The 56,921-nt window shown below is 63.4% G+C and carries 51 protein-coding genes (1 of these 51 running past the window's edge); 13 read left to right on the plus strand and 38 right to left on the minus strand.

Translation table 11 applies throughout. From position 1 onward, the window contains the following. Window positions 1–262 precede the first annotated feature (262 nt). The 15 genes from NKH37_RS29765 to NKH37_RS29835 form a co-directional block, all read right to left on the minus strand. Complete coding sequence (locus tag NKH37_RS29765; protein ID WP_352482683.1) at window positions 263–2,632, minus strand: trimethylamine N-oxide demethylase; 2,370 nt, start codon at window positions 2,630–2,632, stop codon at window positions 263–265. 302 nt (window positions 2,633–2,934) lie between these two features. Then, a complete protein-coding gene (locus NKH37_RS29770) occupies window positions 2,935–3,564 on the minus strand; it encodes a sarcosine oxidase subunit gamma (RefSeq protein WP_023716758.1) in 630 nt (209 codons plus the stop codon). After that, entirely contained in the window at window positions 3,557–6,541 is a 2,985-nt protein-coding gene (locus NKH37_RS29775; RefSeq protein ID WP_352857279.1) for a sarcosine oxidase subunit alpha, read from the minus strand. Before NKH37_RS29775 ends, NKH37_RS29770 begins: the two co-directional genes overlap by 8 nt. After that, window positions 6,541–6,816, minus strand: a complete 276-nt coding sequence (locus tag NKH37_RS29780) for a sarcosine oxidase subunit delta (protein ID WP_352857278.1) — start codon at window positions 6,814–6,816, stop codon at window positions 6,541–6,543. The genes NKH37_RS29775 and NKH37_RS29780 overlap by 1 nt, the downstream gene beginning before the upstream one ends. 17 nt (window positions 6,817–6,833) lie before the next feature. Continuing rightward, a complete protein-coding gene (locus NKH37_RS29785; protein WP_352850455.1) occupies window positions 6,834–8,087 on the minus strand; it encodes a sarcosine oxidase subunit beta family protein in 1,254 nt (417 codons plus the stop codon). Window positions 8,088–8,123: 36 nt separating this feature from the next. Further along, entirely contained in the window at window positions 8,124–9,431 is a 1,308-nt protein-coding gene (gene glnT / locus NKH37_RS29790; protein WP_352484123.1) for a type III glutamate--ammonia ligase, read from the minus strand. 34 nt (window positions 9,432–9,465) lie between these two features. Next, window positions 9,466–10,794: an FMN-binding glutamate synthase family protein gene (locus NKH37_RS29795; RefSeq protein ID WP_023716763.1), complete on the minus strand. Its 1,329-nt coding sequence runs from the start codon at window positions 10,792–10,794 to the stop codon at window positions 9,466–9,468. 6 nt (window positions 10,795–10,800) lie between these two features. Next, window positions 10,801–11,535 carry a GltB/FmdC/FwdC-like GXGXG domain-containing protein gene (locus NKH37_RS29800; protein ID WP_023716764.1) on the minus strand — a complete coding sequence of 245 codons (735 nt, stop codon included), beginning with the start codon at window positions 11,533–11,535 and terminating at the stop codon, window positions 10,801–10,803. A gap of 4 nt (window positions 11,536–11,539) precedes the next feature. After that, window positions 11,540–12,433, minus strand: a complete 894-nt coding sequence (locus tag NKH37_RS29805) for a class II glutamine amidotransferase (protein ID WP_023716765.1) — start codon at window positions 12,431–12,433, stop codon at window positions 11,540–11,542. A 95-nt stretch (window positions 12,434–12,528) separates the two neighbouring features. Further along, window positions 12,529–12,849, minus strand: a complete 321-nt coding sequence (locus tag NKH37_RS29810; protein ID WP_352484121.1) for a hypothetical protein — start codon at window positions 12,847–12,849, stop codon at window positions 12,529–12,531. Beyond that, window positions 12,846–13,535, minus strand: coding sequence for a hypothetical protein (locus NKH37_RS29815; RefSeq protein WP_352857287.1), 690 nt, complete (start codon window positions 13,533–13,535; stop codon window positions 12,846–12,848). Before NKH37_RS29815 ends, NKH37_RS29810 begins: the two co-directional genes overlap by 4 nt. A gap of 242 nt (window positions 13,536–13,777) precedes the next feature. Then, window positions 13,778–15,172, minus strand: coding sequence for an APC family permease (locus tag NKH37_RS29820; RefSeq protein ID WP_352857275.1), 1,395 nt, complete (start codon window positions 15,170–15,172; stop codon window positions 13,778–13,780). A 14-nt stretch (window positions 15,173–15,186) separates the two neighbouring features. After that, a complete protein-coding gene (locus NKH37_RS29825; RefSeq protein ID WP_023673991.1) occupies window positions 15,187–15,348 on the minus strand; it encodes a hypothetical protein in 162 nt (53 codons plus the stop codon). A gap of 17 nt (window positions 15,349–15,365) precedes the next feature. Then, window positions 15,366–15,743: a hypothetical protein gene (locus NKH37_RS29830; protein WP_352857273.1), complete on the minus strand. Its 378-nt coding sequence runs from the start codon at window positions 15,741–15,743 to the stop codon at window positions 15,366–15,368. 11 nt (window positions 15,744–15,754) lie between these two features. Further along, entirely contained in the window at window positions 15,755–16,042 is a 288-nt protein-coding gene (locus NKH37_RS29835) for a hypothetical protein (RefSeq protein WP_023716771.1), read from the minus strand. Between the two features lie 248 nt (window positions 16,043–16,290). On the opposite strand from NKH37_RS29835, the gene NKH37_RS29840 reads away from it, so the two are divergent. The 4 genes from NKH37_RS29840 to NKH37_RS29855 are packed head-to-tail and all read left to right on the plus strand — an operon-like array spanning window position 16,291 to window position 20,047. Then, window positions 16,291–17,424 (plus strand): aminomethyl transferase family protein, encoded by a 1,134-nt coding sequence (locus NKH37_RS29840; protein WP_352789914.1) that lies wholly within the window; start codon window positions 16,291–16,293, stop codon window positions 17,422–17,424. Window positions 17,425–17,438: 14 nt separating this feature from the next. Then, window positions 17,439–18,035: a dimethylamine monooxygenase subunit DmmA family protein gene (locus NKH37_RS29845; RefSeq protein ID WP_352484117.1), complete on the plus strand. Its 597-nt coding sequence runs from the start codon at window positions 17,439–17,441 to the stop codon at window positions 18,033–18,035. Beyond that, window positions 18,032–18,997: a PDR/VanB family oxidoreductase gene (locus NKH37_RS29850; protein WP_352484116.1), complete on the plus strand. Its 966-nt coding sequence runs from the start codon at window positions 18,032–18,034 to the stop codon at window positions 18,995–18,997. Before NKH37_RS29845 ends, NKH37_RS29850 begins: the two co-directional genes overlap by 4 nt. A gap of 9 nt (window positions 18,998–19,006) precedes the next feature. Beyond that, window positions 19,007–20,047 (plus strand): heme-dependent oxidative N-demethylase family protein, encoded by a 1,041-nt coding sequence (locus NKH37_RS29855; RefSeq protein WP_352857272.1) that lies wholly within the window; start codon window positions 19,007–19,009, stop codon window positions 20,045–20,047. A gap of 135 nt (window positions 20,048–20,182) precedes the next feature. Here the strand turns inward: NKH37_RS29855 and NKH37_RS29860 are convergent, their stop codons facing one another. After that, entirely contained in the window at window positions 20,183–20,554 is a 372-nt protein-coding gene (locus NKH37_RS29860; RefSeq protein WP_023716776.1) for an endonuclease domain-containing protein, read from the minus strand. Window positions 20,555–20,710: 156 nt separating this feature from the next. Continuing rightward, on the minus strand, window positions 20,711–21,427 hold the full coding sequence (locus tag NKH37_RS29865) for a helix-turn-helix domain-containing protein (RefSeq protein WP_023716777.1): 717 nt from the start codon (window positions 21,425–21,427) through the stop codon (window positions 20,711–20,713). A 260-nt stretch (window positions 21,428–21,687) separates the two neighbouring features. Here NKH37_RS29865 and NKH37_RS29870 point away from each other — a divergent pair, with 260 nt between their 5' ends. Then, window positions 21,688–23,046 (plus strand): trimethylamine monooxygenase, encoded by a 1,359-nt coding sequence (locus NKH37_RS29870; RefSeq protein WP_023716778.1) that lies wholly within the window; start codon window positions 21,688–21,690, stop codon window positions 23,044–23,046. 27 nt (window positions 23,047–23,073) lie between these two features. Here the strand turns inward: NKH37_RS29870 and NKH37_RS29875 are convergent, their stop codons facing one another. After that, the gene (locus tag NKH37_RS29875; protein ID WP_023716779.1) at window positions 23,074–24,411 is read right to left on the minus strand and encodes an aminotransferase-like domain-containing protein; all 1,338 of its coding nucleotides are present in this window, start codon (window positions 24,409–24,411) and stop codon (window positions 23,074–23,076) included. Window positions 24,412–24,519: 108 nt separating this feature from the next. Here NKH37_RS29875 and NKH37_RS29880 point away from each other — a divergent pair, with 108 nt between their 5' ends. From NKH37_RS29880 to NKH37_RS29900, 5 genes are read left to right on the plus strand one after another with little or no spacing between them, the layout of a single operon-like run. Next, the gene (locus NKH37_RS29880; RefSeq protein WP_352857270.1) at window positions 24,520–25,509 is read left to right on the plus strand and encodes a substrate-binding domain-containing protein; all 990 of its coding nucleotides are present in this window, start codon (window positions 24,520–24,522) and stop codon (window positions 25,507–25,509) included. A 33-nt stretch (window positions 25,510–25,542) separates the two neighbouring features. Further along, entirely contained in the window at window positions 25,543–26,412 is an 870-nt protein-coding gene (locus NKH37_RS29885; protein ID WP_352548726.1) for an ABC transporter substrate-binding protein, read from the plus strand. A gap of 8 nt (window positions 26,413–26,420) precedes the next feature. Then, window positions 26,421–27,341, plus strand: a complete 921-nt coding sequence (locus tag NKH37_RS29890; RefSeq protein WP_352484109.1) for an amino acid ABC transporter permease — start codon at window positions 26,421–26,423, stop codon at window positions 27,339–27,341. Next, on the plus strand, window positions 27,328–28,101 hold the full coding sequence (locus tag NKH37_RS29895) for an amino acid ABC transporter ATP-binding protein (protein ID WP_352484108.1): 774 nt from the start codon (window positions 27,328–27,330) through the stop codon (window positions 28,099–28,101). Before NKH37_RS29890 ends, NKH37_RS29895 begins: the two co-directional genes overlap by 14 nt. 42 nt (window positions 28,102–28,143) lie before the next feature. Continuing rightward, window positions 28,144–29,325 (plus strand): M20 aminoacylase family protein, encoded by a 1,182-nt coding sequence (locus NKH37_RS29900; RefSeq protein ID WP_023716783.1) that lies wholly within the window; start codon window positions 28,144–28,146, stop codon window positions 29,323–29,325. A 123-nt stretch (window positions 29,326–29,448) separates the two neighbouring features. Here the strand turns inward: NKH37_RS29900 and NKH37_RS29905 are convergent, their stop codons facing one another. The 5 genes from NKH37_RS29905 to NKH37_RS29925 all read right to left on the minus strand — a co-directional run bounded on the left by NKH37_RS29905 (window position 29,449) and on the right by NKH37_RS29925 (window position 35,589). Beyond that, window positions 29,449–31,014 carry a hypothetical protein gene (locus tag NKH37_RS29905; RefSeq protein WP_353042165.1) on the minus strand — a complete coding sequence of 522 codons (1,566 nt, stop codon included), beginning with the start codon at window positions 31,012–31,014 and terminating at the stop codon, window positions 29,449–29,451. 160 nt (window positions 31,015–31,174) lie between these two features. Continuing rightward, window positions 31,175–33,157, minus strand: a complete 1,983-nt coding sequence (locus tag NKH37_RS29910) for an ABC transporter permease (protein WP_352857267.1) — start codon at window positions 33,155–33,157, stop codon at window positions 31,175–31,177. Further along, window positions 33,154–34,230, minus strand: coding sequence for a quaternary amine ABC transporter ATP-binding protein (locus tag NKH37_RS29915; RefSeq protein WP_023716786.1), 1,077 nt, complete (start codon window positions 34,228–34,230; stop codon window positions 33,154–33,156). Before NKH37_RS29915 ends, NKH37_RS29910 begins: the two co-directional genes overlap by 4 nt. 73 nt (window positions 34,231–34,303) lie before the next feature. Beyond that, window positions 34,304–35,278, minus strand: a complete 975-nt coding sequence (locus NKH37_RS29920) for an ABC transporter substrate-binding protein (protein ID WP_352484103.1) — start codon at window positions 35,276–35,278, stop codon at window positions 34,304–34,306. Then, window positions 35,260–35,589, minus strand: a complete 330-nt coding sequence (locus tag NKH37_RS29925; protein ID WP_352484102.1) for a hypothetical protein — start codon at window positions 35,587–35,589, stop codon at window positions 35,260–35,262. The genes NKH37_RS29920 and NKH37_RS29925 overlap by 19 nt, the downstream gene beginning before the upstream one ends. 250 nt (window positions 35,590–35,839) lie before the next feature. On the opposite strand from NKH37_RS29925, the gene NKH37_RS29930 reads away from it, so the two are divergent. After that, window positions 35,840–36,916, plus strand: a complete 1,077-nt coding sequence (locus NKH37_RS29930) for a D-alanine--D-alanine ligase family protein (protein ID WP_352484101.1) — start codon at window positions 35,840–35,842, stop codon at window positions 36,914–36,916. Between the two features lie 56 nt (window positions 36,917–36,972). Here NKH37_RS29930 and NKH37_RS29935 read toward each other — a convergent pair whose 3' ends face one another. The 5 genes from NKH37_RS29935 to NKH37_RS29955 form a co-directional block, all read right to left on the minus strand. Further along, complete coding sequence (locus NKH37_RS29935; protein WP_352484100.1) at window positions 36,973–37,758, minus strand: SDR family oxidoreductase; 786 nt, start codon at window positions 37,756–37,758, stop codon at window positions 36,973–36,975. 8 nt (window positions 37,759–37,766) lie between these two features. Next, entirely contained in the window at window positions 37,767–38,531 is a 765-nt protein-coding gene (locus NKH37_RS29940; RefSeq protein WP_352493993.1) for an SDR family oxidoreductase, read from the minus strand. Window positions 38,532–38,657: 126 nt separating this feature from the next. Then, the gene (locus NKH37_RS29945; RefSeq protein ID WP_023716792.1) at window positions 38,658–40,166 is read right to left on the minus strand and encodes a sugar ABC transporter ATP-binding protein; all 1,509 of its coding nucleotides are present in this window, start codon (window positions 40,164–40,166) and stop codon (window positions 38,658–38,660) included. A 33-nt stretch (window positions 40,167–40,199) separates the two neighbouring features. Further along, window positions 40,200–41,138 (minus strand): sugar ABC transporter substrate-binding protein, encoded by a 939-nt coding sequence (locus tag NKH37_RS29950; protein ID WP_352484098.1) that lies wholly within the window; start codon window positions 41,136–41,138, stop codon window positions 40,200–40,202. A 149-nt stretch (window positions 41,139–41,287) separates the two neighbouring features. After that, window positions 41,288–42,271: an ABC transporter permease gene (locus NKH37_RS29955; protein WP_198030454.1), complete on the minus strand. Its 984-nt coding sequence runs from the start codon at window positions 42,269–42,271 to the stop codon at window positions 41,288–41,290. Between the two features lie 292 nt (window positions 42,272–42,563). Between NKH37_RS29955 and NKH37_RS29960 the strand changes: the two genes are divergently transcribed. Further along, window positions 42,564–43,526 carry a sugar-binding transcriptional regulator gene (locus tag NKH37_RS29960; protein WP_353042168.1) on the plus strand — a complete coding sequence of 321 codons (963 nt, stop codon included), beginning with the start codon at window positions 42,564–42,566 and terminating at the stop codon, window positions 43,524–43,526. Here the strand turns inward: NKH37_RS29960 and NKH37_RS29965 are convergent. The 7 genes from NKH37_RS29965 to NKH37_RS29995 all read right to left on the minus strand — a co-directional run bounded on the left by NKH37_RS29965 (window position 43,516) and on the right by NKH37_RS29995 (window position 53,346). Further along, complete coding sequence (locus NKH37_RS29965) at window positions 43,516–45,015, minus strand: xylulokinase (RefSeq protein ID WP_353042170.1); 1,500 nt, start codon at window positions 45,013–45,015, stop codon at window positions 43,516–43,518. The two genes, NKH37_RS29960 and NKH37_RS29965, sit on opposite strands and share 11 nt — an antisense overlap. Before the next feature lie 20 nt (window positions 45,016–45,035). Continuing rightward, window positions 45,036–46,358 carry an NAD(P)H-dependent oxidoreductase gene (locus NKH37_RS29970; protein WP_023716797.1) on the minus strand — a complete coding sequence of 441 codons (1,323 nt, stop codon included), beginning with the start codon at window positions 46,356–46,358 and terminating at the stop codon, window positions 45,036–45,038. Window positions 46,359–46,583: 225 nt separating this feature from the next. Further along, a complete protein-coding gene (locus NKH37_RS29975; protein WP_352484096.1) occupies window positions 46,584–47,690 on the minus strand; it encodes a mandelate racemase/muconate lactonizing enzyme family protein in 1,107 nt (368 codons plus the stop codon). Between the two features lie 51 nt (window positions 47,691–47,741). Continuing rightward, window positions 47,742–48,467, minus strand: a complete 726-nt coding sequence (locus NKH37_RS29980) for a GntR family transcriptional regulator (RefSeq protein WP_023716799.1) — start codon at window positions 48,465–48,467, stop codon at window positions 47,742–47,744. A 259-nt stretch (window positions 48,468–48,726) separates the two neighbouring features. Beyond that, window positions 48,727–49,881 carry an efflux RND transporter periplasmic adaptor subunit gene (locus NKH37_RS29985; RefSeq protein ID WP_352639057.1) on the minus strand — a complete coding sequence of 385 codons (1,155 nt, stop codon included), beginning with the start codon at window positions 49,879–49,881 and terminating at the stop codon, window positions 48,727–48,729. Window positions 49,882–49,897: 16 nt separating this feature from the next. Next, window positions 49,898–53,077 carry an efflux RND transporter permease subunit gene (locus NKH37_RS29990; RefSeq protein WP_023716801.1) on the minus strand — a complete coding sequence of 1,060 codons (3,180 nt, stop codon included), beginning with the start codon at window positions 53,075–53,077 and terminating at the stop codon, window positions 49,898–49,900. After that, on the minus strand, window positions 53,071–53,346 hold the full coding sequence (locus NKH37_RS29995; protein ID WP_023716802.1) for a hypothetical protein: 276 nt from the start codon (window positions 53,344–53,346) through the stop codon (window positions 53,071–53,073). The genes NKH37_RS29990 and NKH37_RS29995 overlap by 7 nt, the downstream gene beginning before the upstream one ends. A gap of 252 nt (window positions 53,347–53,598) precedes the next feature. Between NKH37_RS29995 and NKH37_RS30000 the strand changes: the two genes are divergently transcribed. Then, a complete protein-coding gene (locus NKH37_RS30000; RefSeq protein WP_023716803.1) occupies window positions 53,599–54,180 on the plus strand; it encodes a TetR/AcrR family transcriptional regulator in 582 nt (193 codons plus the stop codon). A gap of 544 nt (window positions 54,181–54,724) precedes the next feature. Here the strand turns inward: NKH37_RS30000 and NKH37_RS30005 are convergent. The 3 genes in view from NKH37_RS30005 to NKH37_RS30015 are tightly spaced (at most 50 nt apart) and all read right to left on the minus strand, a layout consistent with a single transcriptional unit that may run on beyond the window. After that, window positions 54,725–55,747 (minus strand): LacI family DNA-binding transcriptional regulator, encoded by a 1,023-nt coding sequence (locus NKH37_RS30005; protein WP_352548708.1) that lies wholly within the window; start codon window positions 55,745–55,747, stop codon window positions 54,725–54,727. 50 nt (window positions 55,748–55,797) lie between these two features. Then, entirely contained in the window at window positions 55,798–56,592 is a 795-nt protein-coding gene (locus tag NKH37_RS30010) for an ATP-binding cassette domain-containing protein (RefSeq protein ID WP_023716805.1), read from the minus strand. A gap of 4 nt (window positions 56,593–56,596) precedes the next feature. Further along, on the minus strand, window positions 56,597–56,921 hold the 3' end of the coding sequence (locus NKH37_RS30015; protein WP_352493998.1) for an ABC transporter permease. It continues 662 nt past the right edge of the window; the window shows 325 of its 987 coding nt (coding positions 663–987); its start codon lies beyond the right edge, outside the window; its stop codon occupies window positions 56,597–56,599.

Consider the following 56,921-nt stretch of genomic DNA (forward strand, 5'->3'; position numbering starts at 1 on the left):
ATCGGTGATTGCAACGTCACCACCGTGCCATGGCCGCTCGCCCTTCAGAGCAAGCGCCGTTCTCTCTCCAAAACTTTTTGCAGAACCTTCAGGACACTATCCTGAGTTCCGCCCATACAGGGTCGGACGACCGCCTGACCCCAAACAAGACGTCAAATCCCCCGCAAAGCGAACAACCGCCGCAACCCCGCCGCCGCAAGCTTTTGCTCATGACTGCGCAACAGGTCCACAAGGGGAGAAGGGAAGAACCAGGCAGCGTCGATCAGGAGCGCGGCCTGGTCTTCTGCGGATCGTAGTGGGCAATGGCGACGACGCGCGCCGGCAGCCGCTTGCTGTGGCCGTCGAGCTTGCCGATCTCGACCTCGGTGCCAATCGCCGAATGCGCGACGTCGAGCCTGGCCAGCGCGATATTCTTGTTCAGCACCGGCGAACGCATGCCGGAGGTGACGACGCCGACCTGGGCGCGGCCGACATGCACGCAATCGCCGTGGCCGACCGCGACATTGGCGTCGATGTCGAGGCCGACCAGCTTCTTCTGGGGGTTTTCCTTGCGGCGGATCAGCGCCTCGCGGCCGATGAAATCGTCGGTCTTGGTCTTTAGCGGCACGGTGAAGCCGATGCCGGCCTCGAAGGGGTCGGTCTGGTCGGAGAACTCGTAGCCGGCAAAGATCAGCCCGGCCTCGATGCGCACCATGTCGAGCGCTTGCAGCCCCATCGGCTTCAGGCCGTGCGGCTGGCCGGCCTCCCAGATGGCGTCGAACACCTTTTCGGCGTCGCGCGGATGGCACCAGATCTCGTAGCCGAGCTCGCCGGTGTAACCGGTGCGCGAAACGACGACCGGAATGCCGTTGCCGCCGCCGATGCGGGCGACGGCAAAGCGGAACCACTCGAGCTCGTCGATCGACGGCTGCAGCGGCGAGGTCCAGATGATCTGCCTGAGAATGTCGCGGCTTTTCGGTCCCTGCACGGCGACATTGTGCATCTGGTCGGTCGATGAACGCACCAGCACGGTAAGGCCGAGTTTCGTCGCCGTTTCGCGCAGCCATTCGCCGGATAGATCGTCGCCGCCAACCCAGCGGAAATTATCCTTGCCGAGCCGAAGCAGCGTGCCGTCGTCGATCATGCCGCCATGCTCGTAGCACATGGCGGAATAGACGACCTGGCCGACGCCGAGCTTCCTGATGTCGCGGGTCAGCGTGTATTGCAGCAGCGCTTCCGAATCCGGGCCGGTGATCTCGAACTTGCGCAGCGGCGACAGGTCCATGATCACTGCATCCTGCCGGCAGGCCCAGTATTCGCCGATCGGGCCTTGCTTGGCGAAGGAATTGGCCAGCCAATAACCCTTGTACTCGACGAAGTTGCGGGTGTGCTTGGCAAAGCTCGAATGAAAGGCGGTCTCGCGGGTCATTTTCGGTTCCGAATCGGGCGTCATGCGTCTGGCGATCGCTCGCGAGAATTTGTGCTGGCCGGAATAGGTCCGCACATGGATGTCGGTCGGGTTCCAGCCATTGGCCGGCGTCGTATCGTCGGGGCAGGCGGACGAGACGCAGACGATGTCGGTCAGCGCCCGCAGCAGCACATAGTCGCCCGGCCGCGACCACGGCTCGTCGGAAACCACGACGCCATACGCGTCGATGGCCGTGTTGAAGAAGAAGTTGATCGCCATCCAGCCGGCGCGGGGCGTCACGCCCTTGTCGGCCAGCGCGCGGTTGAAATTCTCCGAGCAGTTGGGATGGCCGGGATAGCCGATGTCGTCGTAATATTTGGCAGCGCAGGCGAGCGCGAATGCATCGTGGCGGCCGCAAGTGTCCTGGATAACCTCGACCAGCGGCTCCATGTCCTGGTCATAATATTTCGAGTGCAGCCCGGGCATCGGATAGCTCGAACCCATCAGCGTGCGCGTCGTCGTCACGTCGAGCGGATGATCGCGGCCCTTGTCCAGCTTGCGCGCCGAAAAGCACTGGAAGTCGGTGCATTGGCGCCCGTCGACATCGATGATCTGCAGATAGTCGCCGGCTTTGACGAAATAGGCTTCCGCCGTCGCCGAATGGACGCGCAGATCGAGCACCGGATCGGCCAGCGGGTCGGCAAGCCGCGACTTCGCAGCTGGACGGATCGTGGCGCGGCGCAGGATGACGCTGAGCGGCGTTGCGGTATCGTGGCCGTCGACCAGCATCGGACCGCCGGGTGCAGCGACGAGCATCGAGCCGTCGCGGGCGATCGCAAAGCTCTGTTCGGTGCCGGCAGGGGTGGAGCCGCCGAAGACGCGGACCGCCTTTGCCTGATCTAGCTGTACCTGGCGACGTTCGAGGCCTCGGCGCAAGGAAGCGAGGCTATCGTCGCTATCGGCCAGCAGCGCCTTAATGCCGGCGGCATTGCTGTTCGATTTTTCGCCGAGAATACCGGGATCGGTTACGCCGGTGCTGTCCCATACCAGCAGCTCGCAGGCCTGCCCGCCCTCGATATTGCGCACAGTGATGCTGTCGCCGGCCTCGACCTCGATCAGCACCGCGCCATTGCCCTGAACCGAATAGCGCTCCATCCCGGCCGGCAGCGCGATCTGGCCTGGCCGCAGGATCAGACTCGGCCGGGGCGGTCCGGCGGCGATTACGGGGTAGGGCGACTGGCTCATCTCAACCCTGGTTTCGAGAAACAAGTTTGCCTGTGCGTGAAATTATTTTAGCGGGAAGAATAGGGCAGAAGAGCCGGAGTTGGCAAGGTGAAGGTGGCACAAGCTCCCCCTTCTCCCCTTGGGGAGAAGGTGTCGCCGAAGGCGACGGATGAGGGGTGTTCCAGGGAACGCCAGCCTCTCACTCCGCTGGAACACCCCTCATCCGTCTCGGCGCTGCGCGCCGATCCACCGCCCTGGGGCGAGCCACGGGTCTCGTCCCGTCCTTCGGACCCCACAAGGGGAGAAGGGAAGACGCGCCAAGGCTATGCCAATTCCTCGGAATGCCGGATATCGACGCCATACTCCGCGGCGGCATCGAGCATCGTGTGCCACAGGCTCCCGGCAAACGTCGCGAACACCAGGAGATTGAACACCGCCTGTCCATCCGGCCAGTCATTGCCGCGCCAGAGATTGATGCTGGTGTGATCGACCGATGTTGCGGCGGCGGTGCCGACCGGAAATGCCGCCGGGTGCAGGTCTAGTGAAGACAATTTGGCCAGCATCGAGCGCGCTTTTTCTCCCGAAACGCTGATCAGGACGCGCGCATGCGACTGGTCCGATAGCGAGGCGGATTGCGAGAACGCCTGGCTCAGCGGTTCGATCGCGTGCTTGCCGGCATTGGACAGGACGAGGAACTGATCCGGTCCCGACCAGATCAGCGTAGCGTCGGGAACTCGGACCGCCTTGGGCGTTTCCGGTGCGGCAACGCCGAAACGGGCCTGGGCAGCTTTTGCCAGCTCCGCCGTTTTGCCGCGCCGCGCCATCACCTGGATCAGGTCGAAATTGCGGATTTCCGTCAGCCAAACGCCGGCCTCGGTGCCGCGCGCGCCATGGGCGCCGACGACGAGCGCGTGCTCCAGCGGACTGCGGGCAATCCAGGAAAACTCAGCCACGCTGGCGCCCTCCATCCGGATCGTAGAAGACCGGGCTGCACAGCTCGACATCGTAGTCTTCGCCGCGCAGCGGGTCATGCGTATGGACGATCTCGCCGATGCGCTCGCGGCCGCATTCGACCAGGCCAAGCCCGATCCACTGGTCGAGCGTCGGCGAGAAGCAGACCGAGGTGACGTAGCCCTGGTCGTTGTCGGGACCGGGTGTCTTGTCCTTCGGAATGATATGCGCGCCGGAACGCAGGCGGCTTGCCTTATCCGTCGGCTTGATGCCGACCACGACCTGCCGGTCCGGGGCGACCAGCGCCTCGCGCCCGGCCATGACGCGGCCGATAAAATCCTTCTTGGTCGACATCATCTTGCCGAGGCCTAGGTCGGCGGCCGTCGTCGTGCCGTTCAGCTCCGGCCCGGCGACATGGCCCTTTTCGATGCGCATGACGCCGAGCGCCTCGGTGCCGTAGGGCGTAACGCCGAATGGCTTCCCGGCCAGCATCAAATTGCGCACCAGCGCGTCGCCGTAACGGGCGGGAACCGAAATCTCGAACGCCATCTCACCGGAGAACGAGATGCGGAACAGCCGTGCCCTGGTGCCGCCGCGAAGCGATACCTCGCGCGCCCCCATGAACGGAAAACCTTCATTCGACAGATCCTCGGCCGGATCGACGATTTCCCGGAGCAGGTCCCGGGTCCTAGGTCCAGCGATCGAGAATTGCGCCCACTGGTCAGAGACGGAGGTGAGCTGGACGTCGAGCTCAGGAAATAGCACCTGCCGGCAGAATTCGAGATGCTGCATCACCAGCCCGGCCTTGGCGGTGGTGGTGGTCAGGAAATAATGGTCCTCGGCCAGCCGCGAGGTGGTGCCGTCGTCATAGACGATGCCGTCCTCGCGCAGCATCAGCCCGTAGCGGGCTTTTCCCACGGCAAGACTGGAGAAGGTGTTGATGTAGACGCGGTCGAGGAAAGCGCCGGCGTCCGGGCCGTGCACGTCGATCTTGCCGAGCGTCGAGACGTCGCAGAAGCCGACGCCGGAGCGCACCGCCTTGACCTCGCGCGTCACCGATTCCAGCCAGTCCTTTTCGCCGGCGCGCGGATACCATTGCGCGCGCTTCCACAGGCCGGTGTCGACGAACACCGCGCCCTGTTCGGCTGCCCAGTGATGCGACGGCGTCAGCCTCGTCGCATGGAAGTTCTCGTCGCGATGATGGCCGGCGAAGGCGCCGATAGCGACCGGCACATAGGGCGGGCGGTAGATCGTCGTGCCGGTCTCGGGAATGGATTTGCCTGACAACGTAGCCATGATGGCGAGGCCGGCGACGTTCGAGGTCTTGCCCTGGTCGGTGGCCATGCCGAGCGTCGTATAGCGCTTCAGATGCTCGACCGATTCGAAACCCTCGCGCTGCGCCAGTTCGATGTCGGACGCCGTGACATCGTGCTGGTAGTCGACAAAGGCTTTCCCTTTGCCGGCGACATGCCAGAGCGACGTCAGCGAAAACGCCTCATCGTCGGCAACCGGCGATGTGCCGGCATTGCCGCTGCGCCCGGCCCTCTGTGCTGCCGCCGCTCCTGCGGCAAAGCCCTGGCGCAGGCAGTCGCCCAACCCGAAGGCGCCGTTGGCGGCGCCTGCGGCCATCATGCCCGGAGGCGCACCGTCCGGGACGAAGGCTGCGATGTCGTCCTGCCATTTCGGCCGGCCGCGATGGTAGGAGGTCAGCCCGACCGCCGGATTCCAGCCGCCGGAGACGGCAAGCCCGTCGGCTTCGACTTTCGCACGTGCGCCGCCGGTCAGCGAGATCGCGATTTTCCGCACGCCGTCCTTGCCGCCTTCGACCCCGCTGACCGAGCCGCTCAGCACCGGAAAGCCGGCCGTGGCGGCGAGCGCGCGATGCGCGGCGGAGACGTCCGGGCGCTCATCGACGACCGCCGCGATCTGCAATCCGGCGGCGAGCGCGGTCTCGACCGTGCGCCAGCCATCCGCATTGTTGGTGAACAGCGCGATCCTCTTTGCCGGCGCCGCCGCGTAGCGCGCGACATAGGTCCGCATCGCCGAAGCCATCATCACGCCGGGCGTGTCGTTGCCGGCAAACACGATCGGCCGCTCGATGGCGCCGGCGGCAACGACGCAGCGCCTAGCCACGATCCGCCATAGCCTTTGGCGCACTTGGTGCTCTGGCGGGGAGGGCAGGTGGTCATTGACCCGCTCGATCGCGCCATAGGTGCCGCCATCATAGACGCCGAACAATGTCGTGCGGTTCATGATGCGGACATCGGGGAGTGCTGCGAGTTCGGCCAGCGTGCGCGAAATCCATTCGGCCGCCGGCAGGCTGTCGATGGTGCCGCCGTCGGCAAGCAGACGGCCGCCGAACGCAAAATCTTCCTCGCACAGGATGACACGGGCGCCGCTGCGCCCGGCCGCCAATGCCGCCGCAAGCCCGGCCGGGCCGGAGCCGGCGATCAGCACGTCGCAATGCGCCCACGCCTTGTCGTAATGGTCGGGATCGGCGACGCCGGCGGCGCGGCCGAGGCCGGCGGCGCGGCGGATCGCCGGTTCGTAGACCGCTTCCCAGAATTTCGCCGGCCACATGAAGGTCTTGTAGTAGAAGCCGGCGACGAAGATCGGCGCAAACAGCTGGTTGACCGCCATCAGATCGTGGCGCAGCGACGGCCAGCGGTTCTGGCTGGCGGCCTCGAGCCCGTCATAAAGCTCGGCCGTGGTCGCCTTGGTGTTGGGCTCGCGCCGCGCTCCGCTGCGCAGTTCGACCAGCGCGTTGGGCTCCTCCGACCCGGCGGTCAGGATGCCGCGCGGGCGATGGTATTTGAACGAGCGGCCGACCAGCTTGACGCCATTGGCGATCAGCGCCGAGGCCAGCGTGTCGCCTTGGAAGCCGGCAAAGCTCTTGCCGTCGAAGCGGAAGCTCAGTGGCGCGGCGCGATCGATGAGACCGCCGCTCTCCAGCCGGTGTGTCTGCGCAGGGCCAACCATCAGGCGCTCACCTTGGCGGCACCAACGCCCGCAGCCGGCTCGACCGACGAAATCTCGTGCGTCAGCGTGTTGCGGGCGACCTTCAGCCAGGCCCGGCAGCCGCCGCTATGATACCAGTATTCGCTCATCGGCCCGGCGACATTGTCGCGCAGATAGACATAGTCGAAGACCTCGTCTTCGGAGGCGCCGGCCGCCGGACGCGTCGGCTTGGCGTCGCCCAGATAGGTGAACTCGCCGAGTTCGCGTTCGCCGCAGAAGGGACAGACAATGCGCATGCTTCTTCAGCCAGCCTTCAATGCAGGTTCGGTTGGGCGCCCTGGCCCTTTTCGTCGATCATCGCACCTCGCCGGAAGCGGTCGAGACGAAAGCGAGTAGCCTCCTTGTGCGGCTCGTCGCGCGCCAGCAGATGGGCAAAGACCAGGCCGGAGCCGGGCGTCGCCTTGAAGCCGCCATAGCACCAGCCGGCGTTGAGATAGAGCCCGTCGACCGGTGTTTTGTCGATGATCGGCGAGCCGTCCATCGACATGTCCATGATGCCGCCCCACTGACGCAGAAGCCGTATCCGGCCGATCATCGGCATCAGCGCCATGCCGCCTTCGCAGACGTCTTCCATGACAGGCAGATTGCCGCGCTGGGCGTAGGAATTGTAGCCGTCTATATCGCCGCCGAAGACCAGGCCGCCCTTGTCGGACTGGCTGACGTAGAAATGCCCGGCGCCGAACGTCATGACATTGGGGATCAGCGGCTTGATCGCCTCGGAGACGAAGGCCTGCAGCACATGGCTTTCGATCGGCAGCCGCATGCCGGCCATCGCCGCGACGCGCGACGAGGAGCCGGCGACCGCCATGCCGACCTTGGCCGCGCCGATCCTGCCGCGGCTCGTCTCGACGCCGGTCACCTTGCCGCTGCCGTCGCGGATAAAGCCGGTCACCTCGCAATTCTGGATGATGTCGACGCCGAGCGCGCTCGCCGCATGCGCATAGCCCCAGACCACGGCGTCGTGGCGTGCCGTGCCGCCGCGTCGCTGCAAAAGCCCGCCCTGCACCGGAAAGCGCGCATTGTCGAAGTTCAGGAACGGCATCATCTTCCTGACCGCCGCCAGATCGAGCAGTTCGGCATCGATGCCGTTGATGCGCATGGTGTTGCCGCGCCGTGCGTAGGCGTCGCGCTGCGCGTCGGAATGGTAGAGATTGATGACGCCGCGCTGGCTGACCATGGTGTTGTAGTTGAGGTCCTGCTCCATACGTTCCCACAGCTTCATCGAAAGCTCGTAGAAGCCGGTATTGCCGGGCAGCCCGTAATTGGAGCGGATGATGGTGGTGTTGCGGCCGGCATTGCCGGAGCCGATCCAGCCTTTTTCCAGCACCGCGACATTCCTGATGCCGTACTCGCTGGCGAGGAACCATGCCGTCGCCAGTCCATGGCCGCCGCCGCCGATGATCACCACGTCGTAGTGGCTCTTCGGGCTGGCGTCGCGCCAGGTGCGCTGCCAGTTCTTGTGGCCGGAAAATGCCGCCCGGGCGAGGGAGAAGATCGAGTATTTCATGAACCTGTTTCGCGCCGGGCGTGCAACAATTCCGGATCAGATGTCGAGCGTGTGGTCGCGCTCCCACTGGGTGAAGTGGGAAGCATAGGAATTCCATTCCTGTTGCTTGAGCTTTAGATAGGCCGACGAGAATTCCTCACCCAGCGCCGCCTTGAGCGATTTGTCGTTGTCGAACTCGCGCAATGCGTCGAGCAGGTTGAGCGGCAGCTTCGGCGCCCCTTCGACCGTATGGCCGAACTGGTACATGTCGATGTCGTAGCGCCGGCCGGGATCGGCCTTCGAGCGGACACCGTCGAGCCCGGCGGCGATGATCACGGCCTGCAGCAGATAGGGGTTTGCCGCGCCGTCGGGCAGGCGCAGCTCGAAGCGGCCGGGGCCGGGCACGCGCACCATGTGGGTGCGGTTGTTGCCGGTCCAGGTCACGGTGTTCGGCGCCCAGGTGGCGCCGGAGATGGTGCGCGGTGCGTTGATGCGCTTGTAGGAATTGACCGTCGGGTTGGTGATGGCGGCAAGCGCGGAAGCATGTTTCATGATGCCGCCGAGGAAATTCCTGCCCTTGGCCGACAGGCCGAGTTCCATCGCATTATCGGCAAAGACATTGGTCTTGCCGTCCCTGTCCCAAACCGAGATGTGGGCATGGCAGCCATTGCCGGTCAGGCCCTGGAACGGCTTCGGCATGAAGGTCGCGCGCAGGCCGTGCTTTTCCGCAACGGATTTCACCATGAATTTGAAGAAGGAATGCTTGTCGGCGGTCGCCAGAGCATCGTCGAAGGCCCAGTTCATCTCGAACTGGCCGTTGGCGTCCTCATGGTCGTTCTGGTAGGCGCCCCAGCCGAGCGCCAGCATATGGTCGCAGATCTCGGCGATGACGTCGTAGCGGCGCATCACCGCCTGCTGGTCGTAGCAGGGCTTCGACGCCGTATCGTATTCGTCGGAAATCGTCTTGCCGTCCGGCGAGATCAGGAAGAACTCGGCCTCGACGCCGGTCTTGATGTGCATGCCGTCGCCGGCGGCCTCGGCGATCAGCCGCTTCAGCGTGTTGCGTGGCGCCTGCTCGACCGATTTGTCGTCCATCATGCAGTTGGCGGCGACCCAGGCGACTTCGGGCTTCCACGGCAACTGGATCACCGAATCCGGATCCGGCACGGCCAGCATGTCGGGATGCGCCGGCGTCAGGTCGAGCCAGGTAGCAAAGCCGGCAAAGCCGGCGCCGTCCCGCTGCATGTCGGCGATCGCCTGCGCCGGCACCAGCTTCGCACGCTGCCCGCCGAACAGGTCGGTGTAGGATATCATGAAATATTTGACGCCCTTCTCCTTGGCGAAGGCGGCGAGATCGTTCCCCATTATAATTCCTCGCTTACTGGCATTTTGGTTTGTCTTAGAAGCCGTTCTTGCCCGGTATCCAGTTGGTGCCGGTCAGCGGCACGCCGGCCATGGCGGCGGCTTCGATCGTCAAGGCGACAAGATCCTCGGGCTCGAGATTGTGCAGGCTGTTCTTGCCGCAGGCGCGGGCGATTGTCTGAGCCTCAAGTGTCATTACCTTAAGATAGTTCGCCAGCCGTCGTCCGGCCGCAATCGGATCGACCCGTTTCATTAGCTCGGGATCCTGCGTGGTGATGCCGGCCGGGTCGCGTCCCTCATGCCAGTCGTCATAGGCGCCGGCGGTGGTGCCGAGCTCGTTGTATTCCGCTTCCCAGCGCGGGTCATTGTCGCCGAGCGCGACAAGCGCTGCCGTGCCGATCGACACCGCGTCGACGCCGAGCGCCAGCGCCTTGGCGACGTCGGCGCCGTTGCGTATGCCGCCGGAGACGATCAGCTGCACCTTGCGGTGCATGCCGAGATCCTGCAGCGCCTGCACAGCCGGCCTGATGCAGGCAAGCGTCGGCTGGCCGACATTTTCGATGAACACCTCCTGGGTTGCCGCCGTGCCGCCCTGCATGCCGTCGACGACGACGACATCGGCGCCCGATTTCACGGCAAGCGCGGTATCATAATAGGGCCGCGCGCCGCCGACCTTGACGTAGATCGGCTTTTCCCAATCGGTGATTTCGCGCAGTTCGAGGATCTTGATCTCGAGGTCGTCCGGCCCGGTCCAGTCGGGGTGGCGCGAGGCCGAGCGCTGGTCGATGCCTTTCGGCAGCGTGCGCATTTCGGCAACGCGGTCGGAAATCTTCTGGCCGAGCAGCATGCCGCCGCCCCCGGGCTTGGCGCCCTGGCCGACGACCACCTCGATCGCATCGGCGCGGCGCAGATCGCGCGGGTTCATGCCGTAGCGCGACGGCAGGTACTGGTAAACCAGCGTCTTCGAATGGCCGCGCTCTTCCTCGGTCATGCCGCCGTCGCCGGTGGTGGTCGAGGTGCCGGACAGCGTCGCGCCGCGGCCGAGCGCTTCCTTGGCCGGACCGGACAGCGAGCCGAAGCTCATGCCAGCAATGGTGATCGGGATCTTCAGCTCGATCGGTTTCTTCGCATAGCGCGAACCGAGCACGACGCTGGTGTCGCAGCGCTCGCGATAGCCTTCGAGCGGATAGCGCGAGATCGAAGCGCCGAGGAACAGAAGGTCGTCGAAATGCGGAAGCTTGCGCTTGGCGCCGGCGCCCCTGATATCATAGATGCCGGTCGCCGCGGCGCGGCGGATCTCGGAAAGCGTATAGTCGTCGAAGGTCGCGGATTTGCGCGGCGTCGTCGGCGGGTTGCGATAGGTCATGCTGCCTCAATACGCATCGGCGTTGTCGATATTGAAATTGTAAAGCGTGCGCGCCGAACCGTAGCGCTTGAACTCCGCCGCCTTGACGCCGGTCACGCCGGCACGGTCGAGCAGGTTTTGCAGCAATTCCAGGTGTTCGGGCCGCATCTCCTTGGCGATGCAGTCGGCGCCGAGGCTTTCGACCTTGCCGCGCACGAAGAGCCGCGCCTCGTAGATCGAATCGCCGAGCGCATCGCCGGCATCGCCCAGCACCACGAGGTTGCCGGATTGCGCCATGAAGGCCGACATGTGGCCGATATTGCCGTGGACGACGATGTCGATGCCTTTCATCGAGATTCCGCAGCGCGACGACGCATTGCCTTCGATGACCAGCAGCCCGCCCCGACCGGTGGCGCCGGCATACTGGCTGGCATCGCCTTTGACGACGATCTGGCCGGACATCATGTTTTCGCCAACGCCGGGCCCGGCCGAACCATGCACGGTGATGGTGCCGCCGTCGTTCATGCCGCCGCAATAATAGCCGACGCTGCCGCGGACATCGATGGCGACCGGCTGGTCGACGCCGACGGCGACCGAATGGCTGCCGCGCGGATGCAGTACCTCCCAGGCGGTCTCGTTCGAACCGGGAGCCAGATCGTGCAGCGCCTGGTTGAGCTCGCGCAGCGACATTTCGGCCAGGTCGAAGACCCTCGATGCCTGGCCCGGCTCGCGCGCGGCCTTGGAGAGGTTAATTGCCGGCATAAGATCAATGCTCCCAGAAATAGACGGTTGCGGGCTCGGGTTCCCAGACCTTCGCATTGTCTATGCCGGGCAGTTTGGTCAGCGCACGATATTCCGAGCCGAAGGCGACATACTGGTCGGTTTCGGCCATCACGGCGGGCTTGCAGGCGATCGGATCGCGCACCACGCCGAAGCCGTTCTTGGTGCCGACGACGAAGGTGAAGAAGCCGTCGAGGTCGCTCAGCGTGCCTTCCAGCGCCTCGCCGAGGTTCTTGCCATGCGCCATCTGCGAGGAGAGATAGGCGGCCGCGACTTCGGTGTCGTTCTCGGTCTCGAATGTCATGCCTTCGCGGATCAGCTCGCGGCGGACATTGTTGTGGTTGGACAGCGAGCCATTATGCACCAGGCACTGGTCGGCGCCGGTCGAGAACGGATGCGCGCCCATCGTCGTCACCGCCGATTCGGTCGCCATGCGGGTATGGCCGATGCCGTGCGTGCCGGTCATCTCGCGGACGCCGAACCGATCGACGACCGCTTCCGGCAAGCCGACTTCCTTGTAGATCTCGACGACGTCGCCGGCGCCCATGATGCGGATGTCGGGGCGCAGCGCCTGGATCGCCTCGCGCGCTTCGTCGATCTTGGCAGGCGTCGTCCTGACCACCGCATGCGTCGACTTCGCAGCCAAGCTCACCGGCGCGCCGATCGCCTTGGCGAGGTCGGCGTCGAGGCCGCGGAAATCGCGCTCCGGCTTGGCCGACTGGATGGTGATCTTGGCTTCATTGGAAGACGCGCCATAGATGGCGATGCCGGCGCTGTCGGGACCGCGATCGCTGAGCGAGATCAGCATCTCCGACAGCATCGCGCCAAGCTGGGGCTCAAGCGACTTGTCCTTCAAAAACAGTCCGACGATTCCGCACATGTCAGGCTCCGAGATTTGTTCCCTTGGAGATGTATCGAATGAGTCCCGGGAATTCAATTAGTATGAAAAAAATTTTCCTGTCGTTATATATCGGCTCAGGCGCTGCCGGCCGCACTATCGCTGCGCTTGCCGCCATTGTGAACCCATTTGGCATGGCGGACGCGGGCGATCTTGTAGGCATCCAGGATCGACAGGGCATAGATCAGGAAGCCGCCGGCATGCCGGCCGATGAAGCTGGCATCCGGCGGCGCGATCTTGGCGGTGACCCAGGCCAGGATCACCATGAAAAACAGGAACTGCAGGCCGCGCACCGGCACGCCTAGCACGACATGCCCGCTCGCCGGCAAGACGATCGCGGCGCCGAGAACCAGATACGGGTTCGGTGGCGCGGGGGAGGTGGTGCTCTGGCTGCTCATGCCGCTTGCCGTTCGCTTTGATTGATGGCATCGCGCAGTGCCGACGCCGACGACAGCAGCCTCTCGACCAGCGCCGGATCGAGCCTGACCGTGCCGAATTCGGCTTGCCGGAACACGCCATAGCGCGCCCGCTCGGCCTCGGCCAGCAGCCAGACGATGCGCACGCCGTTCGGCGTGATCAGCAATTCCTTGGCGCGCCCCTCGACAAAGACATCGAGGTGGTCGGCGATAATGGCGTCAGGGAAGCGCACGCCCTTGCGGTCGCTCCGCAGCACTGCTTCGGCTGGAAATCCCGCCGCCTTCGGCAGTGTATGGTCGAGATGATCGAAATTGGAAAAAGTCGTCGGCGATCCTGGCCGTATCATCATGTCGAAAGTGCCTGGCACCGCGACCTTTTCGGTGATCGAAACGCTCAGCCAGCGCGCCGGCAGCTTCCTTATCGCCAGCGTGTCGACGATGGTCCGCACCTGCACCCGCCGGCCGTTCCACGAGCCGACGAAGGTGACGACGCCGGCGGTGCCGTCCGAGATGTTGGCCACGTCGGGGATGACAGCACTGACACCGGCTTCGTCGGCGGCAAGTGCGGCCAAGGCCTTGGTGCGGTTGGCCCGCGCAAGCCAGGCGAAATGGAGGACGAGAGCCAGGGCAACCGCCCCGGCGAGCAATGCTGAGATCATTTCAGATATCTCGTCATGCGCAGGCCCGCCCCGTTTTGGAGCAGGCGTATCGAGTCCCCCTCATCCGGCCGCTTCGCGGCCACCTTCTCCCCGCTGGGGAGAAGAGGCTGGCGTCAACGCTGGCGACCCCTCTCCCCCCGGGGAGAGGTCGGATTGCCCCGAATTGCCCTTCGCAATTCGGTTGGCAGTCCGGGTGAGGGGGCGCTTGCCCATGTGCGATTGCCCTGCGTTCTGGGATGAGCCTACTCCTGTCAGTACCCCTGCGGTTTCGGCCACGGCATGGTGAACTGGGCACCGCGGCGCACGAATCTGTAGCGGTAGAAGTGGAACCACAGCGAGATCAGGAAGTAGAAGGCGACCATGGCGATCAGCTGCGAGCCGAAGCCGAGGAAGATCGCAAAGAAGGTGACCACGCAAAGGCAGAACAGCACGATCGCCGGCAGCGGATGGAAGGGATGGGTGTAGCCGCGGCGGATCGAGCCGAGCGGCCACTTCTTCCTGAACATGATGATGTTGATGCTCATGAAAGTGTATTGCAGCACGCCCGACAGGATGGAGAAGGTGATCGCCTGGTTGAGGTCGGCGATGAAGGCGAAGGCAAGCGCGATCGGCAGCAGGAACAGGATCGAGCGATAGGGCGTGCGGTATTTCGGATGCACCGCCGAGAACCAGGTCGGCAAATAGCGGTCGCGGCCGAGCGAGAACCAGGCGCGCGCGGCGTCGTTGATGCAGCCATTGGCGGAAGCAAGTGCCGCAAGCAGCGTCGCGATAAACAACAGGTTCTCGAGCAGCGGGCTGCCGGTCAGCTTTCCCGCGTCCCAGAGCGGGTACGGGGTGACGCCGAGATATTCCCATGGCATCAGCGAGGCGCAGACATACCAGGTCATGGCGGCGGCGATCAAAAGCGTGATCATGCCGGCCATCGTGCCATAGGGCAGCGAGCGCGCCGGCGAGCGCACTTCCTCGGCGGCCTGCGTGGTGCCCTCGATGCCGAGATAGTACCAGATGCCGAACTGGAAGGCGGCGATGACGCCGATCCAGCCATAGGGCAGCGCATTGCCGGGGGTGACCAGCTCGTTCAGCTTGAGCACGGCGCCTTGCGTCCACGGGCTGACCGAAAAGAACAGGATGACGATGGAGACATAGGCAATGGCGGTGATGACGAAATTGACGTTGAGCGTCATCAGAACGCCGCGATAGTTGAGCCATGCCAGCACGACGATGGTGGCGGCGATGAAGGAGTTGTAGCTCATCCCTTCGACGCCGGCCTTGGCGACGATTGTTTGGCCGAGCAGTATCGCGTCGGAGACTTCGAGCATGGTATAGGCAAAGACCAGGAAGAGCGCGACGTTGAAGGCCATCAACGGCCCGACGATGTGCTTGGCCTGCGCATATTGGCCGCCGGCGGCGGCGACCGTTGAGGTGACCTCGGAATCGATCATGGCGACGGAGGTGTAGAGCAGGCCGACGATCCAGCAGACCACCAGTGCGGCGAGCGCGCCGCCCTTGTCGGCGGAGAAGTTCCAGCCGGTGAATTCGCCGACCAGAACGATGCCGACGCCGAGCGCCCAGACATGGGCCGGGCCAAGCACCCTGAGCAGCGAGACCCTGTCGCCATGCACTGCCGGTTCAAGTGTGACCGTCATCGTTCAATCCCCACTCAGATCCGGTGTTTTTCGGACACAGCTTCAAGTTCGCCTTCCCTGGACGAGGTCAGCATCTCTTCGGAATAGGTCGTGTCGATCTTGAACCAGTCGTAGAGCATCCACAGCGCGAGCACGATCGAGATGCCCCAGCATGCGTAAGAGAGTGCCACCCACATGACGATGCTTCCCCGATTTATTTGTCGTCGAATTTTTCGTTGATGACGTCGCAGTATTCACGGTCGGATGCGCGGAACAGGAAGATGAAATAGCCGATCAGCACCGCGGCCATGATGATCAGCGTCGGCCAGTCGATGATGTAGTGGAAGCGGTTCTGGATGATGTCATGCGCGGTTTCCGGCGTGTAGCCGAGCTTTTCCCAGATCGAGGCCATGGTCGGGTTCTGTCCAAGCGCTTCCCACGTCTTGGCGTCGAGCGCATCGATGGATTTTGCCGCCCCTGCGAGGCCCAGCTTGAGCGGCAGCCACAGCGCGACGAAAATCGCGACCACGACGACGGCGATATCGAAAACCTGGCCGGCTTTGCTCTGTTCCGGCGGTGTGTAGCGGGCCATGCGTCTCCCCCTCAGGACTTGCGGTTGCGGTAAGCGTCGGCATTCTTGATGTCGAGGCCGTAGATGAAGTCCTTGTCTTCCTTGTAGTGGTTGACCATCGCCAGGATGGCGGCCGTGTTGAAGATCAGCACCGCGGCGGCAGCGACCGCGACGACTAGCTTGATGCCTGCGTCGGGGATGTACGGCCATGTCATGAAGAGGACGAAGAGGATCGTCGCCCACAGACAGACGATCAGGAGCACCGATCCACGAAGGTCGGAACGGTACAGGGCTTCAATGCGCTGCTGCATGTCGGACATCGGTTCCCCTCCATCGCTCTCTTTCAAGAGAGTGAAATTTTTTTCATAACTTCAAGCCGAACTCCGCAATTGTCAAGACGATTTTACGCAACGTTAACTGTTTGTTTGACCAGCCGGATTTTGCCTGACAATGAAATTATTTGCTTGCGGGTATTGCAGGCTCTCGGCGTTTGCGATCAATATTCGGGCAACGCTCCCGCCAGGGAGCAGGGGAAAGCAAGAAGTTTTTTCGAACGGAGGACCAGCGGATGACGGCATCCTGGAGATTTTCGGCCCTTGCGGACCGCCATCGCGCGCTCGGCTCGAAGCTCGAAGACTGGAGCGGCATGGGCACCGCGTGGACCTACGACAAGGGAGCCGACGAAGAGTATATCGCCATCCGCACCAAGGCCGGCCTGATGGACGTGTCCGGCTTGAAGAAGGTCCACATCACCGGGCCGCACGCCTCGCACCTGATCGACCTGGCGACGACGCGCGACGTCGAAAAGATCTATCCCGGCAAGTCGGCCTATGCCTGCATGCTGAACGAGGCCGGCAAGTTCACCGACGACTGCATCCTCTACCGCACCGGCCCGAATTCCTGGATGGTGGTGCATGGCTCGGGCACCGGCCATGAAGAGCTGCAGCGCGCTTCGGTCGGTCGTGACGTGTCGCTGCGCTTCGATGACAATCTGCACGACCTTTCGCTGCAAGGCCCGACCGCCGTCGACTATCTGGCAAAGCATGTGCCGGGCATTCGCGACCTCAACTATTTCCATCACATGCAGACGCAGCTGTTCGGCTTGCCGGTGATGATCTCGCGCACTGGCTACACCGGCGAGCGCGGCTACGAGATCTTCTGCCGTGGCCAGGACGCCGGCACGATCTGGGACAGGATCCTCGACGAGGGCAAGAGCGCCGGCATCATCCCGTGCCGCTTCACCACGCTCGACATGCTGCGCGTCGAGAGCTACCTGCTGTTTTACCCCTACGACAATTCGCAGAAATACCCGTTCGAGAACGAAGGCCCCGGCGACACGCTGTGGGAGCTCGGCCTCGATTTCACCGTCAGCCCCGGCAAGACAGGCTTTCGCGGCGCCGAGGAGCATTATCGCCTCAAGGGCAAGGAGCGCTTCAAGATCTTCGGCGTGCTGCTCGAAGGCAAGGAGCCGGCCGACGAGGGCGCGCCAGTCTATCGCGACGGCAAAAAAGTCGGCGTGGTGACCTGCGCCATGTATTCGCCGCTGGTCAAAAAATCGATGGGCATCGCCCGGCTCGACGTCGACTGCGCGGTACAAGGCACCAGGCTCGAGATCCGCAACAAGAGCGGCGCCATCAGCGCAACCGCCGAGCCGCTTCCGTTCGACGATCCGAAGAAGACCAAGCGCACGGCGAAAGGCTGAGGCATACTGCGGGTATGGCAGCGAAAAGCATCATCAGCCGGCCGGTCTATGGGACCCTGTCTCCGCAGCCCGGCAAGTATCATCTTTTCGTAGCGGATGCAGAGGGAGCGCTGGCGATTGCCGATCTGGCCGCCAAGGCACCGGCGGACTTCTTCGGCGGCGCCCACATCATTTTCATTCCCGGCCGCGACAGCAAATATGCCGATGTGCTCGAAGCGCTGAAGCCGGCGCAGTTCTACCTCGGCCATTCCTTTGCCAGCGCTTTGCCGCGGCTGAAGCAGACGCTGGCAAACGCGCATATGGGACTCAGGCTCTACCTTGCCGGCACCGAAGGGCTGATCGGCCAGGCCATGCAGGCGGCGCTCGAAGCCGGCATCGACCACATCTCGATCCAGACCGAGCATCGCGGCTCGCTGGCGCGCCGCATGCAGTGCGTCCACTGCAAGGGCATCACCGAGAACGTGACGACGCAGCCGGCGACCTGTTCGCATTGCGGCCTCTTGCTTCTGGTTCGCGACCACTATTCACGACGCCTCGCCGCTTTCCAGGGCGTCTGCATCAATGCCGAGGACCGCAGTGAAATTCCTCCGACGGAGGAGGTCTTTCGATGAGCACCGGCACCACCAAGCTCGACGTCATCGTCAGCGATGTCGTTCCGGTCAACGAGCTGGTGACGCGCTTTCACTTCCGCAGGCGCGACGGCGAGCTCTTGCCGACCTTTTCCGGCGGCGCCCATGTCGTCGTCGAGATGCGCGATGGCGAGCGGACCAGGCTCAATCCCTATTCGTTGATGGGCTCGCCGCTCGACACCCGCGAATACACCATCTCGGTTCGCCGCGACGAGGCCGGCCGCGGCGGCTCGCTGTTCATGCACCGGCAGGTCAGGCCGGGCACGGAGATGGTGGTCAGCTACCCCGTCAACCTGTTCTCGCTCGATCTGCGCGCCAGGAAGCATCTGATGCTGGCCGGTGGCATCGGCATCACCCCGTTCATGGCGCAGACCGCGCAGCTGGCGGCGGAGGGCGGCAATTTCGAGTTGCACTACACCTGCCGCACCGCTTCGCTCGGCACCTATGCCGATCTGCTGAGAGAGCGCTACGAGCGCCGGGTCAGGCTCTATCACGACGATCGCGACGAGCGCATCGAGCTCGACCGGCTGCTGTCGTCGCAGCCGCTCGGCACCCATCTCTATGTCTGTGGCCCGTCCGGCATGATCGGCTGGGTGCGTGACCGCGCCGCCGCTCTAGGCTGGCCTCCCCAGACCGTGCATTTCGAGCATTTCGCGGCACCGCAGCCGGGTGCGCCCTTCGACGTGACGCTGGCGGTCAGCGGCAAGACGATCCGCGTCGACGAGCAGCAGAGCCTGCTCGAGGCGATCGAGGCGGCCGGCGTCGATCCGCCCTATCTCTGCCGCGGCGGCGTCTGCGGCCAGTGCGAGACCAACGTCATCTCGCATGACGGCAAATTCATCCACAACGACCACTGGCTGAGCGAGGAAGACCACCGTTCGGGCTGCAAGATCATGCCCTGCGTGTCGCGCTTCGAGGGCAGGTCGCTGGTGCTGGAAAGATAGGAGGCGAGCTTGGACATTACCTTTCGCAAGGAAACCTTTCGCGACGACTTCACCTTCAGGAACAGCCCCGAGCACATCAGGCGGTTCCCGTTCCCGTTCCACGAAGACAGCTACATGTATGCGGTCAACATCGAGCCGCATGTCGTCGGGCCGAAGGGCAGCGTGCTGCAGAATTTGATCGACGTCGACGAGCACTATGTCGCCGAGATGCAGGACCGCGCTTTGGTGCTGGCCGAGGATCCGCTGCGCTGCCAATCGCTGCCGCACATGACGCTGGCCGGCTGGGATCTGCTTGAGCTTTTGATGGAGCAGCAGGCGCTGGGCTATCCCGAGCATTTCACCCTGGCCCGCGACGGCGACCGCTGGCGCTGGATCAACCGGCCGCTCGGCATCGACGACAGCTTCACCTTCGGTGACGTCTCGACGCTGCCCTATGGGCCGATGGAATACATCACCCGCCAGAGCCAGGGCGATTTCTGCATCCTCGACCAGCGCGACGGCAATCTGTGGATGGATGCCGGCATGGTCACCACCCAGGCCGACTGGTCGCTCGATTTCGACATCGGCATGAACTTCTTCGAATGGCACGCGCCGGTGCCGCTGGCGCATGAGAAGGGCATATTCGTCCGGGCGCTGAAGTTCCTCACCAATATCCAGCAGGGTAAGCCGGCGCGCCGGCTGAACTGGACGATGACCATCAATCCGCGCCTCGATACCAGCCCGGAAAATTACCACAAATGGGGTCCGGACCGCGCCACGGTGACGCCGGAAAATGTCGGCGACAAGGTTCATCTGCGCGTCGAGCTGCAGAGCTTCTGGCGGCTGCCGCGCTCGAATGCGATCGTGTTCCCGATCCGCTGTTACCTGATCAAGATGGACGAGCTGGTGATGCAGCCGAAATGGGCACGGCGCCTGCACCGCGTCATCCGCGACCTGCCCGAGGAACTCGCCACCTACAAGGGCCTGACGCGCTACCGCGCGACGCTCGTCGAATGGCTGTCGAAGTTGGATGACGGCAGTGCGACGTCGCCGGGGTTTGGGCCGGATTGAGTTTTTCTTGCCCCTGTTGGCGCTGCCCTAAAGCAGCCAATCTCCCCCCTAGAGGGGGAGATGCCCGGCAGGGCAGAGGGGGGCGCCGTGGAGCGCCGGCCTTGCCCAATCTCCACCCCAGCGCCTCCGCGAAGCTCACGACGCGCCGCCCAGCCCAGCCACGATCACGACATGCTGACAGACATTGTCGATATCGCGAATGACATCGTCGTTCCAGAAGCGCAGGACCGTCCAGCCCAGCGCTTCGAACTTCGCGGTTCTTGCAGCGTCCGATTCCGACGTTTCGGCCTGGCCATGCTGGGAACCATCAAGCTCGACGATCAGCTTTTTGTCCGGGCATGCAAAATCGACGACATGGCCGGCGATAGGCATCTGGCGTCGAAATCCCAGTCCCATCAACCTGTGTGCCCTGATCTCATTCCAAAGCTTGAGTTCGGCATCGGTCATCACCTTGCGCATCTTGCGCGCATTGCGGCGGTTGTTGGCGGATACTAGATTATGCGTCATCGCGGTTCGCCCCCCTCTGTCCTGCCGGACATCTCCCCCTCAAGGGGGGAGATCGAATGTCACTTCGGCTTCGCCAATCCCCAATGCTGCAAAGAGTAGCCGTCGCGAAGCCGCCGATCTCCCTCACGAGGCGACCAAGGGGAGATCGAGCTCCGCTCACCCCGCGCTCTGCGGGTAGCAAATGATCGACAAATAGCGCATCGGCAGAACGGTCAGCACTTCCGGTCCGTGCGGTGCGTCGGCGTCGAAGAATAGGCTGTCGCCGGGCTTCATCGGGTAGAGATTGCTGCCGTGCCGGTAAACCACTTCGCCTTCGAGCATATACAGGAACTCCATGCCTTCGTGCTGGAAGGTCGGAAACACGTCGGAATCTTCGGTCAGCGTGATCAGATAGGGTTCGACGACGACGCCGCTGGTGTTGGAGCCGATATGGCCGAGCAGATTGTACTGGTGGCCGGCGCGCGTGCCGCGGCGCTCGACGTCAAGGCCTTCCCCGGCCTTGACAAAGACGGCGCTGCGCTCTTCCTCGAAGCGGCGGAAGAATGCGGTGACGGGAACGCCGAGTGCCCGCGACAGCGCCTGCAACGTGGTCAGCGACGGCGAGGTGATGCCGTTCTCGATCTTCGACAGCATGCCAAGCGAAATGTCGGTGGCGGCCGCCAGATCGGCGACGGTGATGCCGAGCTTCTTGCGGAATGCCCGCACCTCGCGGCCGATCGCGACCTCCAGCACTTTTTCGCGAGTGTCGCGAATGGCGTGCGGGTTCTGGGTGAGCGGCGCGCGCATCTTGCGCGGATCGATTACAGCAACCGACGGCTTGGCTTTGCCCGCGGCGGCTGCCGCAGGCTTTAGACTGGTCGCTTTTTTCGCCATTTCGCCACCCCGGACCTTGCCGATTCATTTCACTCACGGTGAACATATTCGGTGCCGATACAGAAGCGCAACTCTTACGGCAAGCCACCCGTGTCGAATTGCGCAATGTCCGGATTTCGCCCGAGCTACCGCGTCGCTTGGAAATCCAGCGTGGTGAAACGAGGGTTTCGCGACAAGGCCTGTTGACAGCATCGAAGGGGTAATTACTGTCCTGTCAGTGAAATTTGTTTCGTTAGAGAAATGAGATCGGGAGGCCCGAAATGAAAGATCGTGTTGCCGTCATCGGAGCCGGGCCGTCCGGCATGGCCCAGCTCAGGGCCTTCAAGTCGGCCGCCGACAACGGCGCCGACATTCCCGAGATCGTCTGCTTCGAAAAGCAGTCCGACTGGGGCGGCCTGTGGAACTACACCTGGCGCACCGGCCTCGACGAGCACGGCGACCCGGTGCACGGCTCGATGTACCGCTATCTCTGGTCGAACGGCCCGAAGGAATGCCTCGAATTCGCCGACTATACGTTCGAGGAGCATTTCGGCCGGCCGATCGGCTCCTATCCGCCTCGCGCCGTGCTGTGGGACTACATCAAGGGCCGTGTCGAAAAATCCGGCGTGCGCCAATGGGTGCGCTTCAACAGCCCGGTGCGCATGGTCACCTTTTCCGATGCGACGAAGAAGTTCACCGTCACCGCGCATGACCGCACCAACGACGTCACCTACTCGGAAGAGTTCGACAATGTCGTCGTCGCTTCGGGGCATTTCTCCGTGCCCAACGTTCCTTATTTCGAGGGCTTTTCGACCTTCAACGGCCGTATCCTGCACAGCCATGACTTCCGCGACGCGATGGAATTCAAGGGCAAGGACATTTTGATCATCGGCCGCTCCTATTCGGCCGAGGACATCGGCTCGCAATGCTACAAATACGGCGCCAGATCGATCACCTCCAGCTACCGCTCGAAGCCGATGGGCTTCAGATGGCCGGAGAACTGGAAGGAAGTGCCGCTGCTGCAGAAGGTCGTCGGCAAGACCGCGCATTTCAAGGACGGCAGCACCAAAGACGTTGACGCCATCATCCTGTGCACCGGCTATCTCCACTCCTTCCCGTTCCTGACCGAAGATCTGAAGCTGAAGACCGCCAACCGCATGTGGCCGGACGGGCTCTACGAGGGCGTCGTCTGGGAGAAAAACCTGAAGCTGTCCTATATCGGCATGCAGGACCAGTTCTACACCTTCAACATGTTCGACGCGCAGGCCTGGTTCGCCCGCGACGTCATCATGGGCCGCATCAAACTGCCCTCGGCCGATGCGATGGCCGAGCACGGCAAAAAGTGGCGGGCACGCGAGGAAACGCTGGAAGACGCCGAGCAGATGATCTGGTTCCAGGGCGACTACACCAGGGAGTTGATGGAGCAGACCGACTATCCCGGCTTCGATGTCGAGGCTGTCAATCAGACCTTCATGGAGTGGGAGCACCACAAGGCGGAAGACATCATGGGCTTCCGCGACCATTCCTATCGCTCGCTGATGACCGGCACGATGGCGCCGCTGCATCACACGCCCTGGCTGCAGGCGATGGACGATTCGATGGAGAGCTATCTCGAGGTGAAGGGCGTGGCGGCGGAGTAGGCAAGTCCGAACGACGATTGCCTTGCCTCAGACAACGTCCCGCGCCGGGTCGGCCGCCAGCGCCAGGGAATTTGCGACGTGCTCGAGGTGCTCCTCGCTCAAGATGCTGGTCGCGACGCGCACGGCACTGGTCTTCCCGGTCGAAAACTTGGCCCCGGCATGGACCGCGATGCCGTGGGCAGCCAGCGTGACCATTGCGTAAGGTTCCGAAGCAACCGGAATGAGGACGCTGAGACCGTGTCCGGCGTCGATCCCGACATTGCGTTTCGCCAGTTCGCCGGCGAGCCGTTCGCGACGGCGGCGGTACACTTCCTTCGCCTGCTCGACCAAGACAGCCGTGGCCGGGTCTTGCAGCAGCCAGGCGGTGGCCGCCTGCAGGATACGGCTGGTCCATCCCGAGCTGAAGCTGCGATAGGACTGGATCTGTTCGACGATCGTCGCCGATCCGGACAGCACGGCGAGCCGCAGGTCCGGGCCATGGGTCTTGGAATAGGACAGGATGTGGACGACGCGATCGGGAAAACGCCGGCCAAGCGAAATGCCCGGCGCATCGGCAATATCGCCAACGCCGTCATCTTCGACAATCAGCACGTCGGTGCCGGCGAGCAGGTCGCCGATGACTTCCAGCCGCGCCGACGACATGCAGGCGCCGGTCACCGAATGGACGCGCGGCTGGAATAGGAACGCGACCGGCCGCTGCCGCAGAGCGTTGGCGAGCGCGTCGGGCAAGGGGCCGTCACTGTCGCAGTCGACCGGGATGATCGGCACGTCGAGATCTTCGAGGATGTCGAGCAGGCGAAGCGCCGTCGGATTCTCGATGGCCACAGGCGCCCCCGTCGGGACCAGCGCATGCAGCAAGGTGTAGATGGCGTTGTAACCGCCATTGGTGGCCAGGAACGCGCCGGGATCGTACGGCCATGACGGGCGCACCGCGGCCTCCAGCTCGGGCAGGATGCGCACCCGGTCGTAGCTGTTGAGCTTTTCGGCGCGCGCGCCATGCGCCAGCGCGATGTCGAGCGGCGGCAAGAGCTTCACATCGGGCTCCGCGATCGCCAGGTTCAGAATGTCCGCACCGTAATTGCCGCCGCTCATGTGGCGCTCGGGCCGGGCGGCAAAGCGGTTGCCCATGATCCAGGTGCCGTTGCGCCCGCGGCCGCCGATGATCTTGTAGCGCCGCAGCTCGCTCCACGCCTGCGAGACCGTCGCCGGGCTGACGCCGAGCACATAGGCAAGATCGCGCACCGGCGGAAGCTTTGCGCCGACAGGCAGCGCGCCGCTTCTGATCAGCGCGCTGGTCTCGCGCGCGATGCCGCGCGTCGTGCGGTCACCGAGGCGTTCAGCGAACCATCCTGCATCGAAATCCATCGAATCAACGACTGTCAGTGTGAATGTTCAGTAACATAATAACATTTGATCGGCCAAAAATAAACATTTACCAATCGCCGGTCAAACATAGCTTTGAAGTTCATGCCGATGCCCGCCTCCACCACGCCCGTCTCCATCACCATAGCCACCCGCGATTGGGACTACCTCACTCCCTTGGTCCTGGGTGACGTCACTTCGAGCCGCCTGTCGGTGAAGGTCGACCGTGTCGCCACGCTGATCCCGGATCTCTGCACGGATCCGAACTACGATGCGGCGGAGGTCTCGTTCAGCCGTTATCTGTCGGCCATGGCGTCGGGCCGGGATACGGTGGTTGGAATACCGTGTTTCATCATGCGCGGCTTTCGCCACCGCTGCATCATCACGGTCAGTGACAGTCCGCTGGTACGGCTCTCCGACCTTGCCGGCAAACGCATCGGCGTCACCGGCTGGCGCGATTCCGGCAACACATGGACGCGGGCGGCACTTCGCCGCGAAGGTGTCGGCGTCGAGGACGCCTACTGGTTTGCCGGCAGGCTGACATCCGAGCACCCGGTCGCCGACCGCCTCGACGGATTCGGCAGGCCGGGTCGCATCGAAGCAGCGCCAGGCGAGCGCCCGATGATGGAGCTGCTGGCGCAAGGCGAGCTCGACGCCGTTTTCACACCCTTCATGCCGGACGGCTTTTTCGGCCCGGCTTCCGGCTTCCGGCAAGTGCTGCGCGATTTTCGCGCGGCCGAACGCGCCTATTTCGCCGACGTCGGTTATGTCCCGGGCATGCATCTGGTCGCCGTCAAGGCCGTCCTGGCCAGGGAGCACCCCTGGCTGCCGCAGGAACTCGCCAGGCTGATCGACGAAAGCCAGCGCGTCTGGACGGGCAAGCGCCGAAAATATGCCGATACCTCGCCCTGGATCCTCGAGGAGCTGCTTCATGCGGGGCGCGACCTGCCTGCCTCCTGGAACGCCAGCGGCCTGCCCGCCAACCGGCGCATGATCGAGGATTTCGTCACCGAGCTACATGCCCAGGGCATTCTGACGGAACCGATTTCCGCCGAAGCCTTGTTTCCTTTCGACGCCAGGTCGCGGGCCACCGCAGCCTGACAACGCGCAACGAAGAACACGAAGGAGAATGCCATGAGGACAATCAGCTTCATATTCGCCTCGCTCGTCACCATTCTGGCGCAGGCCAGCTTCGCCCAGGATATCCAGAAGCAATCGGTGAACGAAGATTTGCGGGCCCGGCTGCCGGAAGAGATCCGCACGGCGGGAAAGATCACGGCCGTCAACAACGGCTCGTTCCCGCCCTATGAGATCGTCACCGGCACCGAACTGACCGGGGCAACCAGGGACATTTCCGACGCCATCGGCCAGCTGCTCGGTGTCGAAGTCGATCACGCCTCGGTCGCCGGCTTGCCGGCCTTGCTGAGCGGCATCAATGCCGGCCGTTATCAGTTCGCGATGGGACCTGTCGGCGACTATCCCGACCGCCAGAAATCCAACGACTTCATCGATTGGGTGCGCGAATACGTCGTCTTCGCCGTCGAGAAGGGCAATCCGCAAGGCATCACCTCGCTCGACACGGCGTGCGGCAAGCGCATCGCCGTGATGTCGGGTGGCTCAGCCGAAAAGGTCATCAAGCAGCAGGCGCAGAAATGCACCGAGGGCGGCAAGCCGGCCGTCGAGGTGCAATCCTTCACCGACCAGCCGAGCTCGATACTGGCCGTCCGGTCGAAGCGCTCCGACGCATTCTTCTCCTCGCAGGCGCCACTGACCTATTTCGTCGAGCAGGCGAAGGGCCAACTGGAACTTTCAGGTGTCGGCCAGGCCAATGGCTTCAAGGACATCTATCAAGGCGCCGTCGTCAAGAAGGGCTCGCCGCTGGGCGGTGTACTACTCGACGCGTTCAAGATCCTGATGAAGAACGGCACCTACGCCGCGGTGATGAAGAAGTGGGGTCTCGAGAAGAACATGATCGACGCGCCCGGCATCAACCAGGGACAGTAGAGGCTGCCATGACCGACGCGACCGCTGCCTACGCGTCCGAGGTGCCGCGACGTCCCGACGACGCTCTGCGCGATGTCAAGCGAGCCCACCGGCCGTTTCCGCTTGTCCGGCTGGCGCTCTGGGCGTTCACCGTCGCCGTGGCGGCCGGCTTCGCCTATATCGTCGCGGTCAACCCGAATTTCGGTTGGCCAGTCGTCGCCCAGTATTTCTTCGATCCGACGGTCATGCAGGGGCTTTCCGTAACGCTCGGCCTGACGGTCGTGGCGATGATCCTGGGTATCGTGCTCGGCCTGCTGCTCGCCATCGCGCGCATGTCGAAAGACAGGCTGGCATCTTTTCTATCCGGACTGTTCATCTGGTTCTTCCGGGGAACGCCGCTGCTGGTGCAGCTCATCCTGTGGTACAATCTTTCGACGCTGTTTCCGCGCATTTCCATCGGTTTCGCCAGTTGGAACACCAACGACCTGATCACGCCTTTGACGGCGGCTATCCTCGGTCTGGCGCTGAATGAGGCCGCCTATATGGCAGAGATCATTCGTGGTGGGCTGCTGTCGGTGGACAAGGGGCAGGCCGAAACGGCTGAAGCCTTCGGCATGACCCGCGCGCGGGCCCTGCGGCGCATCATCATCCCGCAGGCGATGCGCTCGATCGTGCCGCCGACCGGCAATCAGCTGATCAGCATGATCAAGGCGACGTCGCTGGTCAGCGTCATCGCCATGGCCGACCTGCTGTACTCCGTGCAGTCGATCTACAACCGCACCTTCGAAATCATTCCGCTGCTGATGGTTGCGGTGCTCTGGTACCTGCTGATCACCTCGGTTCTCAATGTCGCGCAGGGCGCGATCGAACGCCATTACAGCCGCGGCGACCGCGGCGCCCGCGAGAAGACGGCGACCGCCACCCTGGAGGCCGCCAATGAGCGCGCATGACACGCCCTTGGTCCGGGCGCGCAACGTTCACAAGGCCTTCGGCCCGCTCGAGGTGCTGAAGGGCATCGACCTGGACGTCGCGCCTGGCGAGGTGGTGGTCGTTCTCGGACCGTCCGGCTCCGGAAAGTCGACCTTCCTGCGATGCATCAATCATCTCGAGGCGATCGACCAAGGGGCGATCGAGGTGGACGGCGAGCAGATCGGCTACCGGTTGCACGACGGCCGTCTCGACAAGCTCTCCGATCGGGCGATCGCGGCGCAGCGGCGCAAGATCGGCATGGTGTTCCAGCAGTTCAATCTCTATCCACACATGACGACCCTTCAGAACGTCATCGAGGCTCCGGTCGGCGTTCACCGGGAGAACCGCAAGGAAGCGATCGGCTACGCCCGCGAACTGCTGACCCGTGTCGGTCTCGCCGACAAGATCGACGCCTATCCGCGCCAGCTTTCAGGCGGCCAGCAGCAGCGCGTCGCCATCGCCCGTGCGCTCGCCATCCGCCCGAAATTGATGCTCTTCGACGAGCCGACGTCGGCGCTCGATCCGGAGTTGGTCGGCGAGGTGCTCGCCACCATGCGCGATCTTGCCAGGCAGGGCTTGACCATGATCGTGGTCACGCATGAGATCGGCTTCGCCCGCGAAGCGGCGGATCGGGTGGTGTTCATGGACGACGGCAATGTGATCGAGGCCGGGCCTCCGGACGAGGTTCTCGCCAAACCCAGGCACCCGCGCACGCGGGCCTTTTTAAGCCGTTTCATCTGACAGAAAAGCCGGCGCCATTACGTGCTCGGCAAAGGACCCCTCATGCCAAAGACCTCCAACCAGTTCGCCGATGTTTCCGACTTCGCCGACAAGGCCGCCGAGCTTGCTGCGGCTCGCCAGCACCTGCACGCGCATCCCGAGCTTTCCTTCCAGGAGCACGAAACGGGTGCATACGTTGCCGAACGGCTCGAAAGCTGGGGCTATGAGGTGACACGCAATGTCGGCGGGCTCGGGGTCGTCGGCCGCTTGCGCCAAGGCAGCGGCCGCAGCATTGCCATCCGCGCCGACATGGACGCCTTGCCGATCACCGAAGCGACCAATCTCCCTTATGCCAGCCAAGCCAGCGGCAAGATGCACGCCTGCGGCCATGACGGCCACACCACGATGCTGCTCGGCGCGGCCGAATACCTGGCGCGCACGCGCCATTTCAACGGCACGGTGAACCTCATCTTCCAGCCGGCCGAGGAAGCCGGCAAAGGAAGCGGGGCGCAGGCGATGATCGCCGACGGCCTGTTCGAGCGCTTTCCCTGCGATGCGATTTTCGGGCTGCACAACCATCCGGGCGCGCCGGCGGGTTCCTTCCTGATGCGCGCGGGGCCGCTGATGGCAGCGAGCGATACCGTCACCATCAAGATCGCCGGGCGTGGCGGCCACGCCTCGCGTCCGCACCTGACGGTCGACCCGATCGTCGCTGCCGCCAACATCATCATGACCCTCCAGACGGTGGTGTCGCGCAACGTCAACCCGATCGAGACGGCTGTCGTCACCGTCGGCACCATTCACGGCGGCACGGCCTCCAACGTCATCCCCGAACAGGCCGAGATCACGCTCAGCGTCCGCTCCTTCTCGGTCGAGATTCGCGATAGGCTCGAGCAGCGTATTCGCAGTATCGCAGCACTTGTGGCGCAGGCGCATGGCGCAACCGTCGAGATCGACTACGAGCGCGGCTACCCGGTGGTGGTCAATTCCGAGAGCGAGACGTCCTTTGCGACAGACGTCGCTGTTGAACTCGTTGGTCACGACAAGGTGGCCGTCTGCCCGTTGATCCCCGGCAGCGAAGACTTTTCCTATTTCCTCGAGCACAAACCCGGTTGCTTCCTCCGCCTCGGCAACGGCGAGGATTCAGCCATCCTTCACAGTTCGAAATATGATTTCAACGACGGCAATTTGACCGTTGGCGCAGCGCTCTGGGCTCGATTGACCGAGAGATTCCTGGCCGCTTGATCCATACTTGCGGCTGGGATCGCCGATCGGCCGGTCGAGCAGAATTGGGGCGACCGGCCGCGCGACCATCTTCAACGAACTCTCACCGCATTCCAGCTACTTCGAACAGGTAAGGTTTCACTTTCAGACGAACAAAAAGTCACTCGTTGTCAGCGGGCTCGCAAAGTTTGCGAGAGTAACTTGATCGACTCCCGCGGTAATAATGGTGTCGGTTCCACTTTGCGCAATTGTGAGATCATCGAACGATTGCACGCCCTCCACGCCACTAAACACGATAGTGTCGCCTTGGGTCTGGCTGAAGTCGTAGATGGTGTTTTGGGTTCCGACCGTCATTGAACCATCGTCCTTGAATATGAATTGGTCTGCGCCGCCCTGACCCAACTCGCTCAGTTGTCCATCCCCCCACATGTCATTGATGACCGTGCAGCCAGGTGCCGCGCTCCCTGCGTACAGGACATCGTTGCCGCCCTGAGCCGAACCGGACATTTGCAGAGCGTCGCCGCACAGGAAGTTGCGAACTTGGCCGCTTTCGCTGTTCTGGCCCCCGGTAAGAATGTCATTGCCGCCCTGGGCGGAGCCGGACATAGCGCGCGCGTCGCCGGACAACTCGTTTAGAACGTCAGGAAAGGCGCTCTTGTCCCCGCCGGTCAGGGTGTCATTGCCGCCCACAGCGTTGCCGAGCATCGTCACGGCGTCGCCATACCCCACATTATGGGCGGTGCCTTGCAGCACGGCCACGTCATCGCCCCCAAGCGCATGGTCGAACATACTGCCGCCCGCGTCACCGTAGAACGTTACCCGGGACCCACCCACGCTCGTGAAGGTGTCGTTGCCGCCCGTGGCAAAACCGGAAAGATCGCCGCCCGCATCGCCATAGAGAGTTTTGCTCCCGAGATCCCCAAACGTGTCTGTGTAATAGTCGTCGCCGCCCAGAGCATGGCCAGACATGTTGCCGCCGGCGTCGCCGAAGAAAGTGTTGGTGGAAAAGGAGCGGCCCGTAAAGGTATCGTTGCCACCCCTACTGTCGTCCGACATGTCGCCGCCGGCATCGCCGTAGAAAGTGTTGAATGAATCGCTCTTGCCCGTGAAGCTATCGTCGCCGCCCCGCGCATTGCCGGACATGTTGCTGCCGGCGTCACCGTAGAAAATGTTATTGGCTTCTTTCGAGCCCTCGAAGGTGTCGTTGCCGCCCTTGCTGCGATCGGACATCTCGCCGCCTGCATCACCGTAGAAGGTGTGGTCGGCTCCTTGTTTGGTTTGGGTCAGGAAAGTGTCGTCACCCCCATGAGCATGGCCGAGCATGTTGCCGCCGGCGTCACCATAGAAGGTATCGACTACCTGCCTTGCCAATCCACTGTTGAAGGTATCGTTGCCGCCCTTGCTGTGGTCCGATATATCGTCGCCCGCGTCACCATAGGCAGTCGTCGTGGTGGACGAAAGCCCCGTGGTGAAGGTGTCGTCACCGCCCCGAGCAAAATTGAACAAGCTCCGAGCCGCGTCACCGTAGAAGGTGTAGGTCGACGGTGCGGTTTCCGTAAAGGTATCGTTGCCGCCTCTCGAGAAATCGAGCAGGCTGCCGCCGGCGTCGCCGGTCAAGATATTCGTGTTTGGATCGCCTGTGAGGGCGTCATCGATACCCCACTGATGATCTGCTAGATCACCGGTAGTAAAGGGAACGCGTTTAGACATTATCCGCTCTCCTGTTGAGCCTACCCGTCCCATCACAGCCGTACGATGTGAGCCAAGAGCGAGCAATAATCCCGAAGGGCTATGTCGTTAGGCGTAGGGATCGGTAACTCGTCACCGGGGCGCCATTAGCGGCAGCTTCCTGTGGCCGTCCTATTCCCGGCTATCCCAGCCTCGCTCTCGCCTTGGCCGTCCATGCATTGAACAGCCGGTCGGCGACGATGCCGATGAAGGCGATGGCCAGGCCGGCGACGATGCCGCGGCCGGAATCGGCCTTGGACAGGGCGATGAACACTTCCTGGCCGAGATCGCGCGTGCCGACCATGGCGCAGATGATGATCATTGCCAGCGCCATCAGGATAGTCTGGTTGACGCCGAGCATGATCTCCGGCAACGCCAGCGGCAGCTGCACGCGAAAGAAGGTCTGGCGCTTGGTGCAGCCGGAAACCTTCGCCGCCTCGATCAGCGCCGGCGGCACCTGCCGGATTCCGTGATTGGTGTAGCGGATGGCCGGCACCACGGCGAAGGCGACGGTGGCGATCATCGCGGTGACGTCGCCGACTCTGAACAGCATCACCACCGGAATGATGAAGCAGAACGACGGCAGCACCTGCAGCGTGTCGATGACCGGCGTCACGATCTTTTCGAAGCGGTCGCTGCGCGATGCCATCAGCCCGATAGGGATGCCGATCAGGCAAGCGATAAAGGCCGAGATGCCGCACAGGTAGACCGTCGCCATGGTCTTTTCCCAAAGGCCGGTGACGGCGCAGAACGCTGTCAAGGCCGCGACCAGGGCGGCGAAGCGCAAGCCGCCGAGCTGGTATCCGGCAAGGCCCAGGAGACAAACCGCGCCCAGCCACGGAAAGCCCTCGCAGAGAGCGCGCACCGGGTTCAGCACATTGAGGATCAGCGCCACGCGGAACGCCTCGATCGTGTCGAAGAAGTTGATGGTGATCCAGTTCACCGCCGCCTTCCACAAAGGCGCGGTGGTGAAGGTGATCGCCTTCGGCACCGCCGCGAAGGCCGGCACGAACAGGCCGAACAGTGTGCTGACGGCAAGGATGGCAACGGCCAGCGTCAGATTGGGATAACGGCGCCAGAAGCTCGGGCTCACGTCCTGATAGACATGGCCCTTGGCTTGATTGTGCGCGATCGCCTGGCTCAGCCGGTCGAGCGCAATTGCCAGTGCGACGATGGCGAGGCCTGCCTCCATCGCCTCGCCGACCTTGAGCGCGCGCAGCGCCAAAAGCACATCATAGCCGAGGCCGCCGGCGCCGATCATCGAGGCGATGATGACCATATTGAGCGCCAGCATGATAACCTGGTTGACGCCGACCATCAGCGTCGGCCGCGCCGACGGCAACAGCACCCGCCACAGCTTCTGCCGTGCCGTGCAGCCGGCCATCTCGCTGAAATCGTCGATCTCCGACGGCACCCGCGACAGGCCCAGCATCGTCGCCCGCACCATTGGCGGTGTCGCGAAGATTGCCGTCGCGATCATTGCCGAGACTGGGCTGTTGCCGAACAAAAGCAGCATCGGGATGAGATAGGCGAAGGTTGGGATCGTCTGCATCAGATCGAGGGCAGGGGAGATCAATAGCCTTTCTGCCCAAGGCTTGCGCCATGCCCAGATGCCGGCGAACAGCCCGGTGACAATGCAAAACGGCACAGCGATCGAGATCAGGCCCAGCGTCAGCATGGCGCTGGTCCACTGCCCGAACAGCGCGATGTAGAGAAAACACCCGCCGACCAGCGCGCCCAGCTTCCAGCCGCCGGCAGCGCGGCCGGCAAGGTACGCGGCAGCGCAGACGCCGACCCAGGACAGGCGCGGCAAGACGATCATATCCGCGCCATGGCCGATCTTGAAATTCTTGGCGAGAAGATTGAGCGCGAAATCGAGCGGCACGCCGAGCACGGCGGTGAGCGAGCGCGTCAGCCAGGAGAAGTTCGACTTCACCCAGTTCATCAGCGCGCTGACCCAGTCGGCGACGGGAATGACGGCATTGGCTGGGTAATTGACCGTCCAGGGCAGGCTTTCCTGCAGCAGGAAGACAACAAGCACGGCGGCGAGCGCGCAGGCCCAGATCACCAGCCAGGTCTGACCCTGCCGCGGCCTCGCTGCGCTCGCGCTTGCCGTGACCGTCATGCGCCGGCTCCGGGACGTTCGATGCCAGCGAGAAGATCGATCACCGCCTGCGGCGTTACCTCGCCGATCGGCTTGCCGGTGCCGTTGACCACCGCGAAGGGCTTGCCGGCAGAGACGATATCTGCCGAGAAACTGGCGATCTTGGCATCGGGCGCGACCGTGCCGCCATGTTCAGCGCCGTCGCAGGCGCGCATCAGGCTCTTGGCCGAGATCACCTTGGCGCGGTCGACGTCGCGGGTGAATTCGGCGACATAATCCGTCGCCGGGTTGACCACCAGCTCTTCCGGCGTGCCGATCTGGATGACCTCGCCGTCCTTCATGATGGCGATCCGGTCGGCCAGCCGGATGGCCTCGTCGAAATCATGGGTGATGAAGACGATGGTCTTGTGCAGCATGGTCTGCAGCCGCATCAGCTCGTCCTGCATCTCACGGCGGATCAGCGGATCGAGCGCCGAGAATGGCTCGTCGAGGAACCAGATTTCCGGCTTGGTGGCGAGGCTGCGGGCGATGCCGACACGCTGCTGCTGGCCGCCGGAAAGCTCGCGTGGATAGAAATGCTCGCGGCCGCGCAGGCCGACCAACTCGATGACCTCGCGAGCCCGCTTTTCGCGCGTCGGCCGGTCCTGCCCCTGGATGCCCAAGGGAAAGGCGATGTTCTCCAGTACGTTGAGATGCGGCAGCAGGGCAAAATTCTGGAACACCATGCCCATGCGGTGGCGTCGCAACTCGATCAGCGCGGCATCGGAAATCTTGAGCAGGTCCTTGCCTTCAAACTCGACCTTGCCGTGGGTCGGCTCGATCAGCCGCGACATGCAGCGCACCAGCGTCGACTTGCCTGATCCCGAAAGTCCCATGATGATGAAGATCTCGCCTTGCCGGATTTCGAGATCGACGGCGCGCACCGCGCCAACCAGTCCGGCAGCGGCGATGTCCGCCAGGCTGGCCTTGCCGTCGCGCCGGCGGATGAAATTGGCCGCGTCCGCCCCGAACAGCTTCCAGACATTGCGGCAGGCAAGCTTTATCGGGCGGGCATCGTTGCCCGCTTTCGCCGCGCGTTCAATCGTATCGGTCATGCAATCGTCCTTCTGGAATAGGGATCGAGACCCGGCCACGAATGGCCGGGCCGTCGGATTTCCAGTCAGACGGTCACTCGGCCCAAGCTTTCCAGTCGGCTTCGTGGGCGGCGATCCAGGCGGCGGCGACGTCTTCCGGCGTCTTGCCTTCGAGATCGATCTCGCCGCTCATCTTGTTGAGCTCGTCGGTATCGACCGTGTAGTTTTTGGCGACCTTGTAGGCGACCGGCCATTTGTCCTTCATGCCGGCCCAGGAATATTTCCAGATCTCGCCATGCGGCTTGCCACAGTCGTATTTCGCATCGGGGTTCACGCCCCATTTCGGGTCGGTGTAGCACTCTACAGTATAGTCGGGGAATTCGATCCATTCGCCCTTGTATTTGGCCGGTGCCCAATGCGGCGAATAGATCCACAGCATTATCGGCGCCTTGCGCTGATAGGCCGAGTCCAGTTCGGCGAACATCGCTGCATCGGTGCCAGCATGGATGACGGTGAAGGGCAGTTTCAGCGCCTCGACGCGCTCGTCGTCAAAACCTTCCCATGTCACAGGGCCGCCGAGATAGCGCCCCTTCGGTGTTGTTTCCGCCGTCGAAAAGGCCTCGGCGCATTTCGGGTCCTTCAATGCCTCCCAGTTCGGCAGGCCCGGGCATTTCTCTTTCATATATTCGGGAAACCACCATTCCTCCTTGGCCTTGGGCCCGAGCTTGCCGAGGCGTTCGGTCTGGCCGGTTGCATCCGAGGCCTTCATCGCTTCGCCGGCCGTCGTGTCCCAGAACTCCATGCCGACATCGATGTCGCCATTGGTCAGGCCGGTGGTCAGGCTGGAGAGATAGTCGGCGGTCGGGTACTCGACGGTATAGCCGAGCTTTTCGAGGATGCCGCCGAGGATCTTGGCGTTCAGATTGACGCTGGTCCAGTCGAACAGCGCGATCTTGATCGGGTCGTTGGATTCCGGCGCCGCTGCTTGTGCCGGTAGTGTCAGCGCGCTTGCTGCGGCAAGCGCCAAGGCTCCCATTGATAGTTTCGAAATCATGCTCCGAAGTAACATGCTTGTTCTCCTGTCAAGCTCTGGTGGAAGTTATCGTTAGTTCCCTTCTTGCGTCTTTTTTGATTGTGTTGGAAAAGCTGGTCGTTGCGCAAGGCCGTCGGCGCCACAATGCTGCCGAAGCGGATGCCGGCGCAAAACGGGGTGGTGCCCAAATTGGTGAAGATGTGGCGCGGGACCGGCCGCGTCATGACTGCCGATGGTTTGCTGCGGAAGCAGTCATCCGCGGATCGATCGCCGGTCTTCAGGTGCAAACCATCAAAGTCCCATGATCTCGGCTGTTGGCTCGGCAACTCGCCCAGAGCCGCTTTCATGGGATGAAATTATATATACCAACGTTCACGTCACGCAACGAATAACGCCTGCGCCAATTTCACGGCCGTCTTTTTACATGGACCCGTAGATCGGCTCGAAAAAAAGCCAAGGTTGCCAGTCATCGGGTACCAGCCGCGACGACAGGACATCGACACAATGCAGCAGACCAAAGCGCCTTACTTCAGCGCCAACCGCGGTATTGCCGTCGGCTTCTGACCCTTTCAACACCAGATCATCTCCGAGGCTTTCATGACCTCTTCCTTAAACAGACTGCGCATTGCCGTGCTCTTTGGCGGACGTTCCGCCGAACATGACGTTTCGGTGCTTTCCGCAACCAATGTCATGCGTGCGCTGCTGCCTGCCAAATACGATGCCGTCCCAATCTTCGTCACGCGCGAGGGACGGTGGCGGCTGAGCAGCTTTCAGGATGGTAAGCTCGCGAAACCTGCAGGCGGCACGGAAGTTTGCCTGCTTCCGGGTGGGCGCGGACGGATGATGGCGATCCCGGCCGACGGCACGCCCTATGATCTGCCAACGATCGACATCCTGTTTCCCGTCCTGCACGGCCCCCATGGCGAAGACGGCTCGGTACAGGGGGTGGCCGAGGTGGCTCTGGTGCCGCTTGCCGGCTGCGGCATCCTGGGTTCAGCAACCGCGCTGGACAAGGATGTCACCAAGCGGCTCCTGAAAGCGGCGGGTCTGCCAATCGCGCGCTCAGTGACGGTCCATGAAGGTGCGGCGCCCGCCCTCGCCACACTCGAAGGCGAACTCGGCCTGCCGTTCTTCATCAAACCGGCGCGTCAGGGATCGTCTGTCGGGGTCAGAAAGGTCAATGCCAGCCAGGAATTCGATGGGGCGCTTGCTGAAGCCTTCCAGCACGATTGCAAGCTGTTGGCCGAGGAATTCGTTCATGGGCGCGAGATCGAATGTAGCGTGTTGGAGGACCCGGCAGGCGACCTGTTCGTCTCGCGGCCAGGCGAGATCGTGCCGGCGGAAAGCCACGGTTTCTATAGCTACGATGCCAAATACATCGACGAGAACGGCGCGGCGCTAAAAGTGCCGGCCGAACTGCCGCCCGAGGTCGAGGCAAGCATGCGGGATGTGGCTGCAAGGGCTTTCAGAGCCGTCGGCTGTGACGGGATGGCGCGCATCGACTTTTTCCTGACACCGGACATGCAGTTCTTGGTCAATGAAATCAACACCATCCCCGGCTTCACCGATATCAGCATGTACTCCAAGGCAATGGCGGCAAGCGGCGTCAGCTATTCCGAAATCATCGACCGGCTCGTGGAACATGGATTGGCGCGGGCCGGCCGAGCAGCCTGAATGCAGCGAAGCGGCTTTCAGATCCCGGCGGATGGAACGTTGGCCTGTGTCGTATCTTACGACATGATCAGGCCGCCATCGACATTGATGGTCTGCCCGGTGATATAGGCCGCATCGTCGCTGGCGAGAAAGCTGACCAGGCCGGAGACGTCCTCGCCGCTGCCGGCGCGGCCCATCGGGATGTTCTCCACCCATTCGGCCATCAGCTCGCCGGGCTTGTAGTCGCCCATCAACTTGCCCCATGCGGCATCGTTATAGGCCCACATATCGGTGTCGATGATGCCGGGGCAGATCGCGTTGACGGTGATCTTCTCCTTCGCTACTTCCTTGGCGAGGCTCTGGGTGATGCCGACGACGCCGAATTTCGAGGCCGCATAATGCGGCGTGTAGATAAAGCCCTGCCGCGCCTGGCCGGATGCGGTGTTGATCAGCCGGCCGCCATCGCCATGCTTGCGGATGCGCGCGATCGCCTCCTGGCAGCACAGGAACACGCCCTTGGTGTTGACCGCCATCACCTTGTCCCATTCTGCCTCGGTCATCGCCTCGATCCTGGCGATGGTGATGACACCGGCATTCTGCACTGAGATGTCGACGCGGCCGAATTGTTGCTCGGCCAGGTCGTAAAGCGCGACGACCTCTTCCTTTTTGGTCACGTCCATGCGCATCCACGCAACCTTGGCGCCCGCAGTCTTCAGATCGGCGGCAACCTCTTCAACGCGCGCGTCGATGGCGCTGACGACGACCGCAGCACCTTCCACGGCGAAGCGCCTGGCCATTGCCGCGCCAATGCCGCCGCTCGCGCCGGTGATGACCGCCGTTTTTCCCTGGAATCGCTTCTGCATTTTTTCTCCTACCAGCAGACGAAGCCGCCATCGACGATCAGGTCGATGCCGGTGACGAAACTCGCGGCGCGGCTGGCCAGGAACACGGTCGGGCCGACCATCTCTTCCGGCGCCGCCATGCGGCCCATCGGCGTGTCGCGCTCGAAGATCCTGACCTGGTCGGCGACCTCCGGTCGCTTGTTCATCGGGGTCAGCGTATAGCCGGGGCTGACGACGTTGACGCGTAGACCGCGATCGGCCCATTCCATGGCGAGGCTCTTCGACATGTGGATGACCGCGGCCTTCGACGAGTTGTAATGCGCCTGGGTCAGGCCGCGGTTGACAATCGAGCCCGACATCGAGGCGATGTTGATGATCGAGCCCTTGCGCCGCGTCAGCATGGCACGGGCCTCGGCCTGGCAGGACAGGAACACGCCGCTGACATTGACGTCATAGAGCTTCTGCCACTTTTCCAGCGACAGCGTCTCTGCCGGCTCAGCTCCGGCGACGCCGGCATTGTTGACTGCGATGGTCAACGCGCCGAGTTCCTGCTCCGTACGCTCGATCGCGGCCGCGAGATCGGCCTCTGAAGTCACCGTGCCGGTCAGCACCAGTGCCTTGCGGCCGCGTGCTGTGATCTGGTGTGCGGTCTCCTCCAGCCCGCCTTTGGAGGCGTGGCCGAAGCAGGCTATGTCGGCGCCGGCCTCGGCCAGGCCGATGGCGATTGCTTGCCCGATGCCGCTGCCGGCGCCTGTCACAAGTGCCACGTCACCATGAAGATCGAATAGTTTCATCGTCGGTCCCTCTCCTCCAACCGCCGTCCTCCGGAAATAAAGGGGCGCCAACTCTGTTGCTGGCGCCCCGCGCGGTCTGGTGCCCGGGAGGATACCACCTGCTGCGCTTTGTTTCGATGGGCTGTCCTAGCTTGTGGCGAGTTCCATGACGGCGACATTGCTCGCATCACTGCGGTCGAGAATGCCGCGCTGACGGCCGCGGCTCAGCACGAGCACGCGATGCGACAGGCCGAGCACTTCCTCGAGGTCGGAACTCACCACCACCACCGCCATGCCGGAACGGGCAAGGTCGGCGATGACATCGTAGATCGCGGCGCGGGCACCAACGTCGATGCCGCGCGTCGGCTCGTCCAGGATAAACACCTTGGGCGGGCGCGACACCCATTTGGCAATGATCACCTTCTGCTGGTTGCCGCCTGAAAGCTTGCTGACCGCCTGGTTCGGCCGGCCTTTGACGCCGAGCCGGCGAATACCGGCCTCGGCGAATTTCTGCACCGCCTTCGGGAACACCCAGCCATTCGGCGCGACATGGTCGAAATTGCCGATCGCCAGATTCTCGCCGATCGTCTGGTCGAGCACCACGCCTTGCGCCTTGCGGTCTTCCGGCACGAGCACGACGCCGGCCTTGATCGCCGCCGCCGGCCCATTGAGATGCACCGGCTTGCCGGCGACGCGCACCGAGCCGGATGAGATCGGGTCGGCGCCGGCGATCGCCCTCACCAGCTCCGTGCGGCCGGCGCCGATCAGCCCGGCAATGCCGAGGATTTCGCCGGCCCGCACCGAAAAGCTGACATTTTGAAAACTGCGTTCCGGCGAGGACAGGTTCTCGACCTCGAGCAGCGTGTCGTTGCGGGGCGCCGACAAAGTCGGGAACATCCGCTCGACGCTGCGGCCGACCATCTGCTCGACAACGGTGCGCACCGGAATGTCGGCGCGCTCGTGCCGCGCGACGATGCGCCCGTCGCGCATCACCACCACACGGTCGGCGATTTGGGCGATTTCGTCCAGCCGGTGGCTGATATAGATGAAGGACATGCCTTCCGCCTTGAGCTTGCGGATTTGCTGGAACAGGAGCTCCGTTTCCTCGCCGCCAAGGGCGGCCGTCGGTTCATCGAAGATCAGCAGCTCGGCATTGAGCGTCAGCGCCTTGGCAATCTCGACCTGCTGCTGGGCGGCGATACGCAGCGTGCGCACCTTGCGCTCGGGCGAGACATCGAGCCCGAGGCGCTTCAACTGGGCTGATGCCCGTGCATTCATTGCCGCGCGGTCGATGCGGCCGCCGCGCATCGGCAGGCGCCCGACATAGACGTTTTCGGCGACCGACAGATCCGGCAGCAGCTTCAGCTCCTGGTGGATCATGCCGATGCCGGCGTCGATCGCCGCGGCAGGATTGGCGGGGGAATAAGCGTTCCCCCGCCAGGTGATGGTGCCGGCATCGGGCTTGGTCGACCCGGCGATGATGTTCGAGACGGTGGACTTGCCGGCGCCGTTTTCGCCAAGCAGCGCCACGACCTCGCCCGGCCGCACCTCGAAGCTCGCATCGGCCAGGACCTGCACCGGTCCGTAGCTTTTGCAGAGGCCGCTGACGACGAGACCCAGATTGGGGCTGTGCGTGTGGCGAGGTTCGGTGGACATTGTTGCGCTCGTCGACTGCCGGACTGGTCTAAATCAGGGATGCTTGGCGATGAACTGCTCGACATTGTCCTTGGTGGTCAGCGTCGCATCCTGCAGCTGTTCTGCGGGAATGGTCTCGCCGGCCACCAGCTTGATTGCCGCATCGACGGCAAGCCGGCCCATGCCCTGGGTCTGCTGCGTCGCCGTCACGTCGAAGACGCCGTCCTTCAGCGCCTTGAGCGCCGCCACGTCGCCGTCGAAGCCGGCAACCCAGACCTTGTGGCCGGGATTGGCGACCTTGACCGCCTGCGCCGCACCGAGCGCCAGCGCATCGGCCTGGCCGATGACGATCGACACGTCGGGATGCGACTGCAACAGATCCTGCGTCAGCTTGAAACCTTCGTCCTGGTGCCAGCCTTCGCTCCACAATTCGCCGACGACCTTGATGTCGGGATAGCCCTTCAGCGCTTCGCCGCAGCCCTTCGAGCGATCGACCTCGGGCGTCGTACCCTTCTGGCCGTGGATGATGATCAGCTCGCCCTTGCCGCCGGCCTGCTTGGCGATGTAGTCGCAAACCGCTTTCGCCGATGCCACGCTATTGGTGGCGATGAAGGTGTCGCCGGGCGCGCCGTCGGCGTTGCGGTCGACATTGATGACTGGGATGCTGGCAGCCTTGGCCGTCTTGGTCGGCACGGTGGCGGCGGTGGCGCCGGCCGGAATGTAGATCAGCGCATCGATATTCTGCGTGATCAGATCCTGCACCTGGCTGACCTGGGTCGCCGAATCGCCCTTGGCGTCGACGGTGACGACCTCGATGCCCTTTTCCTTGCCGTAGGCTTCGACGGACTGCTTGATCTGGTTGAAGAAGTCGGCCTGCAGATTGGCGACGGCGAGGCCGAGCTTCTTGGCTTCCTTGGCCGAGGCCATGTCGGACAGGCTAAGCAGCGGGATGATGGCCGCGGCGGCAAGCAGCAATGAACGTTTAGTCAGCATGTTATTCCTCCGTTGATGTTCAATCTGTCCTGCCCGCGCATCGCGGCGCCCCGTGGCCGAACAACTCCCAGTTTCGGATCACCGATCCGTTTTCGCCCGAATATCCGGGTGAATCTCATTGAGCCCAATTCTTCATTGTGCCCCATTTTTCATTGTGCTCTGCGCCGCCAGGTGTCGGTGGCCACCGCCAGCGCGATCACCACGCCGATAACCACTTGCTGGATGAAGGGCGAGACACCGAGCAGGTTCAGCCCGTTGCGCAGCACGCCGATGATGAGGACGCCGATGGCGGTGCCGCCGATCGAACCGACGCCGCCCGACAGGCTGGCGCCGCCGATAACCACCGCCGCGATGGTGTCGAGCTCGTAGCCAAGGCCGGAGCTCGGCTGGACGGAATCGAGCCGGGCGGCAAGCACGATGCCGGCGAGACCGGCCAGCACGGCGCAGATCGTATAGACCCAGTTTGTCAGCGACCTGACCGGTATGCCGGACAGCCGGGCGACTTCGGCGCTGCCGCCGATTGCGTAGAGGCTGCGGCCGGTGGCGCGATAATTCAGGAAGATCGCGAAAATGACGGCAAGCACGATCATCAGCCCGACGGTGACCGACAGGAAGCCGAAATGGCGGATGATCGACAGGCTGGTGAACCAGTCGGGAAAGCCGACGATCTGCGAGCCGTCGGTGATCATATTGGCGAGACCGCGCGCCACCGACATCATGGCCAGCGTGGCGATGAAGGGCGGCAGCTTGGTGACCGTCACCAGCAGGCCCGAAACCAGCCCGCAAAGGCCGGCGACGACGAGGGCTGCGGCGATGCCGGCCGGCAGGCCGAGATTGAGATAGTCCGGATGGGCGACGAAGCCCATCACCATGGAAGCCAGCGCCAGCACCGAGCCAACGGACAGGTCGATGCCGCCGATCAGGATGACCAGCGTCATGCCGATCGCCATGATGCCGAGTACGGTAACCTGGTCGAGCACGTTGAGGATGTTGCGGATGGTCAGGAACGTATCGGTGGTCAGCGAGAGCGCCAGGCACAGCAGGACCAGCCCGATCAGCGGGCCCATGGTTCCGGCAAAGACAGCCGAAAACTTTGCGCCCGTCGTGGCCTGCGTACCAGAGCCTGCTTTCAACTCGCTTGCGTCGTTGCTCACAGCCACTTCGTCTCCTCCACAGCAATCCGGCGCTGCATCACCGGGCCACTTTGTTCACCAGGCCCCTCCATGTGAACAATTTATCTTTAACATGCAATTTTGTTCAGCTAAACTGTTCGTCGGAAAATTGTCAAGGCCTGCCGTTTCATTCGACGACGGTTTGCGCTGTCCGCCGGTTTGCCTTACGCAAGGTCTCGGAAATCTTGGGCATTTCGAAGTCGCCGGATTGGAATATCATGAGCAGAGCCGGCGGCTGCGGCAAGGCAAACAGATGACGATCGTAGAGAACGAAAGAGCCTCGCGCTTTCCCGACGCCGAACTCAAGGCCCGCGCCGCCTGGCACTATTATGTCGAGGGTCTTACACAGGAGCGGATTTCCGAAATTCTTGGCGTCGGCCGCATCAAGGTACATCGCATTCTCTCAGCCGCCCGCGAAGAGGGTGTCGTCCAGTTTCGCATCCGCGACAGCGTCGTCGAATGCGTGGTTTTGGAGGAAAGCCTCAAGCAGAGGTTCGGGCTCAGCCAGGCTGTTGTGGTGCCGTCGGCTGCCGACCGAAGCAACGCACCGCTGATGATCGGCCACGCCGCCGCCGCCTATCTGGCCGACCATGTGAATGCCGGCGATGTCATTGCGCTGGGCTGGGGGCGGACGCTGAAATTCGCCATCAATGAGTTGTCAAGGCGGCCTATCGCCAGGACCACGGTGGTTTCGATGCTTGGCGGCCTGACCCATGCACAGCCGCTCAACCCGACAGAAAGCGCCTGGGATTTCGCCGAGAAGATCGGTGCGGAGTGCTTCCTGCTGCCGGTGCCGGTCTATGCCGACCGGCCGGAACAGCGCGACGCGTTCATGAGCCAGCGCAGCGTTCAGGACGTTGTCTTCCGTGCACGCCGGGCAAACATTGCCGTGCTCAGCGTCGGCTCGTTTTCCAACGACAGCCCGATCGCCAATTACGGCTTCATCAAGCCAAGCGAACTCGAGGAACTGCAGGCGGCCGGCGCCGTCGGCGATATTCTGTGTCATTTCATCGACGCCGAGGGCCGCCCGGTCGACCACGAGGTGAACCGCCGCGTCTGTGCCTATCCGCTGCAGGATCTGTCGGATATCCCGAGCATCATCCTGGTGTCGGGAGGGCAGGAAAAGATTGCCATCATGCGGGCAGCACTCGCCAACACCAAGGTATCGGTTCTGATCACCGACGAGGATGCGGCAAAGGGGCTGCTCAACCGCTAGTCGCGTTGAGAGCACTCAGCCGCACGTGGATATCGCGCGTCGCTTGATAGAGATCGCGGTAGATTGCCTTGCGGCCGCGATAGCCGGCAACAAGTCCATCGACCGGGTCGACATGCATGGTGGGAGCGGCAGCCATTGCCTTTGCGGCGGCTTCCGGCGAGGCAAACCAGCCGACCGCGGCGGCCGCCAGCATGGCGGCGCCGAGTGCGGCGGCTTCGTTGACCGGCGAAACCGAGATCGGCCGCTCGAGCACGCTTGCCATGATCTGCATGAGGAGTACGCAATTGGTGCCGCCGCCGGCGGCAATCATCGCCGCCTGTCCGCCGGCCTGGGCTTCCATGGCCTCGGTGGCAACGGCCTGCTCGAAGGCGATGCCTTCCAGGACAGCGCGGAAAAGATGCTCCGGCCGGTGGTCGAGCGACAGGCCGACAATGGCGCCACGCGCGGCACCATCCCAATAGGGGCTCATGACGCCGGCCCAATAGGGCATGACGAGCAGGCCCTCGCTGCCAGCGGCAACCTCCAGCGCCGCTTTCTCCAGTGCTGCCGCCGACGGCGAACCGGTCGTGCGGATAATCCAGTCGACCAGTTGCATGCCCGAACGCAGCACTGTCTCCAGCATGAAACCGGAACCGGTCGGCGAGACCAGCGTGCGAAAGGCGTCCGAGGTTTTCACCTTGCCGGAATAGCAGCCGCTGACCACGCCGGAGCCGAGCGAGAGATAGCTCTTGCCTTCGCCGTAGACGCCCATGCCGAGGCCCATCGCCTGGCCGTCCCCAGCGCCGGCAACGACCGGCGTGCCGGCCCTCAGGCCGGTCAGTTGCGCCGCGGTTGCGGAAAGCCCGCCGCAAATTGCGCCCGGCGCGACCAGGTCGGGCAATTGCTCCATCTGCAGTCCGGCGGCCGCAACGAGGCGGGGATGCCAGGTACCTCTCTCGACGTCGAGGAGCCCGAGCGGATCCGCACTTGCGGTGCTGGTGACCAATCGCCCGGTCAGCCGCTGGACGAAGAAACCGTGCACGTCGACCAGTGCCGCTGCCTGGTGAAGCACCTGAGGCTGGTGTTCGGCAAGCCAGGCGATGGCGTAGAGCGCCGGCGTCGGGTCCGGCGGCTTGCCGCTCCAGTCGCGGATCGCCTCGCGGCCGAGTTCGGCCGAAAGCCTGATAACCTGCGGCCGGGCGCGTTCGTCCAGCCACAGGATCGCCGGAATAAGTGGTTTGCCGGCGCTGTCGACCAGCGTGAAGGTCTCGCGCTGGTGGGCAATGGAGATCGCCGCCACGCGGAAAGCGCCGACCGCCTCAGTGACCTGCTTCAATGCGCCAAGCAGCGCCGTCCACCAATGTTCGGCGTCCTGCTCGAAATGGCTGGGCTTCGGATTTGAAAGCGGATAAGTCTCGCGCGCCTGGAACAGCTCCTCGCCGTCGCGGGTGAAGGCAATCGCCTTCACGGCCGTGGTCGAGGCGTCGATCCCGATTACGATATCGTCCATCAGGCGGAGATCCGGCGGGGTCAAGCCGCGTTGGTAGCGAACCGTCCGTCCGACTGATCGAGACGACGGCGGATCTGGGTTATCACCATCGAATCGTCGGGTACACAATTTTCATAGGTCAGGAAATCGCCGATCTTGAGCGGCTTGACCACCTTGGCCCGTTCGGCAAGGCCGAGCGGCAGCGCGCCCCGGGCGCGTGCATCTTCCCATGTCATGGCGAAGCCGCGATAGTCGTTCTCGCCGATCATGCCGAGCGACTGGCCGACGCCAAGATCGCTCTTGGCAACCGCCACCGCCTCGGCGACCGGACGGTCGAGCGGCTCCATGTCGGCCCGTTTGTAGACGACGGCGCGCGCCGCCGACAGCGGCACTTCCAGGCTGGTCAGATGATAGGGCCGGAAGATCGTGAAATAGGGGCCTTTGCCGACCTTGAGGTCGATCATGCGCTCCAGCACGCGCGGATGCTGGGTCTCGATGATGCAGAACACGCCGGGCGCCACGCCCTTGCCGATCGAATAATCGACCACGCCCTTGCGATGCAGCACGCCGCCATCCTCGCGCGGGCAGAGCACGCTGGCGAGCTCCTCCAGCGTTGCGGTTGGGCCGTGCATGCCCGGCACGTCGGGCACCAGGCCGGTGGCATTGGCGATCGCCACCATTTCGATGGCCGTCTTCGAGCCGTCGACGAATTCGACCAGCATGCGCGCATTCATGTTGCGCTCGGCCGCTTCTTTCTCGTAATCGGCCGGCATGGCGTCGATCTTCAGCGGATTGTTCTTGCCCTTGCCGGCGGCGATGATGTTGAAGCCGAGGCTTTTGGCAAAGCCGATGATCTCCAGCGTGCAGGCCGGCTCGTCGCCGGCGGCACCGGTATAGACGACGCCGGCCTTGCGTGCCTCGTCCTTGAGGAAGCGGCCGATCGTGATGTCGGCCTCGACATTGAGCATGACGATGTGCTTGCCGTTCTTCATCACTTCCAGCGCGAACAGCGTGCCGATATTGGGATTGCCCGTCGCGTCGATGATGACGTCGATCCGGCCGGCCGCCGCCAGCGCGTGCAAATCTTCGGTCACCGCAATCTTGCCGGCCTCGATGGCGCGGTCGATCGCCGCCGCATTGCCGGCCTGGACGATGTCGGAACGGTCGTGGCCAGCGAGCAGCGCCGCGTCGATCGCTGCCTGCGGCCTGACCTCGGAAATAGCGCCGATCCGCATGCCCGGCATCAGTGCCACCTGGACGACGATGTCGGTGCCCATCTGACCGGCGCCGGCAAGCCCGATGGTGATCGGCCCCTGCTGTTCAGCGCGCTGCAGAAGTTCCGCTGCAAATTGCGGATGGGACATGTCGCTTCCTCCAGTTCTTGACGCGCCGCAGCGTCCAAATCAACGTTTTGAACATTCCTATTTCCAAATGAAAAATATTTCAACCTGCAATTGGGACATTCCCGCTCTGGAATGGCCGATCGCTTGGGGTCAGCTGCCGGTCAGGGCACGACCTCTGCAGGTAGCCGGACGGCGCCGACCGATGCGGGTTGCTCGACGTTGCCTTGAGGTGGCGCGGTCTCTACCTCAGCTGCCGATCTCGAAGAAGGGCGCGCCGAGCAGGTCGGGAACGACATCGATGCCAAGTCCCGGCCCGTCCGGAATGCCCATGCGGCTGCCCGAGACCGGCGGCATATTGGATGCGGTGCGCACCGTCACCCATTCGTGGAAGGCGATGGCGTGCAGCCGGCGCTCCTCGGGCGTCGACAGCGACAGATGCGCCATGGCCGATGTGTCGATCTCGGCGCCGCCAGTGTCCTCGACGGTGATCATGAAGCCGAGATCGACGGCGAGGTCGCGGATTTGGCGCGTTTTGGTCACTCCTCCGAGCCGCGAGATCTTCAGCGTCAGCCCGTCGGCAGCGCGCTTGCGGTGGATGTCGAGCATGTCGTCCAGCGAGGCGACGGATTCGTCGAGCACCATCGGTTTGTCAAGCGAGCGGCGCACCGACATGCATTCGTCGATCGTCGTGCAGGGCTGTTCGAACGTGTAGTCGATGGTGCGCGTCGCATCCACGAACTGGCGTGCCTGGTAAGGCGTCCAGCCGGCATTGGCGTCGCAGAAGATGACGGTGCCCTTCGGCACCGCGGCGGCGACGGCTGTGACGCGTTCGATGTCGTCATGGACGTTGCCGCCGACCTTGACCTGCAGTCGATGAAAGCCGTCTTTGACGATGCGCTTGGCAAGTGCAGCCATCGCGTCGACCGTGCCATGGGTGACGACCTTGTAGAGTTCGGCCGTCTCGCTCTCGCGTCCGCCAAGCAACGTAACCAGCGGCACGTCGGCGGCGCGCGCCGCGAGATCCGAGCATGCCATGTCGAGCGCCGACTTGACGTAGGGATGGCCCTTGAACACCGTATCCATGAGCCTGTTGATCCCGGCAAGCCCGCGTGGGTCATGGCCCATGAGATGCGGCGCGATCTCGACGACGCCGGCGCGCGTGCCGGCGGCGAACGCCGGTGAATAAAAATTGCCGAGCGGCGCCATCTCGCCCCAGCCGGTGAGCCCGCTATCTGCGATGACGGCGACAATCACCGCGTCGAACGCATCGGCGACGCGCCCCTTGGACATACGATAAGGCCCGTCAACGAAGGGCTGCACGACATGGTAGGCTTTGATGGTTTTGATCTGCACGTTTTCTGTCCGTTGCCTATGTTCCGGGATGACCCGCCAAACTTGTCGGTTTCAACCGCCTTCGGGCCGGCCGCTACGATCGGCACCGGCGCCCTTTGAGCCGCGCTCTTCCAGCCCGCGCGCATAGGCGAGCAGTTCCTCGAAATCCAAATCGATATGCTCCTTGGCGTGGCGCTGGGCAGCGCGCATGTCGCTGCCCTGGAGCAACTGCACATAGGTTTCGTGAGCGTCTTCGGCAGGCACCGGCTCGTTGCGGGCCCGCTGGTGCAGCGCAAAATACATCTGCAGCCGGCTGGCCAGCCGCTGCCAGGTTTCCAGCAGCACCGAGTTGTCGGCCCATTCGTGGATCAGTCCATGCAGTTGCAGCGCCGTTTCGATCTGCCGCGTCGTGTCCAACTCGCGCGTCGCCTGCTTCACCGCCGCATGCCGCCGGTCGATCTCGTCGAAGAAGCGCTGGTCGCGAAGCGGCCAGGTCCGCTCGATGGCGAATTCGTCCAGCACCTTGTTGAGCGAATAGGCATCGTCGATGTCCTTGGCGGTAACGTCGATGACGAAGGTTCCGGCGTAGGGGATGCTGGTCAGGATGCCTTCCTGCACCAGCTCGCGCATCGCCTCACGCAGCGGCGCACGACTCACCCGCATCTGCTCGGAAATCCTGAGTTCGTTGAGTTTTTGTCCTGGCTCTAACTGGCCGGTCAGGATCGCGCGCCGGAGCAGCGCCACGATCTCGGCCCGGCGTGTCGTATCCGCGATCGGACTGAAATCCAGCTTCGCCATTCGGTGCTCCAGGAGACCAAAAGCTACACAAGCAGATTGTCGACAATCTAACAAGAGGGTAATTGCGGGTTCAGGTTCTCCGCTGGCCTGCAGCTTGCGGCAGATGGGTACGTCACGGCCCGCTCTATTTGCGCCTTCATGGCTCCTGCCAAGGCCGAGTGCGCCGATGAGGCCAATCTTGCCGACCCTGCTCAGCAAGAAAACGGCGCCCTCGGCGTGGGAGCCGAGGGCGCCGCGGGACCGGACCTGATGGGGGTTATCAGGTGGCCGGTTTCTGGGGTAGCGGCGAGACCGGCATTCCCGGGCCGATCTTCTGCAGATTGCCGGTGATCACCTGGTCGCCTTCGGCTACGCCGCTCAAGATGGCCACCTGATCGCCATTGGTCGGTCCGAGCGAAACGATGCGCTGGTCGACGGTGTTGTCCTTGCCGACGACATAGAGGTATTTGCCGAGCTGGCCTGAGCCGAGTGCCGTCTGCGGCACCATCAGCGCATCGGGCTGCTCTTTGACGTGCAGCCGGACGCGGACATACTGCCCGGGCAGCAGCGTGAATTTGCCGTTGCCGACCGTCGCCCGTGCCGTGATCGTGCCGGTCGAGCGATCGATTGTGTTGTCCATGAAGGTAAGATCGCCCTTCTGGCGCGGTTCGGTTTCACCGGGAAGCAGGACGTCGACACTGATCGGTCCCGCAGCCCGAGCTTCCTCGATCTGGGTCAGGTCCGTTTCGCTCGGATTGAAGGTGACGTAGATCGGATCGAGCTGCACCAGCGAGTTGAGCACCGTGCCGGCAACGCTGACCAGCGTTCCGACGGAAGCCTGGCTGCGTCCGATGCGTCCCGCGAACGGGGCACGGATTTCGGTATAGCTCAAATTGAGCTCGGCGGTCCGCAAGGCGGCTTGGTTCACGGCGAGCGAGGCCTGAGCCTCGCGCAAGGTGCTGGTGCGCTGGTCGAACACGTCCTTGGCGAGATAGCCGCTCTTGGCGAGCTCGCTGCCGCGCCCGAGATTGGAGCGCGCATAGTCGAGTGTTGCCGTGTCGCGCTGGATAAGCGCCTTCGCCTGCTCGAGGGCAGCCTGGAAATCCTCCGGGGCGATCTTGTAGAGAAGGTCGCCCTTCGCAACGTCGCTGCCGTCGGTGGCGACCTGCTCCTGTAGATAGCCCGGCACGCGCGCCTGCAGCGTGATGCTGCGGATCGGCTCCACCCGAGCGGCATAGTCGAGATAGATCGGGATCGTCTTCTTGACGACGCTCACCACCGGCACCGGCATGACAAAGGCTTCCGGCTTGGGTGTTGCCGCCCCGGCTGTGCCGGCGTTGAGGCTGAGACTGCCCATGTCGAGCAAGTGAACGCTCGCCATCGAAATCGCCCCAAGGGCGACGGCCGTTCCCAGCGCGATTTTCCATTTACGCATGATCGATTCTCCAGTCCTATTCAGCCGCTTCGGCCAATGGCTCGAAGGCGGGTTCGGCGGTTGGTTGTTCAGTCGTTTCGGAGACCGGTTCGCTCTCGCTGCGGCGCTCGCGCAGCTGCTCGATCACCGCATAGAAGACCGGCACGAACACCAGCGACAGAATGGTCGCCGCGACCATGCCGCCAAAGACGGTGGTGCCGATCGACTGCCGGCTTGCGGCACCCGCACCTGTGGCGAACATCAGCGGCAGCACGCCGAGGATGAAGGCGAAGGCGGTCATCAGGATCGGCCGCAGCCGCAGCCGCGCCGCTTCCATCGCGGCGTCGACGATGCTGAGGCCTTCTTCGCGCCGGCGCCGGGCAAACTCGACGATCAGAATCGCGTTCTTGGCCGCCAGTCCGATCAGCATGACGAAGCCGATCTGCGAGTAGACGTCGATCTGCATGCCGCGCAGCCACAGCACGACGAACGCACCGAACAATGCGAGCGGCACCGCCAGCAGCACCATGAACGGCATCGCCCAGCTCTCATATTGCGCGGCAAGGATGAGGAAAACGAAGACGATGGCGAGGCCGAAGACGACGGATGCGATCGATCCCGCCTTGAGCTCCTGATAGGTGATGCCGGTCCATTCGTAGCCGAAATCTCTCGGCAACGCCGTGGCAGCGGCACGTTCCATTGCCGCCACCGCCTGACCGGACGAAAAGCCGGGGGCGGCGCCGCCATTGATCAGGGCCGACGCATTGTTGTTGTAGTGCGGCACGGTCTCGGGGCCGACGATGGGCACAAGCTTGCCCAGCGTGCTCAGCGGCACCATGCCACCCGACGCATTGCGGACATAGAGCCGCGAAATGTCGGCCGGACCGGCTCGAGAGTCCTTGTCGGCCTGGATCGTCACCCGGAAGGTGCGGCCAAACAGGTTGAAGTCGTTCACATAAAGCGAGCCGAGATAGATCTGCAGCGTGTTGAAGACGTCCGGCAGGTTGAGCCCGAGCAGCTTTGCCTTGGCGCGATCGAGATCGTAGTTGAACTGCGGCGTCGAGGTCGAGAACGACGAGAACAATTGCTGTGGGTTGAGCTCCGGCTGCTTGCGCGCCTCGGCAATCACAGCTTGCGTCGCATCGTTGAGCGCCACGCTGCCGCGGCCGGTCAGATCTTCGACCTGGAACTCGAAGCCACCGGTGGTGCCGATGCCCGGGATCGACGGCGGGTCGAAGCTCAGCGCAAAAGCCTCCGGAATTTGCAGCAGCTTGTTGCGCACGTCGGCGACGAGCTTCGAGGCGCTCTGGTCGGGACCGCGTTCGTCCCATGGCTTCAGGATGGCGAATTCGACCGCCGAGTTCGACTGCGCGGCACTGGTCAGGAAGTTCAAGCCGCTGATCGAGCCGACAATGTCGACGCCGGGCGTGTTCTGCAGGATGTCGCGTGCCTTTTGCGCCACTGCATCGGTGCGTTCCAGCGAGGCCCCGTCGGGGAGCTGGATAACGACGAAGAAGTAGCCCTGGTCCTCGACCGGAAGGAAGGTCGAGGGCAGGCGCTGCCAGACGAAATAGGTCGCGACAAGTCCGGCCGCGAACAGGCCAAGCATGATCCAGCGCAGACGGATGAGAATGCGCACGCCATTCGCATACGCATGCGACAGCCGTTCGAAGCCCATGTTGAACCAGCGGAACAGCACGAACTGCGTTTCAGGCCGGTGGCGCAGGAACGCCGCGCTGAGCGCCGGAGTAAGCGTGAGCGAGACAAAGGCCGAGATGCCGAAGGAGATCGCGACCGTCAGGGCAAACTGGTTGTAGAGCCGGCCGGAAACGCCGGGGATGAAGGCAACCGGCACAAACACGGCCATCAGCACGGCGGTCGTGGCGATGATCGGTCCGGTGACCTCGGCCATCGCCGTACGCGTGGCAGCCAGCGGTTTGAGGCCGGCCTCGAGCTGGCGTTCGACATTCTCGACGACGACGATAGCGTCGTCGACGACGAGGCCGATCGCCAGCACCATGCCGAGCAGGCTGAGCATGTTCAGGGAGAAGCCGAACATGTACATGACGACTAATGTCGACACCAGCGACACCGGAATCGCGATCGTCGGGATGATCGTGGTGCGCCAGCTTTGCAGGAAGATGAACACCACCGCGACGACCAGGACCAGCGCCTCGCCGAGCGTGATCAGCACGTCATGCATAGACGCCGATACGAAACGTGTCGTATCGTAATGCATGGCATAGCTGACCCCCTTCGGGAAGCGGGCCGACAGCTCCTGCATCTTGTCCTTGACGCGCTGCTGCAGATCGAGCGCGTTGGAGCCCGGCATCTGGTAGACCGCGAGCACCACCGTCGGGTCCTTGCCGAAGAAGGCCGACGACGAATATTGCAGCGCGCCGAGCTCGATGCGCGCAACGTCGCGGAGCCGCACCAACGAGCCGTTGGCGGTATTGGCCCGCACGACGATGTCGCCGAACTCCTTGGGGTCGCTCAGCCTGCCGACGGCGTTGACCTGCATCTCGAAAGCGGTGCCGGCCGGAGCCGGCGATTGCCCGATCTTGCCGGCCGCCACCTGGACGTTCTGCTCGGCGACGGCGTTCTGCACGTCGACGGCGGTGATGCCGAGATTGGCGAGCTTGTCGGGATCGAGCCAAACGCGCATCGAATAGCGCCGCTCGCCGAAGATCTGCACGTCGCCGACGCCAGGCAGGCGCTTCAGCGGATCGACCACCTGCAGGTAGGCGAGATTGCTCAAAGTGACTGGGTTGACGGAGCCGTCCGGGGAGGTGAGGTCGACGATCAGGACGAAGTTCGGGTTCTGTTTCTTGATCGTCACGCCGCCCTGGTTGACGATGGCCGGCAACGAGGAAGCCGCCTGCGAAACGCGGTTCTGGACGTCGACGGCGGCGGTGCTCAGGGAATAGCCGACCTCGAAAGTGATGGTGATCGTCGAGGAGCCGTCATTGGAGCTCGACGACGACATATAGGTCATGCCCTGAACGCCGTTGATCTGCTGTTCGAGCGGCGTCGTCACCGTGTCGGCGACAACCTGCGCGCTGGCGCCCGGGTAGTGTGCGCTGACCACGACCTGGGGCGGCGTGATGTCGGGAAACTGCGAGACGGGCAGCAGAAAATAACAAATGCCCCCGGCGAGCACCATGATGATGGCGATCGCCGACGCAAAGATCGGACGATGAATGAAGAAGTTTACCATGAGATGCACGCCTCGCCCGATGCTCTGGCCCGGCCAAAGGCCCTGGCCACCCTGGACAGTCGCCGGCTGCGCGTTGAGCCGGAATCTTCGAGAAAGCCGAAATCTTGCAGCGGGCGACGCGGCGCGTTGCGGCGCTCGGCCTGCTCGTCCGCCAGCGCACGCAGCATCGCCTCGAAAGACCGCGGGTCGACGCGGTCGGCCTTCATCAGCATGCGGATCATCGGATCCTTCACGACTTCATCGATCGTCAGATCATTGCGCTGCGACATCGAAGCGGCTCCTGGTTTTTGGCGATCCGCGGCAGGCCGCGGATCGGGTGTTCTCTTGCTCGCCGGCCGAGGCCGTAAGGTGCGGTTCGTCCCCTTGCCGATTGGGCGGGGCTGATGGCCGGCACTTGCGAGTTTGACATGATGCAATGCGGGTGTTACAGGTAAGTAACATCTCTAACGTTACAGACCGGTAACACCCTAGTCAAGAGGTGCACCGAGGGAATTTCGGGAAACGCAATTACGGAGGTTTTGATGACAGACGGTGTTGTGGAGCGTGTTCGCCCCCGGGACAGGATCCTGGAGACGGCACGGGACATGTTTCACAAGCATGGCATTCGCGGCGTCGGCATCGACGCCATCACCGAGGCCGCCGGTACCAACAAGATGACGCTCTACCGGCATTTCGAGTCCAAGGACGACCTGATCATCGAATGTCTGCGGGCGACCGCCTGCAGCGCCAACGCGATGTGGGAAAAGTTCGAGGCCGAGAATCCGGGCGACAAACTGGCGCAGCTGCACGCCTGGGTCCGGATGGCGGCCGATTGCCTGATGTCGGATCGTCGCGGTTGCGACATGGCCAACGCCGCCATCGAGCTGAGCGAGACCGATCATCCGGCAAGGCAAGTGATCAAGGAACTCAAGGAAGCGCAGCGCGAGCGGCTGGTCTCCCTGTGTCGCGATGCAGGCATCGGCCAGGCCGAACTTCTTGCGGACACGCTGTCGCTTCTGCTCGAGGGCGCCCGTGTCAGCCTGCAAAGCGTTGGCGCCGAGGGCCCGAGCGCGCAGTTCGTCCGCATGGCGGAAGGCCTGATCACTTCTTTCAGGGCCAGATAGTCTCGCAAGCGGCGAAACCATTGACAGCTCGTTGGTTACGAGCCGCGCCGCCGAGCGCTCTTTCGTCCCATTCGGATGTGTCGTCACCACACTTCTCCGTCTGCCGCCGCGCCATTCCTTGCGCGGCGTATTGCTTGTTGGTTGTGAGGCAAGATAGGGCCGGCAGCGAATTGGTGAGAGTGACAAGTGTGACAGGATTCCGCCCGGAAAAGCCGTGGCGATCTCAGCGAAGGCCCATCGATTCGCGGATCGATACTCGTCCCGGTGATGGCCCCAGCCTTGGCCGATACCTCGGAGCTGGAACGAAAAAAGCCCGCTGCCGGGAGGAGGTGGCAGCGGGCTCGATTTCGAATACGGCACGGGAGGAGGTGTACCGCACTCAGCGTCGGCATCGCATCTGGGAGGAGTAGATGGCCGACACCTCCGAAAGTATCGATTGCCCAATGATTCGGCAACCACAAAAGTTGCATAGCTGATGTGCAGATTTGCGGTATCAGCCGAATTTTAACGATCGAGGCCGAGCGAACATCGCCCTCGCGCGGCATCACTGCACCGGGACATTTTCCTTGAAGATCAGGCGCGGCTCGATGAATTTCCGCGTCAGATAGGGCGCCGACGAGGCAATCGAGCCGAGCAGGCGAATGACCGACTGTTCCGCGATCAGCCGCGCATTCTGGTCGATGACGACGTCGAGCAGATCGTCGACAAGATAGCCGCGCGTTTCGCGCGTCAGGTCATGGCAGATGAACACCGGCTTCTTCTGCGGCCTGGCTTCGAGCAATGCTTTTGCCACGCCCGAGCGCCCGGCGCCGATACAGTAGATGCCGAGCAGCTCCGGCTCGTTGTGCAGCGCCTTCATGGTCGCGGTATAACTGACCTCCGGCTCGTCGTTGATCTCGACGGCACTGGTGACGGTCAGATTGGGGAACTCCTCGCCGAGCACCGAGCGAAAGCCCATTTCACGTTCCTCGTGGCCGCGATAGGAACGTGAGCCGACCACCATCGCCAGATGGCCTTGGCGGCCGCCGAGGAACCGTCCCATCAGCAGCGCCGCGGTACGGCCGGCCACCCGGTTGTCGATGCCGACATAGGCCGAGCGGGGCGCGCCGGGAACGTCGGACACCAGCGTGACCAGGCGGATGCCGGCCTCGACGATCTCGCGCAAGATGTTGCGCGTTCTCGGATGATCGATGGCGATGACGCCGACACCGTTCGCCTTGAGCGAGAGGTTTTCGACGGCCCCTTGTAAGGCGCTCGGCGAGATCCCGGCGAGCTTGTGGATGCGGCAGGAGGCGACCAGCGGCAGGCGCGCCGCATAATCCTCGATGTGCCTGGCCAGATCGGCCATGAAGGCATTGCTGCCGATCGGCAGGAAGAATTCGAGATGTGCCGGCCGTGAGGGCAACGCGACCTGGTCGACAACCGGCAGATAGCCGAGCTGCTTGGCTGCCTCCATCACGCGCTGCCGGTTGGCGGCACTCGCCCCCGGCCGGTTGTTGAGCACACGGTCGACCGTCGCGGTCGACAGGCCGCAGCTCCTGGCAATATCCGAAACGGTGGCTTTCATCTCGCAACCATGTGGCGATGCGATCCAGTGCCTCGGCGGTCAGCCGGCGGTCAGTCGTGCCGCTTTGTGCGCTCGACCAGCGCGTCGTGGATCTCCTTGTCCGACATGCCGGTGATGACGCGTTCGACTTCGGCGACGCTGGTCTTCTTCGGGTCGATATCGTCGGCGACCACCTTGCCGCGGCGCATGACGACGATGCGGTCGACCACCTGGAAGACGTGGTGGATGTTATGGGCGATGAAGATGCAGGAATGGCCGGAATCGCGGGCGCTGCGCACGAAGCTTAGAACGCCTTGCGTTTCGGCGACGCCGAGATTGTTGGTCGGCTCGTCGAGGATGATGAGGTCGCTGTCGAAATGCATGGCGCGTGCAATCGCCACCGCCTGCCGCTCGCCGCCGGAGAGCGAGCCGATCGGCGTCGTCGGCGGAATGTTCTTCGAGATGCCGACCTGCTTGAGCAGGTCGCGGGCAACCACGTTCATCGCCTCCTGGTCCATGCGGTTGAGGAAACGCGGCGGCTTGATCGGCTCGCGTCCAAGGAACAGGTTGCGGGCGATCGACAGTTGCGTCACCAGCGCCGAGTCCTGGTAGATCGTCTCGATGCCGTGGGCGATGGCGTCGCTGGTGCTGCGCAAATTTACCCTCTTGCCGCGGATGAAGATGTCGCCGCTGGTCAGCGGGACCGCGCCCGACAGCACCTTGATCAGCGTCGACTTGCCGGCGCCATTGTCGCCGAGCAGTCCGACGATCTCCCTTTCGTTGACATGGAAATTGGCATCAACCAGCGCCTGAACGCGGCCATAGGACTTGCGGATGTTCGTCATGCGGATCAGCGGCTCGACCATCGTCTCAAGTCCCTGCCTGATGCCGGCGTTCCAGCCAGGAGTGGAGCGCCATCATGCCGAGGATGATAGCGCCGATGAAGATGTTGTAGGCAAGGCCCGGCACACCGATCAGCACGATGCCGTTGCGCATCACGCGCAGGATCAGGATACCGAGCACTGTGCCGATGATGGTGCCGCGCCCGCCGGTCAGCGCCGTACCGCCGATCACCACCATGGCGATGACTTCGAGCTCGTAGCCGGTGCCGCTGTTGGGGTTGGCCGCCGAGGTGCGCAGCGAGCTGATGACGCCGGCAAGCGAGGCCAGGATCGACGACAGGATGAACAGGCCG

It is taken from the genome of Mesorhizobium sp. M1217, from assembly GCF_040318275.1.
Classification (GTDB): Bacteria; Pseudomonadota; Alphaproteobacteria; order Rhizobiales; family Rhizobiaceae; genus Mesorhizobium.

Excerpts from the sequence above, each read along its gene's own strand:
- NKH37_RS29765 (WP_352482683.1), bottom strand. The coding sequence starts at position 2,632 with ATGAGCCAGTCGCCCTACCCCGTAATCGCCGCCGGACCGCCCCGGCCG.
- NKH37_RS29775 (WP_352857279.1), bottom strand. The coding sequence starts at position 6,541 with ATGGTTGGCCCTGCGCAGACACACCGGCTGGAGAGCGGCGGTCTCATC.
- NKH37_RS29780 (WP_352857278.1), bottom strand. The coding sequence starts at position 6,816 with ATGCGCATTGTCTGTCCCTTCTGCGGCGAACGCGAACTCGGCGAGTTC.
- NKH37_RS29785 (WP_352850455.1), bottom strand. The coding sequence starts at position 8,087 with ATGAAATACTCGATCTTCTCCCTCGCCCGGGCGGCATTTTCCGGCCAC.
- glnT (WP_352484123.1), bottom strand. The coding sequence starts at position 9,431 with ATGGGGAACGATCTCGCCGCCTTCGCCAAGGAGAAGGGCGTCAAATAT.
- NKH37_RS29795 (WP_023716763.1), bottom strand. The coding sequence starts at position 10,794 with ATGACCTATCGCAACCCGCCGACGACGCCGCGCAAATCCGCGACCTTC.
- NKH37_RS29800 (WP_023716764.1), bottom strand. The coding sequence starts at position 11,535 with ATGCCGGCAATTAACCTCTCCAAGGCCGCGCGCGAGCCGGGCCAGGCA.
- NKH37_RS29805 (WP_023716765.1), bottom strand. The coding sequence starts at position 12,433 with ATGTGCGGAATCGTCGGACTGTTTTTGAAGGACAAGTCGCTTGAGCCC.
- NKH37_RS29810 (WP_352484121.1), bottom strand. The coding sequence starts at position 12,849 with ATGAGCAGCCAGAGCACCACCTCCCCCGCGCCACCGAACCCGTATCTG.
- NKH37_RS29820 (WP_352857275.1), bottom strand. The coding sequence starts at position 15,172 with ATGACGGTCACACTTGAACCGGCAGTGCATGGCGACAGGGTCTCGCTG.
- NKH37_RS29825 (WP_023673991.1), bottom strand. The coding sequence starts at position 15,348 with ATGTGGGTGGCACTCTCTTACGCATGCTGGGGCATCTCGATCGTGCTC.
- NKH37_RS29830 (WP_352857273.1), bottom strand. The coding sequence starts at position 15,743 with ATGGCCCGCTACACACCGCCGGAACAGAGCAAAGCCGGCCAGGTTTTC.
- NKH37_RS29835 (WP_023716771.1), bottom strand. The coding sequence starts at position 16,042 with ATGTCCGACATGCAGCAGCGCATTGAAGCCCTGTACCGTTCCGACCTT.
- NKH37_RS29840 (WP_352789914.1), top strand. The coding sequence starts at position 16,291 with ATGACGGCATCCTGGAGATTTTCGGCCCTTGCGGACCGCCATCGCGCG.
- NKH37_RS29845 (WP_352484117.1), top strand. The coding sequence starts at position 17,439 with ATGGCAGCGAAAAGCATCATCAGCCGGCCGGTCTATGGGACCCTGTCT.
- NKH37_RS29850 (WP_352484116.1), top strand. The coding sequence starts at position 18,032 with ATGAGCACCGGCACCACCAAGCTCGACGTCATCGTCAGCGATGTCGTT.
- NKH37_RS29860 (WP_023716776.1), bottom strand. The coding sequence starts at position 20,554 with ATGACGCATAATCTAGTATCCGCCAACAACCGCCGCAATGCGCGCAAG.
- NKH37_RS29865 (WP_023716777.1), bottom strand. The coding sequence starts at position 21,427 with ATGGCGAAAAAAGCGACCAGTCTAAAGCCTGCGGCAGCCGCCGCGGGC.
- NKH37_RS29870 (WP_023716778.1), top strand. The coding sequence starts at position 21,688 with ATGAAAGATCGTGTTGCCGTCATCGGAGCCGGGCCGTCCGGCATGGCC.
- NKH37_RS29875 (WP_023716779.1), bottom strand. The coding sequence starts at position 24,411 with ATGGATTTCGATGCAGGATGGTTCGCTGAACGCCTCGGTGACCGCACG.
- NKH37_RS29880 (WP_352857270.1), top strand. The coding sequence starts at position 24,520 with ATGCCCGCCTCCACCACGCCCGTCTCCATCACCATAGCCACCCGCGAT.
- NKH37_RS29885 (WP_352548726.1), top strand. The coding sequence starts at position 25,543 with ATGAGGACAATCAGCTTCATATTCGCCTCGCTCGTCACCATTCTGGCG.
- NKH37_RS29890 (WP_352484109.1), top strand. The coding sequence starts at position 26,421 with ATGACCGACGCGACCGCTGCCTACGCGTCCGAGGTGCCGCGACGTCCC.
- NKH37_RS29895 (WP_352484108.1), top strand. The coding sequence starts at position 27,328 with ATGAGCGCGCATGACACGCCCTTGGTCCGGGCGCGCAACGTTCACAAG.
- NKH37_RS29900 (WP_023716783.1), top strand. The coding sequence starts at position 28,144 with ATGCCAAAGACCTCCAACCAGTTCGCCGATGTTTCCGACTTCGCCGAC.
- NKH37_RS29905 (WP_353042165.1), bottom strand. The coding sequence starts at position 31,014 with ATGTCTAAACGCGTTCCCTTTACTACCGGTGATCTAGCAGATCATCAG.
- NKH37_RS29910 (WP_352857267.1), bottom strand. The coding sequence starts at position 33,157 with ATGACGGTCACGGCAAGCGCGAGCGCAGCGAGGCCGCGGCAGGGTCAG.
- NKH37_RS29915 (WP_023716786.1), bottom strand. The coding sequence starts at position 34,230 with ATGACCGATACGATTGAACGCGCGGCGAAAGCGGGCAACGATGCCCGC.
- NKH37_RS29920 (WP_352484103.1), bottom strand. The coding sequence starts at position 35,278 with ATGTTACTTCGGAGCATGATTTCGAAACTATCAATGGGAGCCTTGGCG.
- NKH37_RS29925 (WP_352484102.1), bottom strand. The coding sequence starts at position 35,589 with ATGAAAGCGGCTCTGGGCGAGTTGCCGAGCCAACAGCCGAGATCATGG.
- NKH37_RS29930 (WP_352484101.1), top strand. The coding sequence starts at position 35,840 with ATGACCTCTTCCTTAAACAGACTGCGCATTGCCGTGCTCTTTGGCGGA.
- NKH37_RS29935 (WP_352484100.1), bottom strand. The coding sequence starts at position 37,758 with ATGCAGAAGCGATTCCAGGGAAAAACGGCGGTCATCACCGGCGCGAGC.
- NKH37_RS29940 (WP_352493993.1), bottom strand. The coding sequence starts at position 38,531 with ATGAAACTATTCGATCTTCATGGTGACGTGGCACTTGTGACAGGCGCC.
- NKH37_RS29945 (WP_023716792.1), bottom strand. The coding sequence starts at position 40,166 with ATGTCCACCGAACCTCGCCACACGCACAGCCCCAATCTGGGTCTCGTC.
- NKH37_RS29950 (WP_352484098.1), bottom strand. The coding sequence starts at position 41,138 with ATGCTGACTAAACGTTCATTGCTGCTTGCCGCCGCGGCCATCATCCCG.
- NKH37_RS29960 (WP_353042168.1), top strand. The coding sequence starts at position 42,564 with ATGACGATCGTAGAGAACGAAAGAGCCTCGCGCTTTCCCGACGCCGAA.
- NKH37_RS29965 (WP_353042170.1), bottom strand. The coding sequence starts at position 45,015 with ATGGACGATATCGTAATCGGGATCGACGCCTCGACCACGGCCGTGAAG.
- NKH37_RS29970 (WP_023716797.1), bottom strand. The coding sequence starts at position 46,358 with ATGTCCCATCCGCAATTTGCAGCGGAACTTCTGCAGCGCGCTGAACAG.
- NKH37_RS29980 (WP_023716799.1), bottom strand. The coding sequence starts at position 48,467 with ATGGCGAAGCTGGATTTCAGTCCGATCGCGGATACGACACGCCGGGCC.
- NKH37_RS29985 (WP_352639057.1), bottom strand. The coding sequence starts at position 49,881 with ATGCGTAAATGGAAAATCGCGCTGGGAACGGCCGTCGCCCTTGGGGCG.
- NKH37_RS29990 (WP_023716801.1), bottom strand. The coding sequence starts at position 53,077 with ATGGTAAACTTCTTCATTCATCGTCCGATCTTTGCGTCGGCGATCGCC.
- NKH37_RS29995 (WP_023716802.1), bottom strand. The coding sequence starts at position 53,346 with ATGTCGCAGCGCAATGATCTGACGATCGATGAAGTCGTGAAGGATCCG.
- NKH37_RS30000 (WP_023716803.1), top strand. The coding sequence starts at position 53,599 with ATGACAGACGGTGTTGTGGAGCGTGTTCGCCCCCGGGACAGGATCCTG.
- NKH37_RS30005 (WP_352548708.1), bottom strand. The coding sequence starts at position 55,747 with ATGAAAGCCACCGTTTCGGATATTGCCAGGAGCTGCGGCCTGTCGACC.
- NKH37_RS30010 (WP_023716805.1), bottom strand. The coding sequence starts at position 56,592 with ATGGTCGAGCCGCTGATCCGCATGACGAACATCCGCAAGTCCTATGGC.